The organism is Anaerobacillus alkalilacustris, assembly GCF_001866005.1.
GTDB lineage: Bacteria > Bacillota > Bacilli > Bacillales > Anaerobacillaceae > Anaerobacillus > Anaerobacillus alkalilacustris.
On the sequence record NZ_MLQR01000031.1, the window covers coordinates 230,686 to 288,356 of the forward strand.

At 34.4% G+C, this 57,671-nt stretch carries 55 protein-coding genes and 3 pseudogenes (2 of these 58 only partly in view); 9 read left to right on the forward strand and 49 right to left on the reverse strand.

From position 1 onward, the window contains the following. Both BKP37_RS13925 and nrdG read left to right on the forward strand, forming a co-directional pair. Nucleotides 1-165, forward strand: partial view of an anaerobic ribonucleoside triphosphate reductase gene (locus BKP37_RS13925; protein WP_084034716.1) — the 3' end only. Its footprint begins 1,686 nt before the window's first position; the window shows 165 of its 1,851 coding nt (coding positions 1,687-1,851); its start codon lies beyond the left edge, outside the window; it ends in the stop codon at nucleotides 163-165. 18 nt (nucleotides 166-183) lie between these two features. Next, complete coding sequence (gene nrdG, locus BKP37_RS13930; RefSeq protein ID WP_071310208.1) at nucleotides 184-684, forward strand: anaerobic ribonucleoside-triphosphate reductase activating protein; 501 nt, start codon at nucleotides 184-186, stop codon at nucleotides 682-684. Nucleotides 685-1,484: 800 nt separating this feature from the next. Here nrdG and BKP37_RS13940 read toward each other — a convergent pair. Beyond that, a complete protein-coding gene (locus BKP37_RS13940) occupies nucleotides 1,485-2,345 on the reverse strand; it encodes a site-2 protease family protein (RefSeq protein ID WP_071310210.1) in 861 nt (286 codons plus the stop codon). 197 nt (nucleotides 2,346-2,542) lie between these two features. On the opposite strand from BKP37_RS13940, the gene BKP37_RS19365 reads away from it, so the two are divergent. Beyond that, nucleotides 2,543-2,644, forward strand: a complete 102-nt coding sequence (locus BKP37_RS19365) for a YjcZ family sporulation protein (RefSeq protein ID WP_084034718.1) — start codon at nucleotides 2,543-2,545, stop codon at nucleotides 2,642-2,644. Between the two features lie 153 nt (nucleotides 2,645-2,797). Here BKP37_RS19365 and BKP37_RS13945 read toward each other — a convergent pair whose 3' ends face one another. After that, nucleotides 2,798-3,061, reverse strand: coding sequence for a hypothetical protein (locus tag BKP37_RS13945; RefSeq protein WP_071310211.1), 264 nt, complete (start codon nucleotides 3,059-3,061; stop codon nucleotides 2,798-2,800). 217 nt (nucleotides 3,062-3,278) lie between these two features. Here BKP37_RS13945 and BKP37_RS13950 point away from each other — a divergent pair, with 217 nt between their 5' ends. Next, on the forward strand, nucleotides 3,279-3,656 hold the full coding sequence (locus tag BKP37_RS13950) for a YppG family protein (protein WP_071310212.1): 378 nt from the start codon (nucleotides 3,279-3,281) through the stop codon (nucleotides 3,654-3,656). A gap of 499 nt (nucleotides 3,657-4,155) precedes the next feature. Here BKP37_RS13950 and cysC read toward each other — a convergent pair whose 3' ends face one another. The 19 genes from cysC to BKP37_RS14045 all read right to left on the reverse strand — a co-directional run bounded on the left by cysC (nucleotide 4,156) and on the right by BKP37_RS14045 (nucleotide 24,048). Beyond that, complete coding sequence (gene cysC / locus BKP37_RS13955) at nucleotides 4,156-4,749, reverse strand: adenylyl-sulfate kinase (RefSeq protein ID WP_071310213.1); 594 nt, start codon at nucleotides 4,747-4,749, stop codon at nucleotides 4,156-4,158. Nucleotides 4,750-4,771: 22 nt separating this feature from the next. Then, nucleotides 4,772-5,851, reverse strand: a complete 1,080-nt coding sequence (locus tag BKP37_RS13960) for a sulfate permease (RefSeq protein ID WP_071310214.1) — start codon at nucleotides 5,849-5,851, stop codon at nucleotides 4,772-4,774. A gap of 171 nt (nucleotides 5,852-6,022) precedes the next feature. Beyond that, entirely contained in the window at nucleotides 6,023-7,177 is a 1,155-nt protein-coding gene (sat, locus tag BKP37_RS13965) for a sulfate adenylyltransferase (protein WP_071310215.1), read from the reverse strand. Between the two features lie 31 nt (nucleotides 7,178-7,208). After that, nucleotides 7,209-7,919: a phosphoadenylyl-sulfate reductase gene (locus BKP37_RS13970; protein ID WP_071310216.1), complete on the reverse strand. Its 711-nt coding sequence runs from the start codon at nucleotides 7,917-7,919 to the stop codon at nucleotides 7,209-7,211. Between the two features lie 554 nt (nucleotides 7,920-8,473). Next, nucleotides 8,474-9,142, reverse strand: coding sequence for a response regulator transcription factor (locus tag BKP37_RS13975; protein ID WP_071310217.1), 669 nt, complete (start codon nucleotides 9,140-9,142; stop codon nucleotides 8,474-8,476). Continuing rightward, complete coding sequence (locus BKP37_RS13980; protein ID WP_071310218.1) at nucleotides 9,117-11,015, reverse strand: sensor histidine kinase; 1,899 nt, start codon at nucleotides 11,013-11,015, stop codon at nucleotides 9,117-9,119. The genes BKP37_RS13975 and BKP37_RS13980 overlap by 26 nt, the downstream gene beginning before the upstream one ends. After that, nucleotides 11,015-11,911 carry a substrate-binding domain-containing protein gene (locus BKP37_RS13985; protein WP_071310219.1) on the reverse strand — a complete coding sequence of 299 codons (897 nt, stop codon included), beginning with the start codon at nucleotides 11,909-11,911 and terminating at the stop codon, nucleotides 11,015-11,017. The genes BKP37_RS13980 and BKP37_RS13985 overlap by 1 nt, the downstream gene beginning before the upstream one ends. Before the next feature lie 266 nt (nucleotides 11,912-12,177). Then, nucleotides 12,178-13,323, reverse strand: coding sequence for an NrfD/PsrC family molybdoenzyme membrane anchor subunit (gene nrfD, locus BKP37_RS13990; RefSeq protein ID WP_071310220.1), 1,146 nt, complete (start codon nucleotides 13,321-13,323; stop codon nucleotides 12,178-12,180). A 39-nt stretch (nucleotides 13,324-13,362) separates the two neighbouring features. Next, on the reverse strand, nucleotides 13,363-14,460 hold the full coding sequence (locus tag BKP37_RS13995) for a 4Fe-4S dicluster domain-containing protein (RefSeq protein WP_071310221.1): 1,098 nt from the start codon (nucleotides 14,458-14,460) through the stop codon (nucleotides 13,363-13,365). 25 nt (nucleotides 14,461-14,485) lie between these two features. Continuing rightward, on the reverse strand, nucleotides 14,486-15,121 hold the full coding sequence (locus BKP37_RS14000) for a TorD/DmsD family molecular chaperone (protein ID WP_071310222.1): 636 nt from the start codon (nucleotides 15,119-15,121) through the stop codon (nucleotides 14,486-14,488). A 41-nt stretch (nucleotides 15,122-15,162) separates the two neighbouring features. Continuing rightward, nucleotides 15,163-15,846 carry a 4Fe-4S dicluster domain-containing protein gene (locus tag BKP37_RS14005; RefSeq protein WP_245712529.1) on the reverse strand — a complete coding sequence of 228 codons (684 nt, stop codon included), beginning with the start codon at nucleotides 15,844-15,846 and terminating at the stop codon, nucleotides 15,163-15,165. Between the two features lie 32 nt (nucleotides 15,847-15,878). Continuing rightward, nucleotides 15,879-18,434 (reverse strand): molybdopterin-dependent oxidoreductase, encoded by a 2,556-nt coding sequence (locus BKP37_RS14010; protein ID WP_071310223.1) that lies wholly within the window; start codon nucleotides 18,432-18,434, stop codon nucleotides 15,879-15,881. Nucleotides 18,435-18,663: 229 nt separating this feature from the next. Further along, nucleotides 18,664-18,834, reverse strand: coding sequence for a twin-arginine translocase TatA/TatE family subunit (locus tag BKP37_RS14015; RefSeq protein WP_071310224.1), 171 nt, complete (start codon nucleotides 18,832-18,834; stop codon nucleotides 18,664-18,666). Nucleotides 18,835-19,201: 367 nt separating this feature from the next. Further along, on the reverse strand, nucleotides 19,202-19,912 hold the full coding sequence (locus BKP37_RS14020; RefSeq protein ID WP_071310225.1) for a glycerophosphodiester phosphodiesterase: 711 nt from the start codon (nucleotides 19,910-19,912) through the stop codon (nucleotides 19,202-19,204). A gap of 91 nt (nucleotides 19,913-20,003) precedes the next feature. Continuing rightward, on the reverse strand, nucleotides 20,004-20,252 hold the full coding sequence (locus BKP37_RS14025; RefSeq protein ID WP_139193136.1) for a hypothetical protein: 249 nt from the start codon (nucleotides 20,250-20,252) through the stop codon (nucleotides 20,004-20,006). 81 nt (nucleotides 20,253-20,333) lie between these two features. Further along, entirely contained in the window at nucleotides 20,334-20,546 is a 213-nt protein-coding gene (locus tag BKP37_RS14030; protein ID WP_071310227.1) for a hypothetical protein, read from the reverse strand. 296 nt (nucleotides 20,547-20,842) lie between these two features. Next, nucleotides 20,843-21,670 carry a carbohydrate ABC transporter permease gene (locus tag BKP37_RS14035; RefSeq protein WP_071310228.1) on the reverse strand — a complete coding sequence of 276 codons (828 nt, stop codon included), beginning with the start codon at nucleotides 21,668-21,670 and terminating at the stop codon, nucleotides 20,843-20,845. Next, nucleotides 21,670-22,557, reverse strand: coding sequence for a carbohydrate ABC transporter permease (locus BKP37_RS14040; protein ID WP_071310229.1), 888 nt, complete (start codon nucleotides 22,555-22,557; stop codon nucleotides 21,670-21,672). The genes BKP37_RS14035 and BKP37_RS14040 overlap by 1 nt, the downstream gene beginning before the upstream one ends. A gap of 174 nt (nucleotides 22,558-22,731) precedes the next feature. Next, complete coding sequence (locus BKP37_RS14045) at nucleotides 22,732-24,048, reverse strand: ABC transporter substrate-binding protein (protein ID WP_084034720.1); 1,317 nt, start codon at nucleotides 24,046-24,048, stop codon at nucleotides 22,732-22,734. 355 nt (nucleotides 24,049-24,403) lie between these two features. On the opposite strand from BKP37_RS14045, the gene BKP37_RS14050 reads away from it, so the two are divergent. Beyond that, complete coding sequence (locus BKP37_RS14050; RefSeq protein ID WP_071310231.1) at nucleotides 24,404-25,393, forward strand: LacI family DNA-binding transcriptional regulator; 990 nt, start codon at nucleotides 24,404-24,406, stop codon at nucleotides 25,391-25,393. Nucleotides 25,394-25,752: 359 nt separating this feature from the next. Here the strand turns inward: BKP37_RS14050 and BKP37_RS19725 are convergent, their stop codons facing one another. After that, the gene (locus tag BKP37_RS19725; RefSeq protein ID WP_071310232.1) at nucleotides 25,753-26,967 is read right to left on the reverse strand and encodes a L,D-transpeptidase family protein; all 1,215 of its coding nucleotides are present in this window, start codon (nucleotides 26,965-26,967) and stop codon (nucleotides 25,753-25,755) included. 609 nt (nucleotides 26,968-27,576) lie between these two features. On the opposite strand from BKP37_RS19725, the gene BKP37_RS14060 reads away from it, so the two are divergent. Continuing rightward, the gene (locus tag BKP37_RS14060) at nucleotides 27,577-29,112 is read left to right on the forward strand and encodes an FAD-dependent oxidoreductase (RefSeq protein WP_071310233.1); all 1,536 of its coding nucleotides are present in this window, start codon (nucleotides 27,577-27,579) and stop codon (nucleotides 29,110-29,112) included. Between the two features lie 272 nt (nucleotides 29,113-29,384). Next, nucleotides 29,385-30,734 (forward strand): sodium-dependent transporter, encoded by a 1,350-nt coding sequence (locus BKP37_RS14065; protein ID WP_071310234.1) that lies wholly within the window; start codon nucleotides 29,385-29,387, stop codon nucleotides 30,732-30,734. A gap of 234 nt (nucleotides 30,735-30,968) precedes the next feature. On the opposite strand, the gene BKP37_RS14070 is transcribed toward BKP37_RS14065, so the two are convergent. Beyond that, nucleotides 30,969-31,877, reverse strand: coding sequence for a metal ABC transporter substrate-binding protein (locus tag BKP37_RS14070; RefSeq protein WP_071310235.1), 909 nt, complete (start codon nucleotides 31,875-31,877; stop codon nucleotides 30,969-30,971). A 1,127-nt stretch (nucleotides 31,878-33,004) separates the two neighbouring features. Here BKP37_RS14070 and BKP37_RS14075 point away from each other — a divergent pair. Together BKP37_RS14075 and BKP37_RS14080 are read left to right on the forward strand one after the other, a co-directional pair. Next, nucleotides 33,005-33,433: a MarR family winged helix-turn-helix transcriptional regulator gene (locus tag BKP37_RS14075; RefSeq protein ID WP_071310236.1), complete on the forward strand. Its 429-nt coding sequence runs from the start codon at nucleotides 33,005-33,007 to the stop codon at nucleotides 33,431-33,433. Nucleotides 33,434-33,472: 39 nt separating this feature from the next. After that, entirely contained in the window at nucleotides 33,473-34,873 is a 1,401-nt protein-coding gene (locus BKP37_RS14080) for an MATE family efflux transporter (protein WP_071310237.1), read from the forward strand. Nucleotides 34,874-35,032: 159 nt separating this feature from the next. Here BKP37_RS14080 and BKP37_RS14085 read toward each other — a convergent pair whose 3' ends face one another. The 26 genes and pseudogenes from BKP37_RS14085 to BKP37_RS14195 all read right to left on the reverse strand — a co-directional run. After that, on the reverse strand, nucleotides 35,033-35,266 hold the full coding sequence (locus tag BKP37_RS14085) for a hypothetical protein (protein WP_139193137.1): 234 nt from the start codon (nucleotides 35,264-35,266) through the stop codon (nucleotides 35,033-35,035). Nucleotides 35,267-36,310: 1,044 nt separating this feature from the next. Beyond that, nucleotides 36,311-36,466: pseudogene (locus BKP37_RS14090) on the reverse strand (glycerate kinase); the annotation flags it as partial. A gap of 80 nt (nucleotides 36,467-36,546) precedes the next feature. Beyond that, nucleotides 36,547-36,804 (reverse strand): annotated as a pseudogene (locus BKP37_RS19375) (enolase C-terminal domain-like protein); the annotation flags it as partial. 105 nt (nucleotides 36,805-36,909) lie between these two features. After that, nucleotides 36,910-37,131 carry a MoaD/ThiS family protein gene (locus BKP37_RS14095; protein WP_071310240.1) on the reverse strand — a complete coding sequence of 74 codons (222 nt, stop codon included), beginning with the start codon at nucleotides 37,129-37,131 and terminating at the stop codon, nucleotides 36,910-36,912. A gap of 35 nt (nucleotides 37,132-37,166) precedes the next feature. Beyond that, nucleotides 37,167-38,873, reverse strand: coding sequence for an aldehyde ferredoxin oxidoreductase C-terminal domain-containing protein (locus tag BKP37_RS14100; protein WP_071310241.1), 1,707 nt, complete (start codon nucleotides 38,871-38,873; stop codon nucleotides 37,167-37,169). Between the two features lie 192 nt (nucleotides 38,874-39,065). Next, complete coding sequence (locus BKP37_RS14105; protein WP_169823149.1) at nucleotides 39,066-39,578, reverse strand: class II aldolase/adducin family protein; 513 nt, start codon at nucleotides 39,576-39,578, stop codon at nucleotides 39,066-39,068. Nucleotides 39,579-40,025: 447 nt separating this feature from the next. Continuing rightward, complete coding sequence (locus tag BKP37_RS14110; protein WP_071310243.1) at nucleotides 40,026-41,036, reverse strand: LacI family DNA-binding transcriptional regulator; 1,011 nt, start codon at nucleotides 41,034-41,036, stop codon at nucleotides 40,026-40,028. Nucleotides 41,037-41,824: 788 nt separating this feature from the next. Beyond that, nucleotides 41,825-42,001 (reverse strand): hypothetical protein, encoded by a 177-nt coding sequence (locus tag BKP37_RS20185; protein WP_169823150.1) that lies wholly within the window; start codon nucleotides 41,999-42,001, stop codon nucleotides 41,825-41,827. Between the two features lie 243 nt (nucleotides 42,002-42,244). Beyond that, nucleotides 42,245-42,373 (reverse strand): annotated as a pseudogene (locus BKP37_RS21040) (fructose-6-phosphate aldolase); the annotation flags it as partial. A 275-nt stretch (nucleotides 42,374-42,648) separates the two neighbouring features. Beyond that, nucleotides 42,649-43,011 (reverse strand): hypothetical protein, encoded by a 363-nt coding sequence (locus BKP37_RS14115; protein WP_071310244.1) that lies wholly within the window; start codon nucleotides 43,009-43,011, stop codon nucleotides 42,649-42,651. Nucleotides 43,012-43,360: 349 nt separating this feature from the next. Beyond that, complete coding sequence (locus BKP37_RS14120; protein ID WP_071310245.1) at nucleotides 43,361-43,624, reverse strand: phosphocarrier protein HPr; 264 nt, start codon at nucleotides 43,622-43,624, stop codon at nucleotides 43,361-43,363. A 43-nt stretch (nucleotides 43,625-43,667) separates the two neighbouring features. Continuing rightward, nucleotides 43,668-44,627: a 6-phosphofructokinase gene (pfkA, locus tag BKP37_RS14125; protein WP_071310246.1), complete on the reverse strand. Its 960-nt coding sequence runs from the start codon at nucleotides 44,625-44,627 to the stop codon at nucleotides 43,668-43,670. Between the two features lie 21 nt (nucleotides 44,628-44,648). Next, complete coding sequence (locus BKP37_RS14130) at nucleotides 44,649-45,842, reverse strand: sn-glycerol-1-phosphate dehydrogenase (RefSeq protein WP_071310247.1); 1,194 nt, start codon at nucleotides 45,840-45,842, stop codon at nucleotides 44,649-44,651. 48 nt (nucleotides 45,843-45,890) lie between these two features. Further along, nucleotides 45,891-46,691, reverse strand: coding sequence for an HAD-IIA family hydrolase (locus tag BKP37_RS14135; protein ID WP_071310248.1), 801 nt, complete (start codon nucleotides 46,689-46,691; stop codon nucleotides 45,891-45,893). Between the two features lie 45 nt (nucleotides 46,692-46,736). After that, nucleotides 46,737-47,669 (reverse strand): transketolase family protein, encoded by a 933-nt coding sequence (locus BKP37_RS14140; protein WP_071310249.1) that lies wholly within the window; start codon nucleotides 47,667-47,669, stop codon nucleotides 46,737-46,739. After that, complete coding sequence (locus tag BKP37_RS14145) at nucleotides 47,669-48,499, reverse strand: transketolase (protein WP_071310250.1); 831 nt, start codon at nucleotides 48,497-48,499, stop codon at nucleotides 47,669-47,671. The genes BKP37_RS14140 and BKP37_RS14145 overlap by 1 nt, the downstream gene beginning before the upstream one ends. Further along, nucleotides 48,468-49,169 carry a ribulose-phosphate 3-epimerase gene (gene rpe, locus BKP37_RS14150; protein WP_071310251.1) on the reverse strand — a complete coding sequence of 234 codons (702 nt, stop codon included), beginning with the start codon at nucleotides 49,167-49,169 and terminating at the stop codon, nucleotides 48,468-48,470. The genes BKP37_RS14145 and rpe overlap by 32 nt, the downstream gene beginning before the upstream one ends. A 19-nt stretch (nucleotides 49,170-49,188) precedes the next feature. Further along, complete coding sequence (locus BKP37_RS14155) at nucleotides 49,189-49,386, reverse strand: hypothetical protein (RefSeq protein WP_071310252.1); 198 nt, start codon at nucleotides 49,384-49,386, stop codon at nucleotides 49,189-49,191. A gap of 80 nt (nucleotides 49,387-49,466) precedes the next feature. After that, entirely contained in the window at nucleotides 49,467-49,922 is a 456-nt protein-coding gene (gene rpiB, locus BKP37_RS14160; protein ID WP_071310253.1) for a ribose 5-phosphate isomerase B, read from the reverse strand. Nucleotides 49,923-49,940: 18 nt separating this feature from the next. Continuing rightward, nucleotides 49,941-50,609: a deoxyribose-phosphate aldolase gene (deoC, locus tag BKP37_RS14165; protein ID WP_071310285.1), complete on the reverse strand. Its 669-nt coding sequence runs from the start codon at nucleotides 50,607-50,609 to the stop codon at nucleotides 49,941-49,943. A gap of 32 nt (nucleotides 50,610-50,641) precedes the next feature. Then, on the reverse strand, nucleotides 50,642-51,673 hold the full coding sequence (locus BKP37_RS14170; protein ID WP_071310254.1) for a zinc-binding dehydrogenase: 1,032 nt from the start codon (nucleotides 51,671-51,673) through the stop codon (nucleotides 50,642-50,644). Nucleotides 51,674-51,925: 252 nt separating this feature from the next. After that, a complete protein-coding gene (locus tag BKP37_RS14175) occupies nucleotides 51,926-53,188 on the reverse strand; it encodes a PTS galactitol transporter subunit IIC (RefSeq protein ID WP_071310255.1) in 1,263 nt (420 codons plus the stop codon). Nucleotides 53,189-53,355: 167 nt separating this feature from the next. Then, nucleotides 53,356-53,640, reverse strand: coding sequence for a PTS sugar transporter subunit IIB (locus tag BKP37_RS14180; RefSeq protein ID WP_071310256.1), 285 nt, complete (start codon nucleotides 53,638-53,640; stop codon nucleotides 53,356-53,358). Nucleotides 53,641-53,659: 19 nt separating this feature from the next. Next, nucleotides 53,660-54,121, reverse strand: a complete 462-nt coding sequence (locus BKP37_RS14185) for a PTS sugar transporter subunit IIA (RefSeq protein WP_071310257.1) — start codon at nucleotides 54,119-54,121, stop codon at nucleotides 53,660-53,662. A gap of 61 nt (nucleotides 54,122-54,182) precedes the next feature. After that, the gene (locus tag BKP37_RS14190) at nucleotides 54,183-56,240 is read right to left on the reverse strand and encodes a BglG family transcription antiterminator (protein ID WP_071310258.1); all 2,058 of its coding nucleotides are present in this window, start codon (nucleotides 56,238-56,240) and stop codon (nucleotides 54,183-54,185) included. 888 nt (nucleotides 56,241-57,128) lie between these two features. Further along, a protein-coding gene (locus BKP37_RS14195) for an MFS transporter (RefSeq protein WP_071310259.1) crosses the window boundary here: on the reverse strand, nucleotides 57,129-57,671 show its end. It continues 657 nt past the right edge of the window; only the last 543 of its 1,200 coding nucleotides appear in the window; its start codon lies off the right edge, out of view; it ends in the stop codon at nucleotides 57,129-57,131.

The following is a 57,671-nucleotide window of genomic DNA, read 5'->3' on the forward strand; positions in this document are numbered from 1 at the left end:
TACAACGGAATTATTGGTAATACATGCCCTAATTGCGGTGAAACTGAAGAGCTAAACTTCGAAAGGATACGCCGCATAACTGGTTATTTAGTAGGTGACTTGAAACGTTGGAATAACGCAAAATTACAAGAAGAAGGTAAGCGTGTTAAGCATAGAAATTCTTAACAGGAAGGATTGAAAACATTGAAAGTCCTTGGAATCAAAGAAGATTCAATTGTTGATGGAGAAGGATTACGGACAGTCATTTACTTTGCGGGTTGCTCTCATCAATGTCCGGGTTGTCATAATCCACAAAGTTGGCAATTACATGCCGGAACTGATTATACTCTGGATGAACTTTTGCAAAGCGTATGTGTAAATCCTCTGAACGATATTACTTTTTCTGGAGGAGATCCATTTTTCCAAGCTAAAAACATTGTTCCATTAGCAAAAGCTTTGAAGCAAGCTGGAAAAAATATTTGGGCATACACTGGCTATACAATCGAGGAGCTATTACAACGAGGAAATCAACATGAACTCGAACTGCTTGAATATGTTGACGTGTTAGTAGATGGTCGCTTCATTGAAAAAGAAAAAGACCTTTCCCTAACCTATCGCGGAAGTCGTAACCAACGTATTATCTATTTAAGAACTTTATTTTATTCAAAAAATCCAAAGGAAAATCCAGTAATATCAGTCTTATAGATTAAGGGCCACCCTTTGTTTATGCAGAAGCAATGTTTTATACGGCGAGTAATCGCAAGGGGAAATGGTAGCTATTCACTAGGTCGAATTTATCCTTAAAAAGGACTGTCACATTTAGTAACGGGTTCAGCTTTTGGAGAGAAAATAACATATAGCAATAGAAATAGCGTACCAATTCGCAATGTGGTACGCTATTTTCTGGCAACATAGTAAGCTAACGAAAGCAATAATAGAACAAGAAATTATTGGGGTGTTTAAATTGAATATTGCTATTTATATGACTTTATTATTTTCTTTAATTTTATCTACCATCACCTCTATTTGGATATATAAAAAGAAAACAAATAAGTGGTTAGGAGTGTTAATAGGTTTATGTATCAATACACTTCTATTATTAGGAGCAACAATTAGTTTTCACAAAATTTTCAATGTGAACGAAGTAGATGGATTATTTGCAAGTTTAGGCATACTTATATTCGCATTTTTCGTTCCTATATTTACTTGTATTAACTTTTACATTCTTGAATTATTGAGATACAAAATATATGGTATAAATGACTGACATTTGTTGTTCAAATAAGGATGTTAGTGCAATAAGCGGTGTTGATTATATTAACTCTATCGGACAAGAGAGCCGTTATTTGTGAACAAAGGAGTGTTTTAAAAGGGTTAACGGACATCAGGTTCGTTATTTACTTAATTTAGCTCCAAATATTGCAGATTTTCATGAAATAGCGTACTTCATGTCCGATAGCTCGAATTATTTGATCAATTCGGTGAAATAAGGTATCCTATGTCCGTTAGGGTCTGACACTTTTGAAACGGTTAGAAACAAATACAAAAATGTTTATAAATATTACAGTTATCAAACTAATCCAAAGGAAAATTTCCACACTTGTCACTCCATAATTTTTTTTCAAATCCAATACATTTTCAACTAGTTGAAATGTATTGGCAGAAATAATTTGTAGGCAAATTAGCCCCATAACAAACATCCACGACAAAAAGTAAATAGGATTAGTTACTTTCTCAATTTTCCCCTTGGCAACACCAATTTTCAAAAAAAGATGTTCAACTGTTGTCATGACAATCCTCCCCCCATCAAGGATAGGGATTGGTAAGCTATTTAACAAAATAAGTGTAATATTAATAGCAGCTAACATCATCCAAAATTCCATATTATGACCTAAATCGTAAACCATTTGAACTTGAGATTCAACGCTTCCTTGGCTACCAAATAACAGGTCAATTTGTAGAGACTTGAACAGTTCTCCTAAATGAGTGACTATGTAAATTAACCCATCCATAGCTACTACTAACCCATTAATAAAACTCCTACCTTGACTTATACTTGTTAAACCAATACTGACAAAATATAAGACAAGGTTCATAAAAATACCAGCAGAAAAGAAAATAATTTTTTGAATGTAATTATATTTACTAAAATCCTTCTCATTCGGTTGCACAAAACCACCTAATGGTAAAATACGTATTGAAAGTACACTACCATTTATTTTTTTACGAAGAAGTGTAGGACCAAAACCAAGAGAAATCTCCTCAACCCTACCACCAAAAAGACGAAATGAAGCATAATGGCCTAATTCATGAACAATCACTGACAATAAAAGTGCTATAAAAAACATCATGAGCGTACTATCCATCTTTTCCCCTCCAAAAATTATTTTTACATTTTATGCAAAGCTTGGCCAAAAAATACCTTTATCTACCTCTTCGTGATTATGTGTAGAGCTTACTATCATTTAAAATCGAAAATAACTAATCAAAATAATCCCTTAACACTTTAGGTTTGTATGCATACATTAAATTGTATCCAACTTTCAAAAGGAGGTTTTTTTTAATGACAGGTTGTACAACACCAACAACAGGTTATATAGGTGGTTTTACACTAATTCTTGTATTATTTATCTTACTTGTAATTATCGGTACTGCTTGGCTGTAAGAGAAATAAGTAATGGGCGTCAACCGTAATGACGCCCGTTTTGTTTTGTATACATTTAACTGTTGAGTTATAACTATATAATGAAACACAATAAACTACATAATATTTACACAGAAGAGGCTGCCAAAGACAGCCTCTTTCTTGAAAGGACTTTTACCAGAAGAATGCGGCTCCTAAAGCAAAACCGCCTACTGCTGCTAGAGCAACTGGAACAAAATAAGGGTTTCTACCATATCTATAACCGCCATAGCCACCACCGTAGCCATATCCAAAACCTCTTGGTCCCCTAACCATTGGATCTAGCCAAACATATTCTCTATCTACTTCTACAATTCTTCCACAGTGCACTTTTCCAGTTTTTTCATAAATGTGAACAACTTTCCCCTTATGCTGACAACAAAGTTGGTAATAACTCATAATAACCTCCTTTTCCTATTCTTTAATTATCTTATTTACTGCTTCACTTTTTGATTGTACATATTCTAACTTTATTATAAAAAAGGCTATAAACTTGGATAGTTTCACTATTTTTATATAAATTTGATTTTCATAGTTAATAAACCGTTCCTTTTTACTTCTATATTCATAGATTAGAATAGTAATGTTAAATAGTTATTGAAAGGAGATAGAATAAGTGTTTCCACAAAGAAGTCACATGTATCAACAGCCACCTCATAGATATCATTATTCTTACTATCAACAACACCCATATGGCTATCAGGAAGGTCCACGACCAAAAGGACTGTTTGGGAAACGGAGACAATTAGGTACTCCTATTGAACACCAGCAGATGCCGCCCCCTCACTTTTATCACCAACCAAATTTACATCAATATTATTCACAGCAACTTATGGTACCTCAGTCTTCATTCCAACAGCCAAAAAAGGGTATATTCCATAATCATGAAGGTAAACTCGATTTCCAAAAGATTGGAAATGGAGTTCAAACAGCAATGGGTTTCGTAAACCAAGTAAGTCCAGTCATGAAGATGTTTGGCGGACTATTTAAATAAAAGCTTTCCTTTTAGAGTACAGTGAATTAGGGCAGTTGCTAGAAGTCACGCTTCTAAACAACTGCCCTTATCTTTGATAGAATAACAGAATTTACCATTTAGAACAAAGTATACACAAATTTATACTAAAGATTAATTATTTCATAAACTGTCGATTCCAATAATACACTTTCGGTAGACGACGACATGTAATATATTCATGGAAAAGCGTTAAGCCTACAAAACTTACCATTTGCCAATCAATACCCTTCATCAATGCCTCACCTCAAGTTTTTATATTTTATAATGTATATGGCTGATGAACGTTGTCTTATTACTAATCTATGGTACAAATCAAAAAATGACACCAGAGTTTGAAATTCCACTTAAAATAGACACATTAAGTAACCGAAAAAGAGCGTTTGTCCACATGTATGGAAAAACACTCTTTTTGTCTAACAATAATGAAAGGCACACTAATGAAATTTATTAATAATTAACCAATTAAGTTTCTACTTCACTAGATAATTTCTTTTGTTTCTAGATATTGAATAACTTTTGCTACGCTTTCTTCAATTGAAAGATTATCGGTTTCAATTGTTAACTCTGGATTTTCTGGTTGTTCATACGGAGAACTTATTCCTGTAAAATTAGGAATAATACCTGCACGAGCTTTTTCATAAAGTCCTTTTGGATCGCGGCTCTCACATGTTTCAAGTGATGCATTTACAAAGATTTCGATAAATTCCCCTTCTTCTACTAGTGCTCTTACTTGATCACGGTCTTCACGAAAAGGCGAGATAAACGCTGTTAATGTAATAACACCCGCATCTACAAACAATTTTGAAACTTCTCCAATTCTGCGAATATTTTCTTTTCGGTCTTCTTCAGTAAAACCAAGTCCTTTATTTAATCCATGTCGAACGTTGTCACCATCAAGTACATAAGAATGTACGTTACGTTGAATTAATGCTGCTTCTACTGCATTGGCTAATGTAGATTTTCCTGAACCTGACAAACCAGTAAACCATAAGATACAACTCTTATGACCTTTCTTTTCTTGACGTTCACTCTTTGAAATTGTCGTTTCGTGCCAGACGATATTGCTTGACATAGTAACCCCCACTTTTTTAAATTTAAATTCCGCCACCTTGATCGTGAATAGCGCTTCTTTCTCTTCTCGCTGCTTGAGCCAGTTGGACCGATCCAATCGTCGCAATAAACACACTAATAATAACAAAGCTTGTGTAAAAATCTGCTTTTAAAAAGAGTGTAATTAAACCGTAACAAATTACTAGAGAAAAAACAGGCGAAACTACCCAGACCATTGCGATTTTTTTTATAATATCTTTTTGCATTACCTTAAAACCATTATTTACTGTTCCAATTCCAATAATTGCTGAGGTCGTTACTTGTGTTAATGGGACAGGTAATCCAAAGATGGAAGCAATAATAACTAATGACCCACCGGTAATAGAAACGGCACTTCCTTGTAATAATGAAAGTCTAGTAATCTTCTTACCATTTGTCTCAAGTACTTTCCCACCAAGAATTACTGCACCTAATGAAACGAACAAGCCTCCAACAATAACAGCTGTACTTACTTCAATCAATCCTGCACCTACTAAGGGACCAACCGCATTTGCTACATTATTCATTCCGGCAGCATAGGCTTCAAAACCACCTGAAATAACTAATAAAAATACGAGCCATTTATGCCATTTCCCTTTGTTCTTTAATGCCGGAAACTTCCTTTCTAAAAAACGAATAAGGTGACCAGCAGCAATAGCTAAAACAAACGCTACAATTGGTACAATTACCCAAAAAGAAACAATAACGATGAGACGGTCGAAATATACTGCTTGAAAGGCCATACCTGCTCCGACGAGTGAACCTACTACAACTTCACTAGTTGAGAGTGGGATACCTAATAAATTAGCGATAAATAGCGTTAAACACGCAGCAGCTAATATGATGATTGTAATTTCAACATTTACAATGTCAGAGGGAATAATCCCCCCTCCAATTGTTTTAACAACCTCTCCACCTGCTAATGCTCCTAAAAAAGCAAAAACTGCTACAATAAGCATCGCTGTTCTTTTCGTTTTAACTGCACCGCTTCCATATGCAGGGCCCATTGCTGCAGCCGTTCCACTAGCACCAATATTCATCGCAAAAAAGAAGGCAATAATAAAAGCTACGATGATTAATACCATCTTCCTCTTCCTTTCCTACTATCGGAAATTGTAACGTGTTTTGGCAATTGATAAACGGTAAACTTCTTTGTCAGCTGGCTACAATTGTCAGTCACCTAAGTGAATACCATTTATACTTAGGTGACTGTCTTATTTTCCCAATCAAACTTCTTCCACTACATTGCCCGTAAACTATTTTGTTAGCTGTGCTACTTTTCCGGCTAGACCATTAATCAATACTTCAACAACTTCTTTTCTACTAAATTCTGGAGGTGGAACCTCCCCATTACTAAGCATTTGACGTACTTTTGTACCAGATAAGATAACTCGATCTTCCTTACCATGTGGGCACGTCTTTGTACTTGCCATGTTCCCACACTTTTTGCAATAAAAACTATGTTCAAAGAATAGTGGTGTAATACCTAGCTCTTTTTCAGTGAAATTACTGAAAATTAATTGAGCATCATACGTACCGTAGTAGTCACCAACACCAGCATGGTCACGCCCTACAATAAAATGAGTACATCCATAGTTTTTACGAACCATTGCATGGAAGATCGCTTCCCTTGGTCCTGCATAACGCATCGCCGCCGGGAAAACCGCTAAGAAAACTCGGTTTTGTGGGTAATAATTTTCTAGTAATACTTGATAACTTTCCATTCTTACATCGGCAGGAATATCATCTGACTTCGTTTCGCCAACTAGCGGATTTAAAAATAATCCATCTACAATTTCTAATGCAGATTTTTGAATATATTCGTGAGCGCGGTGAACTGGATTACGAGTTTGGAAACCTACAACTGTATTCCATCCTAAACTAGTAAACTTTTCTCTCGTCTCAACTGGATCAAGATAAAACTCTTGAAATCTATCTGCTTCAATCTTTTTCACTAGAGTAATAGGTCCTGCAATATACACATCCGGACGAGCAAAAAGTTTTGCTACACCAGGATGAGCAGGGTCTGTCGTCTTGTATACGTTCGCTGCTTCTTCTGATTTGTTTGGTACATAAACTTCTTCAAGCTCTAGTACACCATAAACTGTTCCGTTGACTGTAAGTTTTACTTCTTTGCCAATTGTTAGTTGTTCTGCTTTTTCTTTTGTTACAGGGAGGGTAATTGGAATGCTCCAAACCGTACCATCCGCTAAACGCATTTCATTAACGACTCTCTCATAATCTGCTTTTCCTAAAAATCCAGTAAGTGGACTAAATGCACCATTAGCAATTAACTTTAAATCTGATAAGGCAAAATCATCTAACTCTACCTCAGCTTTTATATGTGAAAATTCATATTGACTATTAAAACGATTTACTAAAGAACCACCGTGTGGAATACTTAAACTCATTATTAACTCCTCCTAAAAAATATTAGTTACTTTATTGATGAAGCCCACATTCTACCTTACCTGAATTAGCCCAGCGACCCGCACGTGTATCTCTCCCATCGGCTACTGGGAGCGTACAGTTTGCACAGCCAATACTCGGATAATTTTGATCATGAAGCTCATTATATGGAAGTTGATGTAATTTAATATACATCCAAATCTCATCCCAAGACCAATGAATGAGCGGACATACTTTTATAGATTGAAAACGATTATCGCGGTTTACGAATTGGACATGTGCTCTAGTTTCAGACTGCTCTCTCCTCAATCCCGATATCCATGCTTGGTATTTAGATAATTCCTCTTCTAAAGGCTTTAACTTTCTAATTTTACAGCATTGATCAGGACTCGATTTCCAAAGTTCATTTCCATATTGCTCATTTTGTTCTGCTACTGTAAGCTCAGGCTTCTTTAATTCAATGTTTAATGTTGGATATTTTGCTTTTACTTTTTCAATAAGTGCGTATGTTTCTTCAAAATGTAACTCAGTATCTAAGAATACGATGGTAGCATTTTTATTTACTTTACTAATTAAATCAATAAGTACAATTCCCTCTGCACCAAAGCTACATGCATAAACAATATCTTCACCAAAGTGACTATATGCCCATTTTAAAATATCGATAGCATCCTTTTTGGCAAGTTGTTCATTTATATTTTTCAACTCATCATCTGTCACTGTTTTGTAGGACAGTTTCGCCATAGAGCTTCCCCCTCACGTTCAAATTTTTACTGTTCCTAAATTTTTAACGTACTTTCATTCATTAGTGGTATTTGATTGATAACTGTTTCTACGTAGACCTAATTACTTGTTATTACTTTTTAAAAAAGGCGACACAAAGTTCCCTTTAGAAACTTAATGTCACCTCTAGTTTGTCTAGTCAGCTCAATTCCAAGTTTTTAACCTTTTTAATCCCGAGTATTTTTATATGTTTAATCACTTAATAAGATTTTAAGAAAATTTCTGACTTTTGTCAAGGGGATGAAAGGATGAAAAAGGAATTTTTTTATAGTTGATGAAGATTTGCGGAAATAGTAAGGGAAGTTATCTCTAAAAGGAGGCATTTACTGACGTTTTTACTTGTTGGTTTGATCCTTTCACTTTTCATTTTAACGTTTCACTTACGAGAGTTCCCCCCTACTTGCACAAATCCAACTTTTAATGCCAAAAGTAGAAAAATCACACACAGCTTTAAATTTCCCCCCTCAAAAAAAACAGTTTTCTAATGCATTTCACATTAAAAAACTGCCATCTTTTTAATCTTTACTAGATATAATCCCGTGCTTTAGTGCATATCTAACTAAATTTGATTTTTTCTTTGCGTCTATTTTTTCCATTATTCTTGCCTTATACGTATCTACGGTTTTAATACTAATAAATAATTCCGTAGATATTTCTTTTTGTGTATAACCAAGAGCGATGTATTTTAATACTTCTCTCTCTCTCGGACTCAATAAGTCAACTTCCGATCCTACTTCACTTTCTTGTTCACTTTCTTGTTCACTTTCATTAGGTTTAGCATATAAACTAGGGATTAATGTAGGATATATATAGTGCTCTCCCCTTAATACCGTCTGAACAGCTGCAATTAACTCCGTATCAACAGCTCTCTTCAAAACATACCCTGACGCTCCTGCATTTAATCCTTCTTTTAAATAGGCCTCGTCAGAATACATCGTTAAGATTAGTATCTTTGTATCTGGAACTTTTTCTTTAATTATTTTCGTCGCTTCAATTCCATCTTTTTGGGGCATATTTATATCCATGATTATAATGTCAGGTGTATATTTTTCTGCTTTCTCAATAGCAATATTTCCATTTTCAGCTTCTGCTACAATTTCAAAATCTTTCTCTGTTAAAATTATATTTTTTAAACCTGAGCGAAAAACTGGGTGATCATCAGCTAGCATGATTTTGATTGTCAAGAATTTCTCCCCCTCCATCTTTTAATGGTATTTTCACCATGACAGCAGTCCCTTCATCAATTTCAGATTCAATATTAAACGTCCCACCTATTAACGAAACTCTTTCTTGCATTCCTCTAATCCCTAAATTATATTTTGAAGGATCTTTATTTAACACTTCTTCTACTTGAAAACCTATACCATCATCCTCAATGATCACAGAAATCATCTGGCCATTCTTCATAATAATGACACTAACAGATGTTGCATTTGCATATTTCAAAATATTGGTTAACGACTCTTGGACAACTCTAAATATAGCTGTTTCCACTTCCGGTCTAAGTCTTTCTTTCTCAATACCCTTTAAAATCAAATCAAATTCTACAGGATATTTCTTTTTAAACTCATCAGTGTAGCGCTCAATAGCTACTTTTAATCCAAACTTATCCAATATGCTCGGACGTAGTTGCCAAGCTAAGTCATGAACTTCTTCAATTGTTTGATGTGCCAAGTTTCTTAGCTTCGTAATTTCACGCTGTCTCTGATTTTCATCGTCTACCTCTTGCAATACCTTTAACCCTAACAATATAGATGATAAAGAGTGACTCGTCTCATCATGAAGTTCTCGTGCAATCCGTTTCCGTTCTTCTTCTTGTACCGTCATTACTTTTCCAAGGAGCATTTGTCGAACTTTTTCTTTCTTCCTAAGTTCTTGCCATAGTTGTATATTTTCAATAGTGACAGATAATTGATTACAAATAGATTTTATTATTTTTACGGAGTAAGGGTCGAGCTCTTTTAAACTACATATTTCTATTTTCCCAACGTTTTGCTCCTTTACAATAAGAGGTAGTGAATTATTAACCTTTTTTTCGGTACTAGTACAAAGGCAATGGCTATTTTGTTTATTAAGTAATTCAAATTCTACTAAACAGTTTTCTTTCGAATTAAAAAACGTTTCATAGTTATTATCTACTTTTATTTGAATTAAGGCACTGTTTAAGGAAAGTTCACTTACTAAATTCTCTACAAATTTTTCTAAAACGTTTCTTAATTCCTCAACTGTTTTTATATTTGCAGAGATGTTATTTAATAATGTTAATTCTCTGTTTCTTGTTAACACTTCTTTATAGTATTTTTCTTTTTCGTTTCTTGCCTTTTCTAAATTCTCTAACATTGAATTAAATGAATGAGTGAGTTTACCGATTTCATCATTTGAAAAGTTATGAATGCGTGATGAAAAATCACCTTTCGCTACTTGTTTCGTTAAATTTACTAATTGTGTGATCGGATAAGTAATAACCCTTGTGAGCCCTAACACAATTAATAAAGAGAGCATAAGTACAATTAACATCGTGACAAACATTTGCTGTGTGACATCTTGAAGCGCTTGATCAAGTGAATCACTGCGTAAACCCACCCTCGCTGTACCACCAAAACCTTTAACAATCGGAACAGCCACATCTCGAATGATGCCTTTTTCAGTGTCGAACATAACTAAATTATGAAGATCATCTTTGTCTACTTCGTTAACATGAAGTAATTCAGTACTTATATATACATCCTCATACGAATGAACAACCGTCCTTCCGTTTTCATTTAATATAAATACGTACTCAATATCCCTATTATTTTGTATCGTATCATTCACTAACTTTTGCAAGGCATATATATTATTGGTAAGCAATAAGTCACTACTTTTAGATGCTACATCACTTCCAATTGATTTAACCCTTTCATCCAATTGTTGTGTTAACGTTTCTGTAATGGAGATCCTTACTCCTATTAAACTTATAATTGTTATTAAAAAAATGATCGCAAATACCATTCCATAAATTTTCACATGAATAGAGCAACTTGTCATAAAGCTTGGAACCTTTACATTTCTCCACATTAGTCTCCACCCATAAACTTCATTGCATCTCTTATTGGTTGATACTTTTCTCGATTTATAGGAACGTACTCCTGAATTTTCAATTCTTGTAATATATGTTGCCCACGTGGATCTTCATTAAGAGTTAGAATTAATTCCTTTATATCTGTTTTTAGGTTTTCATCCGTTTTATGAGACACAACAATTGGAGGTGCCCCTGCCCAAGGACCTTTTTGTACAATTTGAATTTGCATTGCATCTTCATTCTCCAAATCTAGTAACATATCAAATAAAATACTATCTACCGCTGCACCATCAACAGCTCCCCTTGCTACTGCACTAACTGAATAATCATGACTGTACGTATAAAATGTCTCCTCAAAAAAATCGTTAGCTGTATAACCCATTTGGACTATCATTTCTAAAGCTGCTAACCTTCCTGTATAAGAATACGGATCAGCAAAAGCAAAACGCTTTCCTTTTAAATCTGCCAACGTTTCTAAGCCACTATTTTTATGAGTAATAATATAAGATCTATAAACATCATCATTATCAATTAGTGTAGTTGCTAAATCAACCATATACCCTTCCTCAGTGCCAATAACGTAGGAAAGTGAACAAATAAACGCTAAATCAACTTCTCCGTTTTTTAATAGCTCATTAACCTCATCGTACGTTTGTTTTTGAATAATCAGTATTGGTCGCTCGAGGTGATCTTCCAAATATTTAATTAATAAATCATACTTATATCTTGTTTCTTCAGGGGAAACAACCGAAGCAAATGCTGTACGAATAACATTCTCAGATTCTTCTGGAAGAGAAGTGTCATTCTCCTCTTCTGTTGAGATAAGGGGAACGTAGGTTAGTTCTTGTTTTTCACTACAAGCAACTACTATTATTAATGATAAAATGATCATCGTCCAAAACCGTCTAATGACAATCCCCCCTAGAATTCTTATTTTAAAATTAAATTTATTTAAAGATTAATATTTATCTCATCATTCTATTATACATTTTGATGTACTAAAAAAGTTTTTTTATGTAATTGTCACCAAACGGTTAGATTTCAAATGGAAGCAATACCATTTTATTCAAACTGTATCCATTGAGATCGATATGGTAAAAAAATAAAAAAGCTGTCGGTCAAATACCAACAGCCTTTCGAAAATTTTTACTTTCTAAGTTATCCGATTTTAGATGGATTCGCACTTCTGATAACCTTCGTATCTTCATGACCGTAAGCATCTAAGGAGAATTTCTTTACTCCAAACATGTAAATGAGGACTGCGGCTGCTATTCCACCAGCAATGATTGCCCATTCTGTAAAGGTAGAAGTGTAGATAGCCACTTCTCCGTATGGTTGCACAAGTTGCCCTCCGATAACCATAATATATTTATCTACAAACATTCCTACTAAAACTAGAAGTCCTGCTAAAACTAACTTTCCTGGTGTTCTATTCTTCATTAGCATAAAAATTGGTATTACTAGACCTAAAGCAATGACGACACCCCAAAAAGCAACTGAATATGTTCCATTTAAAATCATCGTAAAGTTCTCTGAACCTACATAGAACAATGTGATTAATCGCCATGCATGAAAACCTAAAGCTACTGCTAATAAAATAGCCATTGCTTTCCCTAAATAACTTAATACTTCTTGTAACTGTAAGTTTACCTCATCTTTAGCTACTTTATAGGTTAATACTGTTGCAATTAATAACGTTGCAATTCCAGTTATTAACGCGGAGAGTACGAAATAAACTGATGTTGCTCCTCCAAACCAAAGTGGGCGTTGAATAACAACAGCAAAGATCCCACCTAAAATACTTGTCGCTGCAACTGCTCCACAAAGAGTTATATATGATGCTACTTTAACTGCTTTTTCGTTCCCTGTTTGTACCGAGAAAAATTCAAATAGTAATACAACTACATATATTCCATAAGTTGCACCCATCCACCACATTGGCGCTTGTAGATTAGGTGAAGTAATAAAATAAAACACACGATCCAACCTTCCTAAATCCATTGCAAGGACTAGTAAAGCAGGTAGTAATACTGAAATAGCTAAATACAGAGATCTTTTACTAATAATCTCAAATCTTTTAAATCCTAATGCATGGCCGAATGTTGATACTAAACACATTCCGCTAGCAGCTAAAGCTAAAAATACATAGGCTACGATTAAAATGTTCCAAGGTACTTGATCAGTAGATCCAAACACTACTTGACCTTGAACGATTGTGTTTCCCATACTATATATCCCGATAGCTAGAACAATACTAGCAAGGATTACGACAGGTAAGCCTTTTGTCAATTGTTTGGCTGTCATTGTTAGTTCCCTCCTTATTATTTAATTGGACAGTGCCAATTACTCAAATTCCCCGTTTTGATAAAGAATGCCTTTCCGCACTTGTTTTACATTACACTCTTCACAATACGTTTTTGTTTCTATTTTTTTATCCCCACATCCAGGACACTCATTTAATTTTGTTTCGTAAAGCAATATACTTTTTCGGATTTCTTCAAAATTAATTGAGCTTTTACGAATTTCTAAACAGACATTTTCACAAATATCACAATCAATGCAATACTGCGCTTGAAATTGTAGCGAGGTTTTTTCCTCTGTTTCTTCTAATTTAAGTGCTCCAGTTGGACATGTAGCTGAGCATTTCCGACATAACTGGCAGTTGCTAGTAACTTCTAATTTCACGATTCCTAGCTTTTTAGCGATCTTATCTGGTATATTCCCTGTACTATATTTTTTCTTTATGCAAGATAATAAGTACTTCCTTCGGTCCGTTAACGAAAGTTTATCCCTAAGATTACTAGACTGATCAAAAGAGTCAAAAACAAGATGTGATATTTGATCTTTCGTTTTATTTTTTGATAAAGAGAATAATTCTCTTCTTGATACTTTCCGTTTAGAAGCTATTCTTGCGTCTTTATTATCAATGACTTCAACAGTACATTCCGAGATATTACTATCATTCCATTCTTTTATCCAACTTAAATCTCGTTTGTGGGTCCAGTTAGACTTACAGGAAAGACACCGCTTCTCATTCCATAAGATTTGCATCTTTTTATCATACAAAGTTCCTATCATTAACATTTCAGGTCTAAGCGAAGAGACACACGGTAGGATTACATCTGTACTAGGGTCACCTTGTTCTTCACATGAGAAACAAACACTTTCACAGTTTTGAATTTTTTTTTCATATTTATGGAGCTGTTCAAATTCATAATTCAACGCTTCTGTCGGACATACATGTATACATAATCGACAGTTGCTACACTTAGAGCTATCAAACGTTAACTTTCCATCTGTAATATTTATAGCTGGTTGGGGGCAAACTTCTTCACATAAAGAACATTGTGAATGTTTATTACGGTTTCTCAGGCAGCGACTTTCACTTAAACGAACAAAACTTTTATCAATCATTCGCTTTAATAGAAACTTACTCCACATTCGTAGTTCGCCCCTTTCCTAAATATTAATAATTTAATGATGTTTGTGGATGTAATTCTTCACGTTCACACATAACTACTTTAGCAGTTAAATCTACTAGTTTTTTATAGAAATCTAGATTTCCTCTTTTGTTTATTTGTTCTTTAAACGGTAGTATCCACCTACTTAAATGAGTATGAATAAACTTCGCCAGTAAGTTTAGAAACGACAGTTCATTCGTTTGAACATATTGAAAGTAAAGGTAATAAATAAACTCAAGCTCAACTTTAATGTGATCAGGAACATCCTTGAAGTCCTTTGACATGACAATGCCAGCTTCTTGATACATTTGCTCAGCGTACCTGGTGGATTCCCCTTGAATCTGACGTCCATTTTCTAGATAAATAGAGCTATAGGGTGGTGCAAGTACATCAAAAGGACCAATAAACAATTTTGCATGTTCTACTGCTAATGTTGTTAATTCTTCATCTTGTTCAAATATTCTATTGAACTCATTCTCTAGCTCTTTACCGTCTGTGACAAGGTCAGGGTAAAGAGTTTGTAGACTATTTCTTAATGGTTCGAACAACACTTGCAAATCCTGATTCGGCTTGTTAAATAATTCAGACAACACTTTATAAAGGTTTGCCTTATGTTGAAAAATTCCTAGTTTCTCTCCCATACTTAGTCACTTCCCCTACTATTCTAGTTAGTTTGTTTATTTTAGAAGCTTCTTAAGTAAAATACTTTTGGTTTTGTTCCAAGATCTTCTCGTAACCCTTTATGATCATGCCTTAATAGTTCATGAATTTTATCGTTTGGATCATTTAAATCTCCTACATATCTCGCTTCTGCTGGACAGCGAGTAACACAATATGGTTGTTCACCACGATCTAGCCGATGATCACAAAGTTGACATTTTTCAACAATCCCACGGTAACGAATGGCTTCATAATTAAAATTACGCTCAGGATTATAATAAGGGATTGGTGTACCAATTTTCTCTTTAATTTCAGCAGGTGTCGCTGATAATTCACTCCACGCTTCTTTTTCATTCCAATATTGGTGTGGATCTTTCTTATTAAAACAGATAACTCCATAAGGACAGGATGCCATACAGCTTTTACAACCGATACATTTATCCGCGTTGTGTAAAGTTAACCCATTTTCGTCTTTATACATTGCTTTTACTGGACAAGCTTTCACACATGGGGCATTTTCACAATGATTACATAATGTTGGAATATATTCATATTTTACATTTGGAAATTTACCCGTAGTTGTATGAATGTGATGAGACCAATTCATGCCTGGTTCTGTATTGTTTTCATTTTTACATACAACTGAACATGCTGCACAACCAATACATGATTGTAGGTCAATTGCCATTGCATAATTTTTAGCCACAACCGTCACCTCCGTACGTTTTTAACGTTCTATTAAACTTTTTCTATCTTAATTCTTGATTGGCCACCATGCCTTGCACCACTTCCGCTTAGTGCTTCATGAACAGGTGCTAAAATTGTGTTATTGTTTCCTCCACGAGCAATTTGCTTTTTACGATCTAGAGATGCGATATGACCGTAAGCCCAGTGGCCTTGACCGTAACACTTCGTTACAACACCTGGACGAGTACCTTCCCATAGCTTTGCTTTAACAGTGATTGAGCCTGTTGCTGAAGTAATCTTAATCATGTCACCATTTTCAATCCCAAGCTTTTTCGCATCAATTGGATTAATTTTCGCTACATCGTCCCATGCTTCATCACCTGGATCAGCATCTTTAAATTCTTGATACCATGAGGTATTAGCTGAACGAGCTTCACGATTTAATTTTGAACGGTGATCAGAGAAAATAAGTGGATATTCATTTTCATCCCCAACACGGTAGGCTGGTTCGTAGTGAGGAACAAACGCTAACTCTCCCCGTGCGGTATAATTTGTTGCTTCCATCACTTTATCTACATTTACATTATGTCTTTCTGCATGGGCTTCTAAGGCTTTCTTTAATGTCTCACTATAGAATTCAAACTGTCCTGTTTCAGTTCCCCAGTTACCGTTCCATTTTTGACGGAAACGATAAGGAATTGAGTTCCACGTTCCAATCTTTTTATACTCTTCCCAGCCGTTAATGACATCACCTTGTTTTTCAATTGTTGGATCCCATAATGGTTGAGTATATATTTTTGTTGCAATTTCATTAAATTCTTTTCCATTTGTAGGTTTTTTACCCGTTTCTGGATCCACAAACTCGTTGCGGAAATAATCAATAAGGTTAGAGAAGCCTTTTCTTTCTAATGCTTCACCTAGCATCCACGGAACCTCTGTTTCATCAATTCTTACGTCAAAAGGTGACTCGATAATTTCATTTTGAATATGACAATGTCTGTATAAATTACCATTACTTCCACGAACAGCACTCAAACGCTCAAACATGTGGTGTGGTACAGGCAAGACAATATCGGCAAAGTGTGTTTGCTCTGCTGGGTTTAATGTCATGTGTACCATAAATGGTAATTTGGCCAATGCCTCATCCCAACGATCTGTTCCCTGATTACTATAGTTGAAATTCGTCCAGTAGCTCATCACTACTTCCAAACTATATGGATCTTCGTTTAATATTGAGTCTGCTATTGTATTTGTTGGCTTGATCCCACCAGAATTACCTGCATTCATCGCTGGCATTTCTAATTTTCTTCCGCCAAAATCAGCACGTGGCATGCTATTACCATTCGCAGCAATAGAATCTATATATTTCTCAAAGTCTGGGAAACTATTTACTGGACAGCTTTCGCCACCACAAATTACTCCTCCAACATTATCAGCTGATCCTACTAATCCATTTAAAGCTGCCATTGCTTGTGCCGTATATCCACCACGAACGACCATATTCGAGCCGGGTGACATGAAAGAAATTGCTCTCGGTGCGGCACGACCGAAGTCTCTTGCCACTCGATATATTTGTTCTGCTGGAATTCCACTGCGCTCAGCAGCCCATTCTGGAGTTGCATCTTTAAGAGCGATGTTCCACCATTTGACTAATCCGTATGTTTGGATTTCTTCAAAATCTTCTTCATTAACAGTTCGACCCGCTACGAAACGATTTACACCATCTTTAAAATCTCCTACAAATGGCTTATACCAAAGTTCTTCCGTTAATAATACGTGTGCAATCGCAATCGCTAACGCTCCGTCTTCACCTGGGATAACCGGTAACCACTCATCTGCTTTGGCTGCAGTAGTTGATAACCTTGGATCAACTACTGCTATTTTCGCTTGATCTTTTAATTTACCAAATAAGCTTGCAGTATGAGGTACTTGACGGTTTGAGGCAATTGGGTCAGCTCCCCACATTAACTCGTAAAAAGCATTTTCATGGTCATAATCGGCATATCCCCAATACGCTTCTGTATAGTAACGGCCATGTTTTTCTGTTTCCGCACAGATCGATGAGTGAGAAACATTATTTGGTGTACCAATAATCTTTGGCATATTCCCGTAAAGAATACCGTTAAGTGCGGTATAACGTCCGCGCCATACTGAAAACTTATGCGTTTCATTTCTTTTACGAAGATCCATGATTTTATCTGCGATTATATCCATTGCTTCTTCCCAAGAGATTGGTATGAAACCAGGATCTTCATCTCTACCTTTTTTTGGATTCGTTCTCTTCATCGGTTGTTTTACACGATCTGGATCATACACTTGTTGAAGAGCAAGGTGTGAACGAACACAGGAATGTCCATGATTTGCTTTTGCATTTGGGTTTCCTCTTACTTTAGTGGCCCTTCCATTGATACGATACACTTGAACCGCACACCAAGCTGTACAGCCTTGACAAGTACTTGCAATCCATTCACCTTGTGGTTCGTTTTTAGCTGCAGCTTCAGTATTTTTCGTAAATGCATTCAACATAGGCTTTGTTTGACTTGCCCCTGCTACAAAAAGACCACTTACAGCTGATAATTTAATAAAATTTCTTCTATTAACTTTCACAAATACCACCTCCATTAATTCATAAAGAAGTCTTTAACTTCATAGCTTATGCTTTATTTAGATCTATTTTTATAAGTGACTTTCTCAACAATAAATCTCTAGTAAAGTTAGCTGTAAACTCTTTAATAAATCTAATCATTTATTAATTTTTTATATAATCAGAATTTATAAATTTCTAACTTGGAAACTGTCTAGCTTATCGTAGTTTCATACCAAAGTAGTTTTTTCTCTACTTCTTTTCCTCGACATCATCAGCAGTTAACTCTCTTGTAGATTTCTTAAATTCTTTTAACGTATCACCTACTGCCCTACCCATTTCTGGGAGTTTTTTCGGACCGAAAATGATTAGTGCAATTACTAAGACCAATATCAACCCTGGAATTCCGATGTTGGTTAAAATGTGAAACGCCTCCTCAATATTAATTATTTACCTTCTTTTTCCTCTCCTCGGGACTAACATGCAATATTACGCAATCACCTGTGAAACATTGCACAAACAAACTCATACTTTATATACTTGGAAAAGGTTAGGTTGGTCGTGCTCACCTTTCTGATAATCTCATTTTGCATGATCTAGAACCTTTTTCTCTATCAGAAAAACGGATACCGCTTGTAGGGAAAAAACGTAATTGTGACTAAAAAAATCCCTACACTCGTAAATGTTGTTAATACAACATTTGATGTGTAAGGATTTCTTTGTTTCCCATTGATATTGAGCAAAAGTCACAAACATTTCATATTTTCAGCTAGATATATACCCTTTCTTTTCATAATGCTCTCTCGGGAAAATTTGTACAAACCTCTATTTTTCCTGACAGCCGTTTAACATATTCGATTTCTTGAGCTGAATTTGGCGTCCAAGCAACGATCTTCCTTCCTTTTATTAGGTGCTTTTCTACAAAAGGCTTCGTTAAAAAGGGAAATGAGATAGAAATTGTATTAGCCCCGGCATGCTCCAGCTGTTCATTAAGTAAGGTTGGGTTACCTACAATAATTATACCTGTTTCAATGAATGAAGAAAGTTCTCTTACCCTTCTTACTTCCTTATGATCAAAGGACGTTATTACAACCTCTTTGTCCATGTTCATATTTTCAACGCACTGAACAACTTTGTTTGCCAAGCCTTCGTACATATTACCTGCTGTTTTTAATTCAAGATTTAAACGTTTCTTCCCCTTACATAGCTGAAGTATTTCTTCCAAAGTAGGGATTTTTTCACCTTGGTACTTAGGTGAAAACCATAATCCAGCATCTAGCTTTTGCAGCTGTTTAAAAGATATATCTTTTACAAAACCAACTCCATTTGTCGTTCTCTCCAAACGAAAATCATGAATAATGATAGGTACACCATCTTTCGTTAGCTGAACATCCAATTCAATCGATTGGATCCACCTTTCATCAATAGCCAACTTAATTGCAGCTAGAGTATTTTCAGGTGCCCTGCTGGACCAACCTCTATGAGCCATAATTGGATTCATGCTTTTATCACTCCTCATTAAAGTAAATGCCCTTTCGTCCCTCACGTCGCGCAAAAAGCGGTAACACTTTCGTTACCGCTTTTTGATGCCATTATAGTTCTTCCATTTTTTTTAATACTTCCTTAATCTTCTCTCCAATTAAGTAGTCAATTTCCACGACCATGTTTTCGGTTTCTGGATTAACACCTACATAACCTCTTTCGTACCCAACAACCTGATTTCCATCTAAATCAAGAAAACCAAATTTCTGACCAAATTCACCTTGGTAATCCGTCAAAAACTCGAAATTGTCAAGAGGAAATACCTCCTGTAAATAAGCATGTTCTTCAGGAGTTGACAAACTAATTCCATAAATTTTTACACCCTGTAATTCATCTTCACTATGTTTATTCAGCTCAACTAGCTGAGTGATACAAATTTGTCAGCCAACACCAGTAAAGTATGCATAAATTGTTTTTCCTTCAGGATTAATATTAACAAAATTTTCAGAAGTATCTAAAAGAGAAATATTAAAGGCATCTTTACTAAAAGTTAATGGCTCTGTCTCTACTCTATCTTGTTCTTCGCTACCATTACAGCCAGCAATTACTACAACAAGCAATAGAACAAAAACTGCTAAGATTTTTTTCTTCATTCAATTGTCTCCTTAATTACATCATATTTTTATTATCATGAAACTCGAATCACTTTTTCTAAAACTATTATAGAGATACTACAACCATTCCTGCAAGTATATAATAGTCGTTTCGTGAAAAGCCCATAAATAAACCTTTCTACAGAACTTTACTTTTACAAATTTTTAAGGGTACCTTTAAACACAACTAAAGGTACCCTCATTTTTTCACCTCTATTTAATTTGGTCTACGAAATATAACAATCAAACTTTAATTTCTCATTAATTCTTTTTACTTATTGTGCCACTTCGTCTGATTATTTTATTGCTCCATCGATAACACCTTTAATTACTTGTTTTTGCAAAATAATAAAGAAAATAACGATCGGTATCATTGCTAAGATAAGTCCCGCCATGGCAGGCCCAAAACTAGATGTATATTGTCCAAAGAAATAATATGTTGATAATGGAATTGTTCGATTTCCTTCTGAAACTAACACTAATGACGGTAGTAAGAAGTCATTCCATATCCATAGGACATCTAATATAACTATTGTTACCGTAATCGGCTTTAACATTGGGAATACGACTAACCAAAAAACTTGTAATCTTGAAGCACCATCAATTAATGCAGCTTCTTCAAGCTCTACTGGAATAGATTTCATGAATCCATGATACATAAATGTTGCTAAACTTAGTCCAAAGCCTAAATAAAAGAACATTAACATCCATTTACTGTTTAGCAAGCCTAAATTTCCATAAATCGATACGAAAGGAATCATTAAAGCTTGGAAAGGAATAATCATCGACGCTACTAATAACAGCAAAATCACACCATTCATTTTCCATTTCCATCTCACGAGAAAATAAGCTAGCATCGAAGAAAATACAATGATTAATAAAACCGAAATTACTGTAATTAATATTGAATTCCATAATGCCGACATAAAATTCATTGTCTGAAAAGCAGAAATATAATTTTCAAATGATAGTGCTTTCGGTAGTGCCAACGGATTACTAACAATATCTAAACGGTCTTTAAATGAGTTAATAAAAACTAAGGCAAATGGGAAAAAATATAAAATAAATAGAACAACTGAAAGAGTTAGTAAAATGATTGATTTTATTTTTCTCCTCTTTTTCATTATGCTTCAACCTCCATTTTCTTCATAATTCTAACTTGAGTAATGGCAATTGCTGCGACGATAATGAAAAGAATAAATGCTTTCGCTTGACCAGAACCGAAATTTTGATAAAGAAATGCGTCATTGTATACGTGCATCGCAATTAATTCTGTCGATCGAAACGGACCACCACTAGTTAACGAAAGATTCGTATCATAAACTAAGAAACTACGTTGCAATGTTAAGAATAAACTTATCGTGAACGCTGGGATCATTAATGGAATTTTTATTTTCACCATTTGTTGCCAAGCGTTAGCTCCATCTAAATCAGCAGCTTCAAGCAACGATTTATTAATTCCCATTAATCCTGCAATGTAAATCAACATCATATAACCTGAGCTTTGCCATACCCCAACAATTACAAGTGTCCAAAAAGCTTTTTCAGGAACAGCTAACCATGAATAAGAAAAAATAGATAACCCCGTTGCTTCACCAAAGTGGACGATAACTCTTGTAAAAATAAATTGCCAAATGAAACCTAAAATAATGCCACCAATTAAGTTTGGTGTAAAAAAGCCCATTCTAAAAAAGTTTTGCCCTTTCATTCCACTTGTTACGAGTAACGCTAGCCCAAAGGCAATCACATTAGTTAAGACTAACGTATAGACTACGTATTTAAACGTAATTTTCATTGAGTCCCAAAATCCTGAATCTGAAAAAGCTATCACATAATTTTCAAAACCTCTGAATTCTAATAATGAACCCGAAAAGCCAGTCCAAGTAGTAAAAGTCATCGCAACTCCTAGTAGTAAAGGAAAAATCATAACAACTAGGAATACAAAAAGAGGTATTAAAGCAAACGTACCGACTACCTTTAACTTATCTACTAATTTTTTTTCATTGTACATTCTAGGACCTCCATCTACTTCATATGTTATTCTAGATTTAATAGCTAAAAAATGAGAGCAACTTGCTCATCGCAAAACATCCGTTCTCTGAATACCAGATGCTTTACGCCAAGCAGATCAAAAAAATATAGTAGTGGGATAAGCTGTATTCTGCTCATCCCACAATTAAACCGTTTATTCCCCAGCGTTTTTCCAGTAATCTTCAAATTCTTGAATTAAACCTTCTCTATCAGAATTATCCGAAAGGTATTTTTGCATTGCAGCTCCCATTGAAGGCCAACCATCAGCAGGATAATATAAGTTCATCCATTCTAATGTGTAATTTCCTTCCATATAACTTAAAACTGATAGTGATAGTGAATCCTCTGGTTTTACTGTGAAATTATCAAAAACAGGTATAAATTTAAATTCATTTACATAATGTTCTTGCCCACTTTCAGAACTTACTAACCAGTTAAGAAACTCCTTAGCAGCTTCTTGTTGGTCTTCTGTAGATTGTGACGCATCGATTACCCAATATGAAGGTACTCCAACTGAAATTTCTTTATTTCCAAACTCAGATAAATCATTACTTATTGGTACAGGTAGGAACCCAAATTCCCCTTCAGGAGCAATTTCGTGTAATTGTGGGTAAGCCCAGTTACCCATAAACCATATTCCTGTTTTTCCATTTGCTAATGCTAATGCCCCATCATCATATTGAGCAGCTAAAGGTGCATTTTTATTCGAATTAAATTCTTTTATTAAATCAAATGTTGTTAACCAACCATTAAATACATCATTTTCAGATATGGAAACGTTGCCATCTAACATATCTTGCATAAATTGATGGCGCTCATCACGATCAGCTGATTGTGATGCAAATAAAGGATTTGTTAAATGAGCTCCTAAGGACCAATCCATCGGTGATACATGAATTGGGTCAACCCCTTCTAATGCATCTAACTGCTCTAATAAGCTTCTAAAGTCATCATGTGTTCTAACTGTTGTCGGATCAAAATCTCCATTTACAGCTTGATCAAGAATAGCTTTGTTATAGATAAAACCGAATGCCTCTACAGTAGTCGGTTGACCGAATACAGATCCATCAATAGTTACAAAATCCGTCATACCTTCTTGAACTGTTTCTACCCACGGTTGATCAGATAAATCTAGTAATCTATCTTTAAATACATCAAATTCCTGTGCCATCATCATAATTGTTGGCGCATTACCAGAAGAATAAAGCGATGTCATTCTTTCATATGCGTTTCCACCAGCTAATGGAATAATTGTTACTTTTATACCAGTTTCGCTTGAAAAGTCTGCAATAGCAGCTTCAAATTCTTGTGCAATCTCTGGTTTACCTAAAAAGATAGAAATTTCTTTTGCTTTACTTGTACTACCTTTAGTTTCCGAATCGTTTGGTGTTGATGATTTATCATCATTTCCACCACAAGCAGCTAATGCCAAAAGTGCAACTATTACTAAAAGTGATAAAAGTTTTTTCATTATAAATAATCCCCCTTGAATTTTTTCGGATTTTTGGAACCGGTTTCAATTAGTATGATACTATGAAAGCGCTTAATATGTCAAACGTTTTCATACAAATTTTTTATTTCTTTTGCTAAAATTTCATATTTTCAGTTTTTTGATCATTATCTTTCATCACTTAACTCAGAATAAGTATTTTGGGAATTTAATAGTTAATTTTTTTATTCAACAAATTTTTTTATCTTCATTTATAGTAAGGTTTTCATGTGGTTGTTATAATAAATATAGTAATGCCAGAAACGCTTACATTAATTTTTAAAAAAATATACGAACTTATTTAGAAATATGTACTCAAAGAAAGGAATTTCTACTAGTGGCTAATATAAAAGATGTTGCAGAGCGAGCAGGCGTTTCAGTTACTACTGTTTCACGAGTATTAAATAATCGTGGTTATATCGGTAAAGAAACGAGAAAAAAAGTTGAAGAAGCTATGGCGGAAATGAATTATTCTCCAAATCAAATTGCTAGAGCTCTTCAGAAAAGCCAATCCTATATATTAGGAATGATTGTTCCTGACTCGAATCACCCGTTTTTCTCAGAATTAATTAAATATGTAGAGATGTATGCAAATGAAAAAAATTATAAAATCCTCATTTGTAATTCACTAGACCAACCTGAAAAAGAAGCTCGTTACTTAAATATGTTAAGTGAAAACAGGGTTGATGGAATTATTATGTGCAGCCATACATTAGATGTGGATGCTTATAAGCAAGTAAGTTTTCCAATCGTAACTTTTGACCGCATAATTTCAAATCAATTTCCTTATGTTGCCTGCGATAACTTTCGAGGAGGCGAATTGGCTACAGAACACTTAATTGAATTAGGTTGTAAAAGTTTGTTACACATCTCTGGACCATTAAAGCTAGATTTACTAGCCAATCGTCGTGCAGATGCTTTTAAACTTAGTTGCATGAAGCACAATGTACATTATGAGGTTATTGAGGGATCAAATGATAATTTGACTTTTGAGTATTTTAATAACTTAATTAAAAATAAGATTTCAGAAAACCTCCCAAAATACGATGGTGTTTTTTGTAGTAATGACATTGTAGCTTATGCACTATATCTTTTCGCAACTGAAAATGGCATCAAAGTCCCTGAACAACTAAAAATAGTTGGGTACGATTATCATAGCTTCACAAGAATGTTGCAAACACCAAAGCTGACAACCATTTCTCAGCCAACAAATCGCTTAGGTAAAGTATTAAGTTCGACTATTATCAATATGATCGAAAACAAAGATAAAGATACAATCAATAATACCGTTGTTGATGTCAAACTTATTAAAGGACAAACTACTTGATTTCAAACGGGCATTAAAATTTTAAAAATCAATCTCTAAAATTTAAGAGATTGATTTTTTATATAATCAGAATTTATAAATTTCTAACTTGGAAACTGTCTAGCGCAAGCAGCCTACAAGCTCGGTCACTTCAGTCAAGTTACTGACTTCAATTACTGCTTGAGATCCTTCGTCGATTAGCTTCATGCAGCTTTGCTCCTGCGATTACTCGTCGCACGAAAAACAATTGCTCCTGCGATTACTCGTCGCACGAAACAATGCTTCGTGGAAGCCTACTTCGAAGCATTGCAGTTAGACGCAGAAGCACGCGGAAGCCAAAGATCCTTTCGCTCGTGACCAAGGCTCTTGCGCTTTTCTTGTTAATTTCCTTCAATAATTACGATTGTATTAGTCGGTATATGATTATAAAGCCATTGAATATCGGTATTATGCATACGAATACAGCCTTTACTTACATAACTACCTATTGAATTTGGGTTATTTGTACCATGAATACCGTATGTAGACCCATTCGTTCCCGGTACATCTAAGCCAAGCCAGTGGCTACCTAACGGGTTATTTGGGTCACCACCAGGAATGTCACTAGTGATATACCAAGGTTCAATTTTATTTACAATTTTAAATGTTCCTTCAGGTGTTAGAGAAGGACTTTTCCCAGTAGCAACCTGGAACCTCTTCACTTGTTTATTATCTTGGTAAACGATAAGTGTATTTTCGCCTTTATTAATTAAAATGCTGTATGATCGTTTGGACGGCTCCTTAATAACAGAAAAGTTTGGAATCGATAACACTAATCCAGGTTTTATATCTTTTGTTGGATCTATAATACTATTATACGTAGCAAGTCTATCCTGATATATAGATGCTTGATAATACTGCCTTGTAATGCTAAAGAGTGTTTCTCCTTGTTTCACTTCATGAAAGGCGAGGATCAGTGGGTCAGGAAGCTCTAGATGCATACCAACTTGAATATCAGTAGAAGGGCTAGTAATCCCATTAAAACTTGCCACCTTTGTTTTATAACTACTATCTAAATAATACTTCATCGTAATACTATACAATGTTTCTTTTGGTTGAACGACGTGACTGACTATCTTTTGAGCAACTGGTTTAACTATAGATGGCTCTTCTTCTGGTTGGATGTTACGATTTTGTTCCCTATTATTCGTTTCTAATATTGTTTCTGTTTTCATAACTGTACCATTGACAGTTTCTTTTTCTTCACTGTGATAAATATTTTGATTTTTAACACTCTGTTTAGGTGGTGTATCATTTACACTTTCTAGAAATACGGAAGCTTCAAGACTCATTTCGTTTAACTCATCAAGTGGTGCTTCTTCAATAGTATGAACATGGTCATCTTGACTTTTAGAAACGTCTTCAGCATCTTCTTTCTTTTCTATTAATACTGGCAGTTTGTAATTTGCTTTTATTGAAGTGATGAAATCACTTGTATAAACACCTAAAAAGTAAACGGAAATAACTATAGTAATAGCGGGAAAAATGAATGAATTCTTTTTTGGTCTTTTTCTTTTTTTCCGTGAAGTATATCCTCGATTAAATTGATCTTGCATTGGCTCCTGGCTTCTCCCTTCTCTTTTTTAAACTTTCGAAATCTCAACAATTATGTCATATTTAACCCACCATTTCTTTTGTTTTTGTCAAAATGGGACTGACAAAACAATAAAACACACCATAATCTCTAGTACTAGAGATTATCTTATTTTATAAAACTATGACTAATTCATTATTTATCTATTAAATTAGCAAGGACTATCGTCATAAAATTTTTTTTAGTTTTTTCCCCACTATTTTTGATTTAATAGGTATTAGAACTGAAGAGCATTTGAAATCCATCATTCAAACTGATATTGTTTTGTAAATTTTAGTTTCTCTCCAGTTGCATAATTAGAAAGCCTAGAGAGAACTCGTTCTAGCTTCGCTAGAACATCGGAAATTCAGATGGAGTCCCAACTCCACCTGAATGGAAGTTCCCACCTACGCTACGCTTAGAGGTGGGGGTCTATGACCCTTAAGCACAAAAAAATTTGATTAATTTTTACAAACTATAAGTCATTTCCCACCTAATTTTAAACTCCCTATTAAAATCTTGAATTTCATAACATTATTTTAGTTATTTTGGAAAAAATAGACGTAGTGATTAGTTTTTGGAGAGTGAAAACATGACGAATAGCAAATGGCCTCAAGTACCAGAGCCATATTGGCAAAATGATTTAGAGATTCCACATTTTAAAAGCTTAGAAACGGACATAAGTACAGATGTTACCATTGTAGGTGGAGGGATTACAGGGATTACAGCAGGCTATTTACTTAGTCTTAATGGGGTGAAAGTTACAATAATTGATGCTGGCAGAATTTTATCTGGAACAACCGGACATACAACTGCGAAAATAACAGCTCAACATGGACTGATATATGACGAACTAATCCAACATTTCGGAGTAGAACAAGCGAAGATGTATTACCAATCTAATGATGCAGCTCGGGCATTTATTAAAAATACAATTCAAACGCTAAATATAAACTGTAATCTCGAAGAACACAATGCCTACATATATACTAATACAAATAGTGAACTTATAAAGTTAGAAAAAGAAGCAAAAGCATATGAAAAGTTAAATATTTCAGGAAAACTAGTCGAAACAACGCCACTTCCCTTACCAATGATTAAAGCAATCTTAATGGAAGAGCAGGCCCAATTTCACCCATTAAAATACTTACTTCCTCTTGTTCAATCGATTATCGACAATGGTGGCGATATTTATGAACATACAACAGCTGTCGATGTAGAAACAGGAGTGTCTCCAAAAGTAATTACTCGTAATGGTAAAAAAATTACGAATAAACAGATAATCTCTTGTTCCCACTTTCCTTTCTATGACGGTGGTGGTTATTATTTTACAAGAATGTACGCTGAAAGGTCCTATGTCGTTGCTTTTAAAAATAATAAACCTTTTCCAGGGGGAATGTACTTAAGTTTGGAAACTCCGAAGCGCTCAGTCCGAAGTATGAACAACCTTCTTCTCATTGGTGGTGAAAGCCATAAAACCGGTCATGGTATTAATACAATGAAACACTATGAAGCTTTAGCTACCTTTGGTGAAAAAATCCTTGGAGTTTCAGACATTAAGTATCGGTGGTCAACACAAGACTTATATACGTTAGATAAAGTTCCATACATTGGTCACATTACATCTGAAAGTAAAAATATATTTATAGCTACTGGCTACCGCAAATGGGGCATGACAAATGGAACAGCGGCTGCGATGATACTAACCGATCTTATTATCAAAGGTACTCATCCATATGAAGATCTTTTTAGACCATCAAAGTTTAAGGCAGACCCTTCCATTAAAAAATTTGTTCAGCATAATACTGATGTGACTCTACAATTTATCAAAGGAAAAATTGATATTAAAAACAAGCACCCTGAAGAGGTTAAAACAGTGGAAGGAACTCATGTAAATATAAATGGTAAAAAATGTGGTGCTTACCGTGATGATAGTGGACATTTACACATTGTAGATTCATCATGTACTCATTTAGGATGTGAAGTGGAATGGAACGAAGGAGAAAAATCATGGGATTGTCCTTGTCACGGTTCGCGTTTCTCTATCAATGGGGATGTCATAGAAGGACCAGCGGATCAACCGTTAAAAAAGGTAAACGAAAACAGGACTACTTTATCCCAGTCTTAAGGGGTAGTAAGAGCCCCTCAAAACTTAAGAAAATCGAGAAGTATAGGTGGGAGATGAAGAAACCCCACTGATTGAAGGTCAGCTTTATAAAAGCTGTTATTTGGAGTATATTTCTACATTTTCCATTGTTAAACAATAATATATACACGCCCATAATTTGTTATTTAAAAAAATTAATTTTATTATAAAAAAATATAGAAATATCAGATAAATATGATATAGTATTACATGGCAAAAAACATTTTAGCGGTTTAAAGGAGGAAATTTACAACATGGGTCAAATTGACACAAACCGTGAACAGTGGGGGTCAAGGTTAGGTTTTATCTTGGCAGCAATGGGGTCAGCAGTTGGATTAGGAAATATTTGGAGGTTTTCATACGTTACGGGAGAAAATGGCGGAGCTGCATTTTTGCTTATATATTTCTTTTTCATTATTTTCATTGGTATCCCAATTGTTATGGCTGAGTTTACAATCGGTAAACGAGCTCAAAGTGATGTAGTAGGTTCTTTTGAAGAGTTAGCACCTGGTAAACCTTGGGTACTTGCTGGTTTTATGGGTGTAGCATCTGCTTTTATCATTTTATCTTTTTATGGAGTAATAGCTGGTTGGACAGTCAGATACTTCATTCATTATTTAACCGGTGGTATAACAGTTGAAAATGATGCTCAGTACGTTGATGTGTTTCTTAATTTTATTACGAATCCATTACAACCTCTATTATGGCAATTTCTTTTCATGGCTTTAACTATCGGAATTGTGTACGTAGGAGTAAAAAAAGGAATTGAGAAAACTAATAAGATTTTAATGCCACTATTAGCAATTCTCGTTATTATACTTGCTGGGTATAGTTTAACATTAGGTGGTGCGTCTGATGCTCTTTCATTTCTATTCACACCTGACTGGAGCAAGCTTTCCGACCCTAATGTTTACTTAGCAGCACTTGGACAAGCATTCTTCTCCTTAAGCTTAGGAATGGGAGCTTTAATTACGTACGGGAGTTACTTATCTAAAAAAGAAAAGTTACCAGGTGCCGCAGCTAGCGTAGCAGCCTTAGATACAGTATTTGCTTTAATTGCAGGGTTAATGATTTTCCCGGCAGTCTTTGCCTTCGGGATTCAACCTGACGAAGGACCAGGTCTTGTTTTTATCGCATTACCTAGTATTTTTGCTAATATGGCTTATGGTACGTTATTCGGCGGAGTCTTCTTTTTCTTATTATCAGCAGCGGCTCTTTCGTCAGCCGTCTCATTATTAGAAGTTGCAGTAGCATATTTCATTCGTAAGTTTAACTGGACAAGACAAAAAACTACTATTATTATCGGTGGAATTATCTTTTTAATTGGAGTACCTTCTTCACTAAGCCAAGGAAATTGGTCACATATTACATTCTTTGGGGCTGGTATTCTAGATAGTATGGACTTTATTGCATCAAATATTTTCCTCCCACTTGGCGGGTTATTAATCGCTTTATTCGTTGGTTGGGGTTGGAAAAAATCAGATGCTCTTGAGGCTTCTGATTTTGGTGATACATTGCTAGGTAATGCTTGGATCTTTATATTAAGGTATTTTGCACCTATCGCAATCTTCATAGTATTTTTAGCTTCAATCGGTGTATTTTAATCAAGTTCTCACAGAAGCCAATCAGATGCCTGATTGGCTTTTTACAGTATCACAATTTATAAATTTCTTACTTGGAAACTGTCTAGCTTAAGGCGCCTTTCGCTCGTGACCAAGGCGCTTGCACTTTTCTTGTTTATTTATATATTTTTATCAAATAATATTTTTTCTGAAATATTATTTGATAAAAATATATAAAGGACCAACAATCCAATTGTCAGCCCTCTATAATTAATATTAATTTTTTAATCCTTCAACAAACACTTTTACATTTTCTTTCATCATACCGATGTAATTTTCGGCACCGCTACCTTCTTCTCCAACTGCATCAGTATATACTTCACCAGCAATTGCAACACCTGTTTCATTAGAGATCATTTCCATATAACGTTTGTCAATTGTAGATTCTACAAATAAAGCTGGAACATTATTTTCTCTAACAAAATCACTTAAACGAGCATATTGTTGTGGTGTACCTTCTTCTAATGAATTAATATCCCAAATTCCTTCCGTATGGAACCCATAATCTTTACCGAAATATTTAAAAGCATTTTCACTTACAATAATAACTCGATGCTCAACTGGAATTTGCTCAACTTGCTCAACAATCCAATTATCAAGTTCTAGTAATTCAGCGATGTAAGCTTCCGCATTTTCACGGTAAGTCTGTTCTCCTTCAGGATCTCTTTTAATTAAATCTTCAACCAAATTTTCCACATAAATAATTACATTTTTTGGACTCAACCAAGCATGCGGATCAGCTTCATTATCATCAACCAACGGAATTTCTGTCACACCTTCAGACAGAGTAACAATATCTGTATCTGAAATATTTGAAATTACTTTTTCTAACCATTCTTCTAAATCAAGGCCATTTACGTAAAAAACAGATGAGTCGCTTATTCTACTAAAGTCTCCTGGGGTTGGCTCATATTCATGTGGCTCTTCTCCAACAGGAACAATATAATTAACTGTAGCACGTTCTTTAGTAACTTGCGAAATTATATCACCTAGAACAGAAAAGCTCGTTGTAATAAATAAACCATCTTCTTCTGACTTAGTCGTTTCTTCTGAACTACATCCAACAATTAATAAACCACACACAAAAATAAAACTTACGAATACTAAAAATTTCTTACTAAACATTTTTTCACTCCTTAAAAATTTTTATATAATAAAAAACGTAGTTAACAACAACAATCCAATCAACGCATAATAGACAGTTAGTGTTGAAGATATTCGTTTTGTAATTTTCATCTTTTCAACAAGCCTCCTTTTTCCTCAAACGAAATTTCTTTCCCTAAGGAAACATTTTCCCAAAATATATAACACTCAAGTATTTATACAAAAACTGTAAAATATTTAAGTGTTTATTTACTTATCTTAATTTATAGTGCTTATTATAAAATTGTGCATGTATCTTTTTTTTGCGTATAGATAAATAAGTTTCCTTAAGGAAAAACTTGTTTTTATTATAATAGATAGATAGTTTGTCTGTCTAGAATTATTCACAAAAATTTTTAAACTACTTTTATAGACAAGCAACTTAAAGCTCTGATAAGAATTTATAGTACGAAATATAAAATCGTATAGTAAATATTAAGCTCAACCTTTTCATTTTTGACGTGGTCCGATACGCTAACCTCATAGTTTCGTATTAAGAGAATAAAGCCTAAGTCCGATAACTTTTACTTTCCTAACAGGAAAAAAACACACTGACACTATCAAATTAAATAATGGTAAGGGTGTTTTATATTTCTGAGCGTTTCATTAACTTTTTCATAATTAATTAGCCTCCTTCTATTTGGTTAATTTACATTTATCTTAATTTTTTTGGGGTAAAAGACCCCCACTTCTAAGCGTAGGTGGGATTTTCCAATCAGGTGAAGTAGACTCTCCACCTGATATTACGATGTTTCAGCTTGCTGAAACGAGTTCACTATGCTCTTGTTGTGAATTTTTAGCAAATTTCTTCATGACGAATGAAAGCGTCAAACTATAACATTTCATTCATTAAATCTTAAAATAACACTTTTTTCTAACATTAACAACACCACAATGGTATTAAAGTGCATTTAAGTCTTCAATTAAGATTATATATTTTACTTCCTAATTGAATTTATTTTAGCTAATACCGAAAATAGATCCGGAGATTTTTTTCAAAATGGCTATTTTATCAGTGTAATAATAATTAGGGAGCTAACTTTTTTGTTGCTTACTTGCCAGTTTATTTGCTAGTATTATCTACATAATACTTAGGAGGCTAATATTTTATGATTCGAAATATAGACGAGAGGGTTGGCTACCAAATCGGTGTTGCTGCTCACCTTATCCAAAATACTTATAATCAAAAGCTATCAGAATATGATTTAACGGTTGCACAAGCAAAAGTACTTTATATGTTAGTAAACTATGGCGAACAACTACAATCTGAATTACAAAATCGTCTTTTTATTAAAGGGTCGACGATGAATGGAATCATTGACTCAATGTTGAAAAAGCAGTTAATAGAAAAGAATGATAGTAACACTGATCGACGTTCGAAAATTATTACCTTAACAGAAAAAGGAAAAATTCTTGAAGGAAAGTTATGGTCGAGTACCAAGGCTATGGAAGTCGAACTAATGAAAGGCTTTTCAAATGAAGAAGAGCAATTATTGTTGGCTTGGTTAAAGAGAATTACAGAAAATTTTAAAAAATAGGTAATGAACCAACAAGATTCATAAAAGGAGAATAATATAATGAAAGAAAAACTTCAGAGTGATCGCCTCGGAACTGAACCTATACCAAAGCTACTAAAGAATTTATCGGTTCCTGCAGTCATTGGCATGTTTGTTATGGCTCTTTATAATGTCGTAGACACTATCTTCATTTCTTACGCAGTAGGTATTTCTGCCGTAGCCGGATTAACTATATCATTTCCTGTACTAATGATTATTATGGCGATTTCAGCTGCAATTGGCGTGGGGGGAGCATCCGTTATATCTAGAAAGCTAGGCGCAAAAAAACTGGGAGAAGCTAATCAAGTCTTTGGAAATATACTAACAATGATCATTTTTATTAGTCTGATCGGCTTTATTGGTGGCTTTACCTTATTAAAGCCTACGCTAGTTTTGTTTGGTGCTACATCAGATATTCTTGGCTATGCATATGAATATATGTTTCCACTACTGCTTGGAACATTCTTCTTTTCATTTGGTTTTTCAACGAATAGTATTGTACGTTCTGAAGGAAATGCAAAATTTGCAATGAATTTAATGATTATTTCATCCGTACTAAATATTATTTTAGATGCTATTTTTATTTTAGGCTTTGGGATGGGGATTCGTGGTGCAGCATACGCTACACTTGTTTCACAAGCAGTAATAGCCATTATTACACTTCAATATTTTTTATCTGGAAAAAGCTCGCTTTCCATTATGGTCACTACTCTTAAACCGAAGTTCATAATAATGAAAGAAGTACTTTCTGTAGGCCTTCCTGCTTTTATGCAGCAAGCTGCTGGAAGTATTATGATGATTTCTATTAACGCAATGTTAATTCGTTTTGGTACTGAATTTCACGTAGGATTATTTGGAATTATTCAACGCATCTCAATGCTTATGTTAATGCCTCTTTTGGGTATTATGCAAGGAATGCAACCAATTATTGGCTATAACTTCGGTGCAAATAATTTTTCTCGTTTAAAACAAACCGTATTACTCGGTTTAAAGGTTGCTACTCTTTTAGCAACAGCTATATTTCTCATTATGATGATTTTCCCAAAATTATTTATAACCATATTCTCATCCGACCCTACGGTTATTGATTCTGGTACTGAGGCAATACGCATCTTATTTGCGGCTTCCTTCTTCATTGGGGTTCCTATTGTTTGCGGGGGGATCTTTCAAGCACTAGGGAAAGTAAAAGAAGCGTTAATCTTATCAATGTCTAGGCAATTTTTATTCTTAATACCATTAGTGTTGATATTGCCTCATTTTATCGGTGTAAATGGTGTTTGGATGGCATTCCCAATATCTGACGCGCTAGCATTTTTCTTATCAGGTTTTCTACTTTATCGAAACCGTAAGTTAATTCTTTGTGAAGATGAAATTCAAGAAGTAGTCCCCTTTGAAGGAGAGATTTCAACATCTGCTCAATGACAAGAAAAAGCGTCTTTATATTAATTTATGAATATCATATTACAAGATTCGATGACTAGTTACGTTAAACCGTTCGTAACAAATTATTGATTTTTGTGGCTCATTTTTGTAATTATAAATATATAGTCACTAATAAGAAAAAAGATTCGCTTTAATTTACTAACGGGTTCCGTTTGCTATCGCAAAAGCATAAATGGCAAAAGAAAGTGCAGCTAAAAACGTATAACTAATTGCACCGCATTTGCGGTGCTTTTTTGTATCGTAATATAAAAAAAATAGATCAATCATTAATTCGATTGAACATTCCATATTTTTGGGGCTGTTTTCGTATACTTTGTTGTAGGTACTTTTCCTCTTTTTCCCGCAGGAGTCAAGTGCTGCCTTCCGCTCCATTCCACTATAGTCCTGGAAATCCAATCACAACAACACTTGTGAAAACAGCCTAGTTTGAATATCTGATTGAATTATCGCCGCATTAGTCAGTGCAATCCTTCAGCAACTTTATGAAGGACACTTAGCACTCGTTTCAGCCTAGTTTTGGCCTTCATCGGCTTTATGAAGGACACCTAGCGTACATTTCAGCCTAGTTTTGGCCTTCAGCGGCTTTATGAAGGACACCTAGCATACATTTCAGCCTAGTTTTGGCCTTCACCGGCTTTATGAAGAACACTTAGCATGCGTTTCAGCCTAGTTTTGGTCTTCATCGGCTTTATGAAGGACACCTAGCATGCGTTTCAGCCTAGTTTTGGCCTTCATCGACTTTATGAAGGACACTTAGCATGCGTTTCAGCTTAGTTTTGGCCTTCAGCGGCTTTATGAAGGACACCTAGCATGCGTTTCAGCCTGATTTTGGCCTTCAGCGGCTTTATGAAGGACACCTAGCATGCGTTTCAGCCTAGTTTTGGCCTTCATCGACTTTATGAAGGACACTTAGCATGCATTTCAGCCTGATTTTGGCCTTCATCAGCTTTATGAAGGAACCTAGCATGCGTTTCAGCCTAGTTTTGGCCTTCATCAGCTTTATGAAGGAACCTAGCATGCGTTTCAGCCTGATTTTGNCCTTCATCAGCTTTATGAAGGACACTTGGCATGCGTTTCAGCCTAGTTTTGGCCTTCATCAGCTTTATGAAGGACACCTAGCATGCGTTTCAGCCTAGTTTTGGCCTTCAGCGGCTTTATGAAGGACACTTAGCATGCATTTCAGCCTGATTTTGTCCTTCATCAGCTTTATGAAGGAACCTAGCATGCGTTTCAGCCTAGTTTTGGCCTTCATCAGCTTTATGAAGGAACCTAGCATGCGTTTCAGCCTGATTTTGGCCTTCATCAGCTTTATGAAGGACACTTGGCATGCGTTTCAGCCTAGTTTTGGCCTTCATCAGCTTTATGAAGGACACCTAGCATGCGTTTCAGCCTAGTTTTGGCCTTCAGCGGCTTTATGTCTCCCCCGTCCGCCATTGGTACGACTATACACTCTGCATCAGGGAAAACTTTATGGATACCTTTTTTCATTGCTAACGCAGCATTTTTTGCCGTCATACTTTCTTTAAAAGAATCTGGCGCTAATACAATTTTACCCTTTTCTTTTAGTGACATGGTTACTAAATTAATTTTCGTTTAGCATGTGAAAACTTTTATCGCCTAACATGCTAAACTTTTGGAATTAGTGTAATACCTTATCTTACAAGGCAAGGACGTTTATTATCAAACTTCCAACCTGGAATTAAATATTGCATAGCAACTGAATCATCTCGAGCTCCTAATCCCATGTTGTTATAAAGATCATGAGCTTCAGCGATTTGTTCCATATCGATCTCAACACCTAATCCTGGCTTATCAGGAAGGGTGATATCACCATCAACAATTTTAAATGGTTCTTTCGTTAACCTCTCAGTACCTTCTTGCCAAATCCAATGTGTATCAATCGCTGTAATCTCAATAAAAAATAGAAGATTATTTATTTTAAAATTTAAATTTGCTAGCCAAAGTTAGGTTCGTACTTTGACTAGCTTTTGCCTTTTAAGCGCTAATCCAATATGCTATCCACCAGAAAGAGGGATAAGTAGCTCAATTTGATCGCCATCATTCAATAGTATAGACTGCTCACTTACAATCACTCTATTCACAACAATTAACACATCATCATCCCATTTTATACCTAAAGATTGAATGAATTCTCCAAGTGTGACTTCATGTTCAAGATGATAATCTCTGCTAATATTTTTTAAATATGGAATAAAGGAAATAACGTTAATAACCATTTGAATTCCCAACTTCCTTTGATGCAAATCCTTCTTTACAAATCATTTCTGTTTACTCCAATTGTATCAACCTCATATTGCGGAACATCAAAAACCGTTTTACTTGCTTTATTTTCTTCCACATAAAAATAATCTGGCAGTTTGTCATGCGCTTTTGTAAATCCAGCTCTACGATTAAATGCATGTTCAACCTTTAACGTTTCATTAGCAGTATTCACAATATCTTCACCGGAATACACTTCACCTGTATAGGCAGAAATTAACTCTGCTAATATATCCCAACGATTCTGTACTGCACCAGAACTAAACATACACATTCCTAAGTTATCCCAGATTGTATTTACTGTTTGAGCTTTTTTGGATACTTCCACTTGCCCCTCTGGTGAATGGTGATTAATTTGAGCACGAACGGTTTGACCTGCTGTATGATCAGCTCCCATTGGAGAAGTCGCAAAAGTAACCCCTAGACCTTTCACTGCTCTTGGATCATAAGCTGGCATCGTCTGGCCTTTAACCGTTGGAACATGAGGTTCTCCGTATAACTTCCCGATTACTTCAGCTCCACTCCCTATAATTCTACCTAATGGAGTACCATTTTTAATCTCTTTTAATGCAGAAACTGCTCCTTTGGCATCCCCAAAAGAAATAACATTTTGGGCCATTAATACACCTAATGCTCCACCAGTTTCAATCGTATCAATACCTAATTCATTACATAGGTGGTTCAGTTCAGCAATTTCATCAAGATTCGTAATATCAAGATTGGAACCTAATAAACCAATATTCTCGTATTCGATTGGACCAGTTATTCGCTTACCTGATTTATCGGCATAAACATTTGAACAACGAATAATACAACCTGGCATACAAGCATGTGTTGTTGATCCTTCGCCACCACGTTCGATAATCGTTTCACGAAGAGTTTCGCCAGTAATGTTTTTATAGCCTTCAATCGCTCCAGTCGAGAAATTCCTTGTAGGTAATGCTCCTAAAGTATTCGTCGTTTCCACTAATGAAGCCGTTCCAAGTTCAGGAAGTATTTTAGCAGTTCCAGGTGTTTCCATCAGCCAACTATGGTATTGCTTTAATGCTTTTCGAAAACTCTCTTTATTACTTGGTCTATTTTTTTTAACATCTGAAGCATCTAGAACAATTGCTTTGATCCCTTTTGATCCGGCTACTGCTCCTAGTCCACCTCTGCCATTAAATCTTGTAGGGTCACCATCCTTATCTTGCCCAGCAATAGCAGCTAAGTTCATTTTTTGTTCACCTGCAACTCCAATTAACCATACAGCGACATGTTTTCCATAAGTATCTCGTAACCAATTAGAAGCTACACTTAAATCTTTCCCAAGGATAGGTGTTGCATCTACAAACTTCACACCACTTTTGGAGATATGAATGATTTTAAAATCCTCACGCACATTTGAAAAAACTAAGGCTTTAATTCCTAATTTTCCAAGCATTAATCCTGAAATACCACCTGCATTACTCTCTTTAATTCCACCAGTTAGTGGACTTTTTGCTCCTACAGAATAGCGATCTGCACTAGAAGCACCTGAACCAGTCAATAAACCAGTCGCAAAAATTAGTTTATTTTCAGCTCCTAATGGATGACAAGTAGCCATGACTTCATCATGAATAATTTTGGAAGTAATAGCTCTACCTCCTAAACGTTTGTACTTACTTTCAGCCTCTTCATTGACAGACAAATTTCCCATATCAATTTTTACTATTTTCATTTTCATTCCTCCCTAAAATCGGAGTTTTTTAGTTTTAATCCTACCACTACGTTTTTGATTACTAGAATGTGAAAAAATACAGCCAAAATTATTTTGGCTGTATTTTAGCAAACTACTGCTTACTTTATTATATTAATACCTTTTCTTTTTCTGAACACTTTGGTTTCAATGAATTTGATTGAAAAAAAAAATTCAGCTGCTGTAATAACTGAAATCGTTTTTATCATAACATTTCTTAGATGTTTTGCCCCAGGTAAGTATTCCTTTGTTTTCCATAATTATCACATCTACTTTAGGATTACTTTCAACAGATTTTACTACTGACTTAGCTAGTCCAAATATTGAATCTTCATGAGGGACCCAAATAAAGCGTTTTCGGTAAATTTGTTTTGCTAATTCTAAACCTTTTTCTGAATCCCATAAACAATTAATCATATCTGGAAATGTATGGTCTATATGTTTAACTGGAAGAAACCCATGCAATAGCGTTTCAATAGATACTTGTGGGTGCCAAAAATCTATTCTACTTTTAGATAAATGTAATTCGAGTTCATCATCTGACATTTCATCACGTTCTAGTAATTTTTCAATCTCACTTAAATCTAACTCACTGAATTTCTCTTTCCCACTTTTGGTATTGTCTAACCCATTTATCCAGATGACCTCTAGATCACGACCACCAAATCCGATTTCTACAGTCTTCATCGAAGAACTACTTTTAGTATAATTACTAATGGTAGGATCAGAGTCTAGTAAATTAGAACGATAAAAAAGTTGAGACAAGCACCCATTTAACATTTGTATAATGTCCTGTTCTAGTAATTTGAAATCGATTGCAGAAGAATTGAAAAAATATAACTTTGTAAAATGATTTAATTTTACATCATTTGCGTTTCTTTGTAAACGCTTTTTAAAAAGTTATTTTAAATCGATTTCATTTTATTTTTTCATTTATCACTCTCATTTCTAACGATTGTTGGAATAATAAGATTCAGAAAACACTAGGAGCTAGTTGATCAAAAAAAACAACTATTTCTACCCGTATTTTTAGAGAAAAATGGAAAGGGATAATATTTACTCAATTACAAGCTACCCAAATTACTAGAAGAGCTCCCAGTTTTTTTAAACTATTTTCTAAAAACCTATTTCTTTTCAAGATATTTCAATGTTTACATTTGTACCACATGATTCTCTAATCATTAAATTATCTTTTAAAACAAATTTTTTCTTTTGAATACTTTCACCATTAATTATCTTTAATAATAATTCCATAGCTTTTATACCAATTTCATATTTAGGTTGGTCTATTGTAGTAATATTCGGCTCATATAAAGAAGACATTTTAATATTATCAAAGCCAACGATGGCTATATCTTTCGGAACCTCTAATCCACTATCCTTTACAGCTTTAATTGCCCCAATAGCCATTTCATCATTAAATGTAAAAACAGCAGTAGGCGGACTTTCCAATGCTAATAGTTTTAGCATTTGATTATATCCGGAATCGATACTGAAGTCACCTTCTTGAATATAAGCTGAATCAATCTCTAAATCATGACTTAGTAACGCTTGTTGATAACCTCTTAGTCGGTCACGGCTAAGCACGACATTAATTGGGCCTGTGATATGTCCAATCTTCTTGTGACCAAGCTTTAATAAGTGTTCAGTTGCTTTTCTAGCACTACTAACGTTATCAATAGATACAGTAGGAACATTTAACCCATCCATGTATTCACAGGCAAGTACCATTGGAAATTCATTAGAAATCGCTTCAAGTTTTTCTTTATCAATACGAGCGGTCAAGAGAATCATACCATCAACTTGTTTTTGATGAAGCAAATTAATATATTCTTCTTCCCTATTTATATTATTTTGTGTATCGCCTAGAATTACTTGGTAACCACTATTAATAGCAACATGCTCTATCCCTCGTAGTACTTCTGAAAAAAACGGGCTTGTAATATCTGGAACTACTACAAGTAAAATTTTAGTTGCCTTTGTTCTAAATTGTCTTGCAACAATATGAGGTCGATAATTTACTTTTTTGATAACCTCTAACACTCGCTCTCTTGTTTCTTTGCTAACCATATCTGGCTGGGTAAGAACTCGTGAGACAGTAGAAGGAGATACGTTTGCTAATTTTGCCACATCACTCATTTTCATAAAATTTATTCACCTACTTTCGTTCTAAGATGCAATATTTTGAACTGATTATTTAATATATATTTATTTCTTTTATTATATCTAAAATAAGCCTAACTCATAATTATTATTTTATACATTTTCAAGAAAACGATTTCATTAGTTTTTTTAAAAAAATCGTTTCTTTAATTATATATTACCATGAAAATGAAATAATTTCAGAGTTTTTTTAGTTTCTACCTAAAATTATTATGCTTTATGATGATATAAAAACGGATTTCAACTCATTTACCTATTATCGTTTTGATAAAGAAAAGGGATGTCTTATAGTAAGACATCGCCATAATCCTTATGCTTTGTTACTTGATTGAAATTCTCTCATTTTACTTTTAACAGTTGCCACGATTGCTTCTTTCCCAGGTGTTAAAATCGTTCATTAATTCCCAAATGGGAGATACTCATTTAGATATTATACTATTTTTTGAGATTCTTAAATCATTTTTTTTCAAAGTTAGTAAATTTCAAGAAAATACCTTTACTAGGTATTCCAATGCATAGGTTTCCATTGTTGTAATAAAAAGTAATGTTCAGATAAGAAAAGCTCTCTTACGATCATTGGTTATGCCCTCTTTTTCAAAACACAATAAACTTCCCTATGAGTTTTTCATTTAATCAGAGAGGCTATTATTTTTATCTTTATGCAAATCTTGATATCTTGTGATAAAAAATAGCCAGTGTGTTAGTTTTAAAAAACGAAACACACTGGTTATTCATTGAAAGAAACCGAGAATAAAGATTTAGTTCTGGATCTAATAAACAATACCCTTAAACTGTAACTTAACGTTAGTTAAAGTTTCTGCCTCAATTTGATCTTTGATCTTTTTTGCCTTAAATAGGGCATCCATCATCCCGTTTGCCTCAATTTTATATTCTTTATGTTGGTTGGTATTATGGGCTATATTGTAGAAAAAGATATATTGTTTCATAATAAAAATACCTCCTTCATGAATAAGTTTTTAATTATTATTCTCTTATCCTATAATCCTTATACCTTATGAAAATGTTTTTTCTTAACTTAATCTTATGTAATATTAATTATACTTTCCAGTATTTAGTCAGATAGCTTTTCAAACTTTTTGTGTATTAGAAAAAAGTAAGGTGTTTTACAAAGCTTTAAAACACCTTACTCACATTGCATCAAACATTTAACACATCATAAAAACAATTTCTTAAATACTCTTTTTCCAATCAGTCGCAAATTTCTCAAGTCCTTGATCCGTAAGTGGATGTTTTGATAACTGGTCTATTACAAAATATAGAATCGTCGCAATATGAGCATCCACCATCGTCACTCGTGTCTTCTGATTGTGCAGTTATATCCTCAGCAGAAACAGAGATCATAATTTGCGAAAAAGTTGAACAAGATGCTGGGAAGAGTTTGGGGTTTTTCTTTTGGAAAATAGTTATTCTCCTAGTATATACGGTGTGGATTATTTAACTAATAGTAGTTAGAGGGCCTTGAAAAATAATTAGTAATTGGTTACAGGTTACTACCAACTTTTAATAGAGTTTTGAAGTATTTCTTTATTTGTAAATATATATTAATAGAAAATTAATAAAAATATATCAGATTTTATTTATCTATTTTGTTCTTATTATCGTTACCTTCACCTTTAAAACTACCGATAATCTCAATCACTTCCTTAAAATCAGTTAGTAAACGATAAGGTTTTGTGATAACTCGAGCTGGCAAGGAACATAAGAAATGGTTTAAATTTTCTTTATATTCATTTGAGACTCTAGAAGGTTTAGTGACAATTCTTATACATATTGCTTTATAAAATTCCTTTTTTGGATCAATAATTATTTCAACACAGTTTTTACACATTAAACATTCTGTACGAATTATTTTTTCGTTAAGGTATGCAATTTCATGTGGAACTTCTTCATTACACTGAATACAATATAAATCCACTTCAATATGTGTTTTTTTCATTGACATTACACCTTCTTCAATAATTTGCTTTATATTCAAGATACAATATTTCACAAAACTCATAAGTTTAATTACAATATCTATACATGGCTCAGTATTATGTTATTATTCATAAGAAATAATAAACATTCTCTGCATACTAGTTATTTTTTACATTTTCCGACACTGAAAAAATGTTTACTATCTAACATACAAGACTTTTGTAATAGAGACAAATTATTATTCTTCCTATTTTAATTTAAAATAGGAAGAATTTAAAAAGAAAAAATAGGGATTTACCATACGGTCAACCCTTTAATATTTATTTAAATCTTTATAGCACTTCGATGTTTAAATTACATCACTAAAATTACTCTCCCAACCCATCTTTAATTACAGCTGTAATTCCACTTAAAGCTTCTACTTCATCCGTTCCCTTCACTTGAATGGTGATTTGGGCATCTTGTGGAATACCTAAAGACATGACACCCATGATTGACTTTAAATTGACTGTCTTGTCACTATATATTAATGAAATCTCTGAACTAAACTGATTTGCTGCATTTACTAATTGTGTAGCTGGCCTTGCATGAATCCCTGTTTCATCTGTAATTATAAAATTCTTTTCAACCATAGCCCTTTCCTCCTCTATTACATAAGCAATATTTTTTTGAAATCTAAAGTGATAGTACTCCAGTAAGTTTATACATTTCACCGTCAAATTCTTTTTCTTCCGATAATGCTTCCTGAATTGGCATATGAATAATCTTATTATCTTTCATTCCAATTGCCACTCCTGATTTACCTCCGATAAGGTATTCAACTGCTTTCGCTCCCATTCTACTAGCCAGCAATCTGTCAAATGCAGTTGGATTACCACCTCGTTGGATAAAACCTAATACAGTCACCCTCGCTTCTACGCCTATTCTAGTAAATATTTCTTTTTGTAATTCAAAAGCATTTCCTGTCCCTTCTGCTAGCATGATTATATTATGGAGTTTTCCTCTACTTTTTCCTTGAACTATTTTTTTACAAACATCATCTATATCAAAGGATTCTTCTGGCACCAAAATACTTTCTGCTCCACCAGCAAGTCCTGCATATAGTGCGATATCTCCACAATTTCTCCCCATTACTTCGATAATGGTTGCCTTTTCATGCGATGTTGATGTATCTCTTATCTTAGTTATTGCATCAAGGACAGTATTTACAGCAGTATCAAAGCCAACCGTATAATCAGTGTAAGCGAGATCATTATCAATTGTTCCAGGAATACCAATTGTATTAATACCATCTTGGCTTAGCTTTTCTGCTCCTTGAAAAGATCCGTCTCCTCCAATAACAATAAGACCCTCTATACCATAAACGTTTAAAACATTTATCGCTTGTTTTCTTCCAGCTTCAGTTTTAAACTGGTCACATCTCGCTGTTTTTAAAATAGTTCCACCTTTGTGGATAATATCTCCAACTGAAGATAACTCCATTTTCTCAATTTCACCATTGATTAGTCCTGCATACCCTCTTGATATTCCCATAACCTCTAATTGATTATAAATTCCAGCTCTTACTACAGCCCTAATAGCTGCATTCATACCAGGAGCATCTCCACCACTTGTCAACACACCAATTTTCTTCAAATCGGTCACTCCTTATCCTTTCTATTCTTGATATAATTGATCTAGAATAGAATCTGTCGCTTTCTCAAGTACTCCGAGTTCTGCTGCAAAATTCAAAAGTGTATATCGCTTTCTCGTAAATCTAGATAATAAGAATGCTTCTTTTAACAATTCTCGATCTATTTCGTAATCTAAAGGATACTTTGAAAGTCCAATTTTTTCTAACCACTCCTCGACTTCTTCTGGTTTTGGTGCAATTTTTAGTATGGATTCTTTTATTTGCTTGCTATTTTCTAGTGCTTGGAATTCATTCGTTTCAAGTACGTACTGATACAGTAAACTTGCATAAAAGCACCCCACTGCTACTGCTGTACCATGAAAAATTGGTTTTTTTCCTTGCTTTATGAAGCTAGATTCAAAATAGTGAGCTAGTAAATGCTCTGTTCCAGAAGCTGGGCGCGAATCACCAACAATAGAAATTGCCAAACCCGATAAGATTAAAGCTTCCATTAATGAGCGAATTCCTTGTTCCTCTCTATTAATAATGTTCTCTACATTTTCAATACATAGATTGGTCGAATTTCCGATTAGATTAGCTGCATACTCACAAAAGTATTCATCAGTCATATTAACAGACAATACCCAATCACTCATCGAGATTTTTTTTCCGATGATATCTCCAAATCCAGCTTGAACTAATTCTATCGGCGCTTCTTTTATAACATTAATATCACCTATGATTACCGTAGCTGCTACACCTGAAAATGTTGTTTTTCGGTTGTTTTTGATTAAAGAAGAAACTCCTGATGCATATCCATCCATGGAAGGTGCTGTAGGTATAGAAATAAAAGGAACACCTAATCTAGCGACAACCATCCTAACTAAATCAGTGATTGTTCCTGATCCTACAGCAATCATCCCATCTAGTTTTTCTGTTATACTCATCATAATGGTACCAACGGCTTTTTCATTTGGAATCACCTTCTTATCCTCAAAAACTAGTCGTTGTACGTTATAATCAGCTTCGAGCAAACTGTCAAAGACTAGGGAACCTTGAACTTCATCGGTATTTACATCTGAAACAACCATTATATTTTTCCCACTAAAATATGAAGAACATGCTTGAGCGATATTTTGCATAGTAAAATCTAAATCGATACCTTTAAGTGGAATAAAATGATGTTTTCCACATTGACAAAGTATTTCTTTATTAATAATAGCCTCTATTTTATCCATGATTTCACCCTCATTTCTAAACTCCTAACGAACGTACTTTGAGGTTTCTCAATAATTTACAATTAGTTTACCAAGGTCTTTTACAGATCCTAAAACATAATCTGCTTGTATGGTAGAGTCTTCGTACATCTGAAGTGTTGTTTCTCCTGTTAGCACTAAAAAAGTTGTTATACCAGCATCCACACCCATTTTAATATCGGTATACAAACGATCTCCTACCATTGCAATTTCATCCTTTTGTAAACCATACTTTTTCGTTATTACCTCAATGTTAAATACATTGGGCTTTCCAATAATTTGAGGTCGCTTGCCAGTAGCAGCTTCAAACATTGATATCATGGCCCCTGCATCTGGCATTGATTGCCCATTACTTAGTGGGCAAGTAAGGTCTGGATGTGTCGCAATAAACGGAACACCCTCTCTTATAAAATCACAAGCTACCAAAATTTTTTCATAGGTTAAGGTCGTATCAAATCCTAATACGAAAAAGTCTGGTTTATCATCTCTACTTTTAACTAAAGTAAACCCAGCTTTATTAAATTCTTCTTCTAAAAAAGGTGTTCCTAAAAGAAAGACTTTCGCATCTTTCTTTAAATTTTTAATATACCAAGAAGTGGCTTCACCAGAAGTAAATACTTGGTCCTCATCAATGATCAATCCTAAATTTGCTAGTTTTTCTTGATAGGCCTTTTTATTTTCAGAAGAATTATTCGTTAAAAAAATATACTGTTTTTGATTAAGCTCTAGATTTTGTAAAAAATCTAGAGCCCCATCAATTAAATGATTGTCTAAGTAAATAGTTCCGTCCATATCTAGTAGAAAGCATTTAATATTTTTTATCTCTTTCATAAACCTTCTCCTACTAAATGTATTTTTAAGTATGAAAATAATTGATTATAAACTTTGTAAAAGACCTTTTACTTTTGAAATGATGTTTTCCATCGATAATCCATACTTTTCCAATAAATCGTATGGATTTCCTGATTCTCCAAATTGATCCTCGATACCAATTCTCACTACTTTTACTGGATAATTCGTTGAAACGACTTCTGAAACAGCGCTACCTAAGCCACCAATAACAGAATGTTCTTCGACCGTAATAATTCTACCTGTTTCTTTGGCAGCTTCAATAATAATTTCTTCATCAATCGGCTTTATCGTTGAGATATTTATAACTCTAGCATTAATGCCTTCATTCTCTAGTAAATTAGCAGCTTCCAAGCATTTACTTACCATTAGACCTGTTCCAACAATTGTAATATCATTACCTTCTTTAATTACAGTTCCCTTACCAGGGATAAACTTATAATTTTCATCAAAAATAGCAGGTACACCTAGTCGACCTAATCTTAAATAAACTGGCCCGTCAATATTGACGGCTTCTTTTACCGCCTGTTTTGCTTCAATATCATCTGCGGGTACGATAACAGTCATATTCGGTAGCGAACGCATTAACGCTATATCTTCAATCGATTGATGAGATCCACCATCTTCTCCGACTGTTATTCCAGCATGTGTTGCAGCAATATTAACATTTAAATTCGTGTAACATATCGAATTTCTAATAATTTCAAATGCTCTACCAGATGCAAATACGGCAAATGTACTTGCAAAAGGCACTTTTCCTACTGTAGCAAGACCTGCCGCCATCCCCATTAAGTTCTGCTCTGCAATACCTGCATTAATAAAACGATCTGGATATTCACTAGCAAAGCCTGCTGTCTTCGTTGATTTAGATAGGTCTCCATCTAAAACAACTACATTTTCATTTTCTTTACCTAACTCAATTAACGCTTTCCCATATGATTCTCTAGTAGCAATACTCATTATCTTCCCTCCTTAATTGTAAGCCCTTGAAGTTCTTCAAATGCATTGATACGATCTTGTTCTGAAGGTGCTACACCGTGCCAACCAATTTGATTTTCCATAAAGGACACACCTTTTCCCTTCACTGTATCTGCAATTAATACGGATGGTTTTCCTTTTACCGTTCTTGCTTGAGAAAATCCGTTCTCAATATCTTCAAATGAGTGCCCATTTATTTCGATAACATTCCAACCAAAACTTTCCCATTTTTCTTTTAATGGAGACACCGTCATGACTTCATCATTTGGTCCATCAATTTGTAGTCCATTATGATCAACGATCGCGACTAAATTATCTAGCTTATAATGACTAGCTGCCATGGCTGCTTCCCAAACAATTCCTTCTTGAATTTCACCATCACCGAGTAATACATAAACTCTAGATTCTTTATTATCTAATTTGTTTCCGATTGCCATTCCAACCGAAGCGGAAAATCCTTGACCTAAAGATCCTGTTGACATATCAACACCTGGAATCCTTTTCATATCGGGATGTCCTTGAAGCATACTTCCTAACTTCCTTAAATTCTTTAACTCTTCCAAATCGATAAACCCTTTCATTGCAAGAGCACCGTAAAGCACAGGCGCCGCATGACCTTTACTTAATACGAAGCGATCACGATCTGGATCGTCTTTTTTTGTTGGATCAACATTCATTTCTTGAAAATATAAATAGGTTAAAATATCTGCTGCAGAAAGTGACCCACCTGGATGTCCTGAACCAGCCTCTGTTAACATATCAATAATGTGCATTCTTAGTTCACTTGAGTAGTTTTGCAGTTCTTCTCTCATCTTCAGTCCCCCCAATAATATTCATGACTTCTTTAAACTGTTTTACGTTAGCTTCAAGATTACCTGTTTGATATATAGCAGAACCAGCCACAATAACATTGGCACCCATTTCAATTACCGCTCTTACGTTATTGTGCTTTATTCCACCATCTACCTGTATATCAATATCCTTACCTGTTTGATCTATCATCTGTCTTAACTTCTTAATTTTTTCCAACGTACTTGGTATAAAGCTCTGACCACCAAATCCTGGGTTTACACTCATTAATAAAACCATATCTAAATCCTCTAAAATATGTTCAAGAACACTTAATGGTGTAGCAGGATTTAATACCACTCCCGCCTTAATACCATAATCTTTAATCTGCTGAACTACACGATGTAAATGCGGACAAGCTTCTACATGAACAGTAATAATATCAGCACCAGCATCGACAAAATTATGAATATATTTTTCTGGATTTTGGATCATTAAATGTACATCAAAAGGTAGATTAGTATAAGAACGTATTGCTTTTATAATATCTGGGCCTAATGTAATGTTTGGAACAAAGTGTCCATCCATTACATCAATATGAATCATATCAGCCCCACCTTTTGTTGTATTTTCAATATCCCTTCCTAAATTTGAAAAATCAGCTGATAATATTGACGGAGCTAATTTGAGCATTATTTTCCTCCCTTAATAACTATACTTTCATTGACTCTCCCTCGTTTGCTGCAGTTGAAGGTTGTAATGCATCATTTTTCTTCTTTCTTGAAAAGAAAAGTTTAAACACGGTAACACCTACAACAGCACTATTAATTGGAAATTGGTATTGAATATAAAAATCAGCTAATATTCGCCCATGTGGACCTAATCCGTATTCTAAAAATGATTCAACCATCTAGATCACCCTATTCTTTTTGTAGTTGTAAATTTGTTAATTGGGTAATTCCTATGAACCTACGAAATGAATTTAATTTTTTAGTTTAAATAACTCTTATGTTTTTCATATTCGTGAATAAAATTAACTCTTCTTTCATGTTTTCCACCATCAAAGGAGGTAGAAAGCCACGTCTCAACAATCTTAAAGGCCAAACCTTTACCAATTACCCTTTCACCCATACATAACACGTTAGAATTATTATGTGCTCTAGTGGCTTCTGCTGAAAATACATCATGTACTACAGCAGCTCGAATACCAGTAACTTTATTAGCCATAATCGACATTCCAATTCCAGTTCCACAAATTAAAATTCCTCTTGAATCGAAGTTGTTAGAGACTTCCTCTGCTACTTGTTTGGCAATGGGGCCAAAATCATGAGCTTCGGTTGAAAATGCACCTACATCTTCAATTTCAACTTGCAGCTCTTGTAATAAGGTGATAATTTCATTTTTAAGGAAAAAACCACCATGATCACTACCGATATACACTTTCATAGTACACACCTCTTTAGGCTAATAGGTTTCCTCAGATTTCTTTCCAGAAATAATTGCGATCGCACCGCTTGTTCCAATTCTTGTTGCACCTGCTTCAATCATATTGACAGCATCTTGAAAATTTCGAACTCCTCCAGCTGCTTTTACCCCCAAATTTTCGCCTACAACTGAACGTAGTAATTTAACATCTTCAATTGTAGCTCCACCACCATTAAATCCCGTAGCTGTTTTGACAAAGTCAGCTCCAGCTTCCACAATGATTTTGCAAGCAGTTATTTTTTCTTCTTCTGTTAAAAGTGCAGTTTCAATAATAACTTTAGTTGTTAATCCATTTGAGGCTTTCACTACTTCTTCGATATCGTATTTCACTACATCGAATTCTTTCGATTTTAAGGCCCCTAAGTTAATAAGCATATCGATTTCTGTTGCCCCATTATTAATGGCGTCCAACGTTTCGGCTACTTTTACCTTTGTCGTAGCTCCCCCTAACGAAAATCCAATTGGAACTCCAACTTTAACACCATGATCTTTCAATCGTTCATTTGCAAACGAAACATAATATGGATGAACAAAAACAGTTTTAAATCCATGTTCAATCGTTTCTTCACAAAACGTTTTTATGTCTTCTTTTGAAGCTGTTGGTTTTAATAAAGTATAATCAAGTATTTTCAGAACTTTTTTCTGCATATCCATAGTCGAGTATCCCCTCATTAATTTGATTATTCTACAGGAGTTAACACTACTTTAATTGCTTCACCACTTTTAATTGCCTCATATGCTTTATCCCATTCGGTTATGTCATATTCATGAGTAACTAAAGACTTAGCATCGACACGATTTTCATTCATTAATTTTAACGATACATGCCAGTCAGCTGGTTTTTGACTTCTACAACCGATCACTTCCAATTCTTTTTGAATAATTTTTTCAAAATCTACATTCACTTCTGGTGTGGCGAAGATTCCTACTTGAACGTAACGTCCTTTCTTAGTTAAGAGATCTAATCCCATATTTAAAGCAGGAACTGCCCCTGTACATTCTAAAACAACATCCGCACCATAGCCGTCTGTTAATTCATTTACTATTTTTTTGATGTCTTCATTTTGAATATTAACGGTAACATCAATACCTAATTCTTTTGCTTTTTCTAACCTGTTTGTATCTTTATCTAGACCAGTAATAATTACTGTTGCGCCAAGATCCTTCGCAATTTGCGCAGTAAGTAAACCGATAGGGCCAGGACCTAGAACTACAACAACTTCACCTTCTTTAATATTAGCTTTTGCAATTCCGTGTTGTGAACATGAAAGTGGTTCAGTTAGTGCTGCAGTAAAATAGTCTACATTTCCGGGTAAAATGTGAATACTTTCTTTGCGAGCAATGACATACTTAGTAAAACCACCATTTTGTTGTGTCCCTAACCCTTTTCTTGTACTACACAAGTTGTAATCTTTTGTTTTACAATACTTACATTCTCCACAAATATAAAACGTCGTTTCTGTTGTTACTTTATCACCAATCTTAATTCCTTCCACATTCTCACCAATCTCAACAACTTCACCTGAAAATTCATGGCCTAATGTTACAGGAGCTTTTACTTTGTATTTCCCTTCGTACGTATGAATATCCGTTCCACAAACCCCAGCATACTTCACTAAAATTTTCACTTGATCTTTACCCACCGTTGGTTCTTCTACATCCAAGACTTCTAAATTCCCAAATCCTAATTCTGTTTTAACTAGAGCTTTCATTTAAATTTCCTCCTTTATAGTAAATTAAAAGTAAACAAAGGAACATACGTTCGTTCTTTGGGTAATGAAATCCTCATACTGTTCCTTGTTTGGTACAGATTACGTTAAATATGAAATTTATTATTTTCTAATCAACATTTTATTTGTTATAACTTTCACAAACTAATAACATATAAAAGAAGTAATTTGGGAAATCCTCAAGTCATTTTACCCGACGATTTCCCGAAATTTTGAGTTTCTGTTAATTAATAATTAGTTAAAGATCTCAAAGAATAAATAGATGACATAGTTGATTAAGTTACCACCTTGGTCAATACTTGAAATCAAACTTGTTCCTTCAGGTATAGAAAATGCTGCATCAATCGCCATTTGAGTATGAATACCTGCAAGTGCAGTTGCCATGTATAAGGACATACCTATCACGATTGTACCGGCGATAACTGAGTGAACAATATTCCCTCTTGCAGCACCTACGATAAAGGCTACGATAAATGGAATTGTTGCTAAATCTCCAAAAGGTAATACTTGATTTCCTGGTAAGATGATTGCTAATACTACAGTAATAGGAACTAAAATTAATGCTGTTGCGATTACTGATGGGTGCCCAATTGCTACTGCCGCATCTAAACCGATATAAATATCTTGTTGACCAAATCTTTTCTTTAAAAATTCACGTGCAGATTCTGATATTGGCATTAAGCCTTCCATAAGGATTTTAACCATTCTAGGCATTAATACCATGACCCCTGCCATTGACATACCAATTTGAATAACTTCCCCTGTTGGGTAACCTGCTAAAAACCCTAGCGCCATCCCCAAAACTAGCCCCATAAAAATCGGTTCTCCAAACACTCCAAATCTCTTTTGAATTGATTCTGGATCAGCATTTAGTTTATTAATTCCAGGTATTTTTTGAATAAGCCATACTAACGGAATACCAATTGGTGCATATGATACTGTACTTCCCGTTGCTACCGAGATACCTGGTAAACCAAAGTATTTATCTAACATCGGCGCAGTATAATCCGCAATTTTCAAACAAGCAATTTGGAAAAGAACTGCTGCGATCAACCCTTGAATCATGCTTCCTGAGATCGTATAAACAACAGCACCTGTAAAAGTAAAATGCCAGAAGTTCCAAATATCCACGTTCATTGTTTTCGTTGTTTTTGTTACAAGCATAATAATATTGACTAATAAACCTAACGGAATGATAAATGCCGCAATTGGCGATGCCCAAGAAATTGCAGCGGCTCCTGGCCAACCTATATCTATGACGTTTAAATCGATTCCAAATCTTTCTACCATGCCATTTGCTGCAGGTCCTAAGTTCGAAACTAAGAGATTTACGACTAAGAAAATACCTACAAACGCTACCCCAATTGTTAAACCTGAACGAAACGCTTTTCCTGGCTTTTGTCCAAAGGCAATACCGATTAAGAAAATCGCCACTGGTAAAATTACTGTCGGTCCTAAAGCTAAAAATGATTGCAAAAATTCAGTTAAACCTTCCATTATAAAGTCCTCCCCAATAATATGAATTTTTGTCTTATAAATGAATTCCATAATTGTTTATTTTCGCTACTCTGATACTAAATGTTGTTGGATGAAGAGTATTTCCAACAACATTTAGATTTATCTAGCTCCATTTAGGTAATTAAGAAATTCACTCATGAGTTTGATTACTTTTTTAATTCCTGTAAAATCTCGTCTTTTATTTCATCAAGACCCATACCAGTTAAGAACGCTCTTGCATTAATGACTGGGAATGGATATTCTTTTTGAACAATTGTCGTACTAATTAATAAGTCTGCCGTATCTACATACCCACCTACTTCAGTAATTTTGATTTGAATTAAGTTAGCTTCGATTCCATTCTCTACACAAATCGTGTTAACTGCATCATTTACTACTGTTGATGTTGCGATTCCAGCTCCACAAGCGATTAAAATATTTTTTTTCATCATGATCTACCTCTTTCGTTTTTTAGTTTAGTTTTTGATTAATGATTTCTTTAATTGTTGTTTTCGAACTCTCATTAACTAACCTTTGCAACGTTTCCTCTTCTTGAAAAAGTTGCATTAATTTTTGCAATAAAGAAAGCTGGGAATGCTGTTCATTCATTGCTAGCATAAATACTAACTTGACTGGCGTCGTAGCGCTTTCTTCACCCATGATTCCGAAATCCACTGTATCTTTTAAAATCCCTAGACTAATGGATTTTTGGTTCACATGTTCACTGTCTGTATGTGGGATAGCTACTGAAATGCTTCTAGTAGGCAATCCCGTAGCGAATTTGTTTTCCCTCTCAATCACTGCCTCAATGAAACTATCTTTCACTAGCCCTTTTTCACGTAGATTTTTTCCCATATTCTCTAGGATTTCTTTAACACTATCTCCTTGTAAATCTTGTAATATCAATGTTTCATCAAAAGTTATGTCGTTCATAAGTTGTCACCCCCTATCATCCTCACTAAAGGACCATACTTTTTATCTTGTTTGTAGTCTTTTAATCAATGGAATACTTTTTCAATATCTGATAAATTTCTTTTTCGTTCTTTGCTTGGATAATCGAATTTATAGCTTCTTTATTTCCTGATAACTTCATTAATTGGGTTAGGGCTCGTAAATGTTGTTCTTTATCTAAAGCTGCAATAGTAACTACAACATGTACGTTATGCTCTTTAGAAAACTGAACGCCTTCTTCCAAACGCAGTAAGCTCATTGAAACCTCATTGACACCATCCTCAGGTGTTGCATGAGGAATAGCTAAGTTATGGCCAATAATGATATAAGGATCATTTTGATCATAGCGTTCAATCATCGCATCAACATAACCCTCGGTAACGCTTCCATTTAACACCAATGGTTCTGAACTTACTCGAATAGCATCTTCCCAAGATTCGATAGATTTTTTTAAAATAATTTTTTCCCCAGTAATTAAATCAGCTAAATGAGGTTTATGGTTTCCAATCTTTTTTTTCTCATTGATTTCATTGTCACGATGTAGATACTGATTTAATTCTTTACTAAGTGAATGTTTATCGTTAATTTTTGCATGTCTCTCAATAATTTCTAGTATTTTCTCTACATTCATCTCTGATGGTACATAACCATATAGTTCTAACATTACTTGTTTACGTAACCGATCTTTATCATCTCTTTCAAGGAAGGATTTGACTACATATAGTTTTTTCTTCGTTTGTAGAAAAACGGGTGAGAAAACTACATCATAGTCTAGCTTAAAATTTTGAAATTCCCTAACAGATAATGAATCTAGAAATAGAAATTCCGGAAACAATTCTCGTAGTGTACTATCAATTAATTTGGAAACAGAGACACCATTAGGACATACTACTAACGCCTTTACTTTTCTCTCAAGGTTTTCTCCTTGTCTTTTTAACCATCCACCTATTAGCATCGTTAAATATGCTGCTTCACTATCTGGTATCTCACAACCTATTAATTTTTGTAAAGGTAACGATGATTTTTTTACTAGATGATGTAACTCCTTATACTCTTTATTAATCGTTTCTACTAAATAATTAGAAACTGTAAGTTTATATTTAATTCGATAGTACGCAGGCTTTAGGTGGAGAAGAATTTTATCTCCTAAATGGTCTCTGTTTTCAATTTCGATACACGCATACTTTTCAAAAAGACTTAACATTTCTCTAAGTGCAGCGATTAATTCTGGTATTGTTTCTTCTGTTAACATTTCAGAAGAGGCTATATTCGTTGTAAGTAGATGTAATGTAATATAAAGACGTTCCTGACTTGGAATATGTTCAATATCATACAGTAGTTCTTCAGCTGCTATAAACTCTTTTGTATCTGAGAGTTCGTCATATTGAACTTTTAAGGAAGAAATATACTTACCTAGTTTAATTCGCCTTACTATTAGTAAGATTTCATAAGGCATTGATCGAACTTTTTCACAAGTAAACTTTAAATTCAATTTACTTTCTATTTTCTCAATTCTCTCTTGTAAATCACTAATATCCGCTTCTTTAATATTTGCAATTTGTTGTAATCTACTTTCACCGTTATACATTTCAAGAATTCTATCTATAACAAAAATTAATAATTTTCTTTTTTGGAACTCGCTTCCCTCAATTGAATAGCCTGTTTGTCTAGAATACTGGATCAATAACTTATATGGGGCTAACTGAGTTTGTGCATTTTTTATATCACTTAAGATTGTGTTTTTACTGACTTCTAAGGTGCTTGTAAAGTGTAGTAATGACAATTCTTCGTTTCTACTAAGTAACATTAAATAAATCATATATACTCTATCTTTATCAGATAAAATATATTCATCAGATCGAGCTGGCTTTTTTTCCACTTGTAAGAGAGTAATGAGGGTTGGGTTGATGATAAACGTTCCATTTTTACTTCTCTCAATCGGTGGAAAATTATTTGATTGTAACCAATCATTTATTTTTACAAAACTATAACCTATTTGCCTTCTACTTAAGTTAAATTTCACTTCTAGATCTTTGTTTTTAACTCCGGGATTTGTAATCACTTCTTTTAGTAGATAATTAGATCGATCATCTAAGTGCATCGTGTCCTCCTTTCTTTAATTCCATATTATCACCGTAACACCCTAAATTGAACACGCTTTCATCCCATATTGTTGTAATGGAATTGTACATAACTACGATGAACAACGTTAATGTACAACGTTGGGATTATATGAAATTAAAGAAATTATTTGTATTTAAAAGAAAAGACTGAGTTTGAGTAAGTACTTAAACTCAGTCTTTTAATAAAACTTAATTGCTGTACAAATTACTTCTAAATTATTTGTCACTTTTCTCCTGCCAAAATAATACTTGTACTAAAGTGTAATCTAATAACAATATGTTAAGTGTTTTTTATAATAAGTAATTCTAACAAGAAAAGCACAAGCGCCTTGGTCACGAGCAGCTACTCCTGTGCTACTCCGTTTGCTCAAGAGCAAAGCCGCTTCGTAGTAAGCTTCCTCGAAGCAGTGTTTTGTGCGACGAGTAACCGCAGGAGCAATTGTTTTCCGTGCGACGAGTAACCGCAGGAGCAAAGCTGCATGAGGCTAATCAACGAAGGCTTTCAAGAGGTAATTGAAGTCAGTTGCTTGACTAAATTGACCGAGCTCGTAAGCGCTGAAGCTAGACAGTTTCCAAGTTAGAAATTTATAAATTCTGATTATGCAAAAAAGGATCCTATTAGGGAAAAATGCTCCATAAGACGATCCTTCAATTACAAGTCTATTCATTAATTATCTCACTACTGTTAATCATGTTCTAACATCGACATCATTACTATATATTACCCTCGGACAATAGTTTTGCCTAGCTGCCTCTATCTTACTAATTTATATTTACGTATAGTAGATGAATACGATTCTTACTTAGGCCTGAACAGTCCTTTGACAAAAGCAGCTAATTGTAATTGAATTCATTGTAAAATTTTTTTAATTTGCTGCAACCTCCACTTTTTCAACTTTATTCTCCGTCTTTGTAATCATTATCTTATATAGATAGCCTTGAATCAAAATTACTCCAAAGAGTAAAAAGTAAATCGTTTCTGGATTAAAATTATAAAGGGAGATAAGCGCGATTACTGACATTACTCTACCAATATTTATCGTAACCTCTCTAACAACCAAAGATTCGATACGTAGTCCAGCTTTTTTGGGTAAAGTCCCTATTAATCGAAACATAAAACTGAAATAGGTAACCCCTAATAACGCTTTACTTATTTCATTTACGATTAAAAAGATTAGTATCGTCCACAAATTAACGCTAACCAATAATGGTATACATGAAATCGTATAGAAGATCCAAACATATAAAACGGTATAAGGTTCTCTTTCCTTGTGGTTATATTTTGTATGCCAAAGGCTTGAAAAGATAGCGATAATACCTAGAAAAATAATCGCAATACTCACATAAAATTCATTTTCAACAGCCATGAACAGTAAAAGTGGTGGCAAGAAGATAATTAACCCTTCAAC

What these genes read in the sequence shown, in the direction of transcription:
- BKP37_RS14100 (WP_071310241.1), bottom strand. Translation starts at nt 38,873, where the DNA reads ATGAAAATAGTAAAAATTGATATGGGAAATTTGTCTGTCAATGAAGAG.
- BKP37_RS14075 (WP_071310236.1), top strand. Translation starts at nt 33,005, where the DNA reads ATGATTCGAAATATAGACGAGAGGGTTGGCTACCAAATCGGTGTTGCT.
- BKP37_RS14070 (WP_071310235.1), bottom strand. Translation starts at nt 31,877, where the DNA reads ATGTTTAGTAAGAAATTTTTAGTATTCGTAAGTTTTATTTTTGTGTGT.
- BKP37_RS14140 (WP_071310249.1), bottom strand. Translation starts at nt 47,669, where the DNA reads ATGAGTATTGCTACTAGAGAATCATATGGGAAAGCGTTAATTGAGTTA.
- BKP37_RS13995 (WP_071310221.1), bottom strand. Translation starts at nt 14,460, where the DNA reads ATGTGGAGTAAGTTTCTATTAAAGCGAATGATTGATAAAAGTTTTGTT.
- BKP37_RS14105 (WP_169823149.1), bottom strand. Translation starts at nt 39,578, where the DNA reads ATGAAGACTGTAGAAATCGGATTTGGTGGTCGTGATCTAGAGGTCATC.
- BKP37_RS14145 (WP_071310250.1), bottom strand. Translation starts at nt 48,499, where the DNA reads ATGAGAGAAGAACTGCAAAACTACTCAAGTGAACTAAGAATGCACATT.
- BKP37_RS14180 (WP_071310256.1), bottom strand. Translation starts at nt 53,640, where the DNA reads ATGATGAAAAAAAATATTTTAATCGCTTGTGGAGCTGGAATCGCAACA.
- BKP37_RS13980 (WP_071310218.1), bottom strand. Translation starts at nt 11,015, where the DNA reads ATGTGGAGAAATGTAAAGGTTCCAAGCTTTATGACAAGTTGCTCTATT.
- BKP37_RS14185 (WP_071310257.1), bottom strand. Translation starts at nt 54,121, where the DNA reads ATGAACGACATAACTTTTGATGAAACATTGATATTACAAGATTTACAA.
- BKP37_RS14020 (WP_071310225.1), bottom strand. Translation starts at nt 19,912, where the DNA reads ATGAATCCAATTATGGCTCATAGAGGTTGGTCCAGCAGGGCACCTGAA.
- BKP37_RS14110 (WP_071310243.1), bottom strand. Translation starts at nt 41,036, where the DNA reads ATGAAAATGAGTGATGTGGCAAAATTAGCAAACGTATCTCCTTCTACT.
- BKP37_RS14040 (WP_071310229.1), bottom strand. Translation starts at nt 22,557, where the DNA reads ATGTACAATGAAAAAAAATTAGTAGATAAGTTAAAGGTAGTCGGTACG.
- BKP37_RS14095 (WP_071310240.1), bottom strand. Translation starts at nt 37,131, where the DNA reads ATGGTTATTAACGTTATTTCCTTTATTCCATATTTAAAAAATATTAGC.
- BKP37_RS13985 (WP_071310219.1), bottom strand. Translation starts at nt 11,911, where the DNA reads ATGATCATTTTATCATTAATAATAGTAGTTGCTTGTAGTGAAAAACAA.
- rpiB (WP_071310253.1), bottom strand. Translation starts at nt 49,922, where the DNA reads ATGAAAGTGTATATCGGTAGTGATCATGGTGGTTTTTTCCTTAAAAAT.
- BKP37_RS14060 (WP_071310233.1), top strand. Translation starts at nt 27,577, where the DNA reads ATGACGAATAGCAAATGGCCTCAAGTACCAGAGCCATATTGGCAAAAT.
- BKP37_RS14120 (WP_071310245.1), bottom strand. Translation starts at nt 43,624, where the DNA reads ATGGTTGAAAAGAATTTTATAATTACAGATGAAACAGGGATTCATGCA.
- cysC (WP_071310213.1), bottom strand. Translation starts at nt 4,749, where the DNA reads ATGTCAAGCAATATCGTCTGGCACGAAACGACAATTTCAAAGAGTGAA.
- BKP37_RS14045 (WP_084034720.1), bottom strand. Translation starts at nt 24,048, where the DNA reads ATGAAAAAACTTTTATCACTTTTAGTAATAGTTGCACTTTTGGCATTA.
- BKP37_RS20185 (WP_169823150.1), bottom strand. Translation starts at nt 42,001, where the DNA reads ATGAAACAATATATCTTTTTCTACAATATAGCCCATAATACCAACCAA.
- rpe (WP_071310251.1), bottom strand. Translation starts at nt 49,169, where the DNA reads ATGCTCAAATTAGCTCCGTCAATATTATCAGCTGATTTTTCAAATTTA.
- BKP37_RS14115 (WP_071310244.1), bottom strand. Translation starts at nt 43,011, where the DNA reads ATGAAAAAAACACATATTGAAGTGGATTTATATTGTATTCAGTGTAAT.
- BKP37_RS14130 (WP_071310247.1), bottom strand. Translation starts at nt 45,842, where the DNA reads ATGGATAAAATAGAGGCTATTATTAATAAAGAAATACTTTGTCAATGT.
- BKP37_RS19365 (WP_084034718.1), top strand. Translation starts at nt 2,543, where the DNA reads ATGACAGGTTGTACAACACCAACAACAGGTTATATAGGTGGTTTTACA.
- sat (WP_071310215.1), bottom strand. Translation starts at nt 7,177, where the DNA reads ATGAGTTTAAGTATTCCACACGGTGGTTCTTTAGTAAATCGTTTTAAT.
- BKP37_RS14175 (WP_071310255.1), bottom strand. Translation starts at nt 53,188, where the DNA reads ATGGAAGGTTTAACTGAATTTTTGCAATCATTTTTAGCTTTAGGACCG.
- BKP37_RS14065 (WP_071310234.1), top strand. Translation starts at nt 29,385, where the DNA reads ATGGGTCAAATTGACACAAACCGTGAACAGTGGGGGTCAAGGTTAGGT.
- BKP37_RS14155 (WP_071310252.1), bottom strand. Translation starts at nt 49,386, where the DNA reads ATGGTTGAATCATTTTTAGAATACGGATTAGGTCCACATGGGCGAATA.
- BKP37_RS14000 (WP_071310222.1), bottom strand. Translation starts at nt 15,121, where the DNA reads ATGGGAGAGAAACTAGGAATTTTTCAACATAAGGCAAACCTTTATAAA.
- BKP37_RS14170 (WP_071310254.1), bottom strand. Translation starts at nt 51,673, where the DNA reads ATGAAAGCTCTAGTTAAAACAGAATTAGGATTTGGGAATTTAGAAGTC.
- BKP37_RS13960 (WP_071310214.1), bottom strand. Translation starts at nt 5,851, where the DNA reads ATGGTATTAATCATCGTAGCTTTTATTATTGCCTTCTTTTTTGCGATG.
- BKP37_RS14035 (WP_071310228.1), bottom strand. Translation starts at nt 21,670, where the DNA reads ATGAAAAAGAGGAGAAAAATAAAATCAATCATTTTACTAACTCTTTCA.
- BKP37_RS14030 (WP_071310227.1), bottom strand. Translation starts at nt 20,546, where the DNA reads ATGAAGAAAAAAATCTTAGCAGTTTTTGTTCTATTGCTTGTTGTAGTA.
- BKP37_RS14190 (WP_071310258.1), bottom strand. Translation starts at nt 56,240, where the DNA reads ATGCACTTAGATGATCGATCTAATTATCTACTAAAAGAAGTGATTACA.
- BKP37_RS14135 (WP_071310248.1), bottom strand. Translation starts at nt 46,691, where the DNA reads ATGAAAGAGATAAAAAATATTAAATGCTTTCTACTAGATATGGACGGA.
- nrfD (WP_071310220.1), bottom strand. Translation starts at nt 13,323, where the DNA reads ATGACAGCCAAACAATTGACAAAAGGCTTACCTGTCGTAATCCTTGCT.
- BKP37_RS19725 (WP_071310232.1), bottom strand. Translation starts at nt 26,967, where the DNA reads ATGCAAGATCAATTTAATCGAGGATATACTTCACGGAAAAAAAGAAAA.
- BKP37_RS13945 (WP_071310211.1), bottom strand. Translation starts at nt 3,061, where the DNA reads ATGAGTTATTACCAACTTTGTTGTCAGCATAAGGGGAAAGTTGTTCAC.
- BKP37_RS13940 (WP_071310210.1), bottom strand. Translation starts at nt 2,345, where the DNA reads ATGGATAGTACGCTCATGATGTTTTTTATAGCACTTTTATTGTCAGTG.
- BKP37_RS14085 (WP_139193137.1), bottom strand. Translation starts at nt 35,266, where the DNA reads ATGGAGCGGAAGGCAGCACTTGACTCCTGCGGGAAAAAGAGGAAAAGT.
- BKP37_RS14080 (WP_071310237.1), top strand. Translation starts at nt 33,473, where the DNA reads ATGAAAGAAAAACTTCAGAGTGATCGCCTCGGAACTGAACCTATACCA.
- BKP37_RS13970 (WP_071310216.1), bottom strand. Translation starts at nt 7,919, where the DNA reads ATGGCGAAACTGTCCTACAAAACAGTGACAGATGATGAGTTGAAAAAT.
- deoC (WP_071310285.1), bottom strand. Translation starts at nt 50,609, where the DNA reads ATGCAGAAAAAAGTTCTGAAAATACTTGATTATACTTTATTAAAACCA.